Annotated in this window: 47 protein-coding genes; 21 read left to right on the plus strand and 26 right to left on the minus strand. The window is 71.5% G+C overall.

Features of this window, described 5'->3' with window-relative positions; translation table 11 throughout:
- The 4 genes from C1A38_RS20810 to C1A38_RS20825 form a co-directional block, all read right to left on the minus strand.
- The coding region (locus C1A38_RS20810; protein WP_102659437.1) for an asparaginase at positions 1–995 on the minus strand (995 nt) is incomplete at its 3' end.
- Between the two features lie 94 nt (positions 996–1089).
- A complete protein-coding gene (locus tag C1A38_RS20815; RefSeq protein WP_102659438.1) occupies positions 1090–1917 on the minus strand; it encodes a beta-keto acid cleavage family enzyme in 828 nt (275 codons plus the stop codon).
- Between the two features lie 86 nt (positions 1918–2003).
- Positions 2004–3116 carry a CAF17-like 4Fe-4S cluster assembly/insertion protein YgfZ gene (ygfZ, locus tag C1A38_RS20820; RefSeq protein ID WP_102659439.1) on the minus strand — a complete coding sequence of 371 codons (1113 nt, stop codon included), beginning with the start codon at positions 3114–3116 and terminating at the stop codon, positions 2004–2006.
- A complete protein-coding gene (locus C1A38_RS20825; RefSeq protein ID WP_102659440.1) occupies positions 3113–3541 on the minus strand; it encodes a Fur family transcriptional regulator in 429 nt (142 codons plus the stop codon). Before C1A38_RS20825 ends, ygfZ begins: the two co-directional genes overlap by 4 nt.
- Positions 3542–3610: 69 nt before the next feature.
- Between C1A38_RS20825 and C1A38_RS20830 the strand changes: the two genes are divergently transcribed.
- Positions 3611–4459, plus strand: a complete 849-nt coding sequence (locus C1A38_RS20830) for an aminotransferase class IV (protein WP_102659441.1) — start codon at positions 3611–3613, stop codon at positions 4457–4459.
- An 8-nt stretch (positions 4460–4467) separates the two neighbouring features.
- Here the strand turns inward: C1A38_RS20830 and C1A38_RS20835 are convergent, their stop codons facing one another.
- Together C1A38_RS20835 and mtfM are read right to left on the minus strand one after the other, a co-directional pair.
- A complete protein-coding gene (locus C1A38_RS20835) occupies positions 4468–5061 on the minus strand; it encodes a heme-binding beta-barrel domain-containing protein (RefSeq protein WP_102659442.1) in 594 nt (197 codons plus the stop codon).
- Complete coding sequence (mtfM, locus tag C1A38_RS32230) at positions 5061–5162, minus strand: small membrane protein MtfM (protein ID WP_013736135.1); 102 nt, start codon at positions 5160–5162, stop codon at positions 5061–5063. Before mtfM ends, C1A38_RS20835 begins: the two co-directional genes overlap by 1 nt.
- A 12-nt stretch (positions 5163–5174) precedes the next feature.
- Between mtfM and C1A38_RS20840 the strand changes: the two genes are divergently transcribed.
- From C1A38_RS20840 to C1A38_RS20850, 3 genes are all read left to right on the plus strand, one after another.
- Positions 5175–5549 carry a DsrE family protein gene (locus C1A38_RS20840; RefSeq protein WP_102659443.1) on the plus strand — a complete coding sequence of 125 codons (375 nt, stop codon included), beginning with the start codon at positions 5175–5177 and terminating at the stop codon, positions 5547–5549.
- A 92-nt stretch (positions 5550–5641) separates the two neighbouring features.
- Positions 5642–6022 carry an SCP2 sterol-binding domain-containing protein gene (locus C1A38_RS20845; protein ID WP_102659444.1) on the plus strand — a complete coding sequence of 127 codons (381 nt, stop codon included), beginning with the start codon at positions 5642–5644 and terminating at the stop codon, positions 6020–6022.
- Positions 6019–8061 (plus strand): amylo-alpha-1,6-glucosidase, encoded by a 2043-nt coding sequence (locus tag C1A38_RS20850; protein ID WP_102659445.1) that lies wholly within the window; start codon positions 6019–6021, stop codon positions 8059–8061. Before C1A38_RS20845 ends, C1A38_RS20850 begins: the two co-directional genes overlap by 4 nt.
- A gap of 7 nt (positions 8062–8068) precedes the next feature.
- Here C1A38_RS20850 and C1A38_RS20855 read toward each other — a convergent pair whose 3' ends face one another.
- Both C1A38_RS20855 and C1A38_RS20860 read right to left on the minus strand, forming a co-directional pair.
- Positions 8069–8932: a hypothetical protein gene (locus tag C1A38_RS20855; protein WP_102659446.1), complete on the minus strand. Its 864-nt coding sequence runs from the start codon at positions 8930–8932 to the stop codon at positions 8069–8071.
- A 55-nt stretch (positions 8933–8987) separates the two neighbouring features.
- Positions 8988–9506 carry a winged helix-turn-helix domain-containing protein gene (locus tag C1A38_RS20860; protein ID WP_102659447.1) on the minus strand — a complete coding sequence of 173 codons (519 nt, stop codon included), beginning with the start codon at positions 9504–9506 and terminating at the stop codon, positions 8988–8990.
- Positions 9507–9794: 288 nt separating this feature from the next.
- Between C1A38_RS20860 and C1A38_RS20865 the strand changes: the two genes are divergently transcribed.
- From C1A38_RS20865 to C1A38_RS31435, 3 genes are all read left to right on the plus strand, one after another.
- Positions 9795–14174 (plus strand): S8 family serine peptidase, encoded by a 4380-nt coding sequence (locus tag C1A38_RS20865; protein WP_102659448.1) that lies wholly within the window; start codon positions 9795–9797, stop codon positions 14172–14174.
- A gap of 402 nt (positions 14175–14576) precedes the next feature.
- The gene (locus C1A38_RS20870; RefSeq protein ID WP_233196933.1) at positions 14577–15731 is read left to right on the plus strand and encodes a glycosyltransferase family 2 protein; all 1155 of its coding nucleotides are present in this window, start codon (positions 14577–14579) and stop codon (positions 15729–15731) included.
- 13 nt (positions 15732–15744) lie between these two features.
- The gene (locus C1A38_RS31435; protein ID WP_013736143.1) at positions 15745–15885 is read left to right on the plus strand and encodes a hypothetical protein; all 141 of its coding nucleotides are present in this window, start codon (positions 15745–15747) and stop codon (positions 15883–15885) included.
- 258 nt (positions 15886–16143) lie between these two features.
- On the opposite strand, the gene C1A38_RS20875 is transcribed toward C1A38_RS31435, so the two are convergent.
- The 5 genes from C1A38_RS20875 to C1A38_RS20890 form a co-directional block, all read right to left on the minus strand.
- Complete coding sequence (locus C1A38_RS20875; RefSeq protein ID WP_102659450.1) at positions 16144–16467, minus strand: DUF1416 domain-containing protein; 324 nt, start codon at positions 16465–16467, stop codon at positions 16144–16146.
- Position 16468: 1 nt separating this feature from the next.
- Complete coding sequence (locus tag C1A38_RS20880) at positions 16469–17317, minus strand: sulfurtransferase (RefSeq protein ID WP_102659451.1); 849 nt, start codon at positions 17315–17317, stop codon at positions 16469–16471.
- 209 nt (positions 17318–17526) lie between these two features.
- Positions 17527–17604 carry an Ms5788A family Cys-rich leader peptide gene (locus C1A38_RS32490; protein WP_311202345.1) on the minus strand — a complete coding sequence of 26 codons (78 nt, stop codon included), beginning with the start codon at positions 17602–17604 and terminating at the stop codon, positions 17527–17529.
- A gap of 72 nt (positions 17605–17676) precedes the next feature.
- Positions 17677–18462 (minus strand): LmeA family phospholipid-binding protein, encoded by a 786-nt coding sequence (locus C1A38_RS20885; RefSeq protein WP_102659452.1) that lies wholly within the window; start codon positions 18460–18462, stop codon positions 17677–17679.
- Positions 18463–18592: 130 nt separating this feature from the next.
- Positions 18593–19627, minus strand: a complete 1035-nt coding sequence (locus C1A38_RS20890) for a hypothetical protein (protein ID WP_102659453.1) — start codon at positions 19625–19627, stop codon at positions 18593–18595.
- 253 nt (positions 19628–19880) lie between these two features.
- On the opposite strand from C1A38_RS20890, the gene C1A38_RS20895 reads away from it, so the two are divergent.
- The 3 genes from C1A38_RS20895 (at position 19881) to mshD (ending at position 22532) form a co-directional block, all read left to right on the plus strand.
- Positions 19881–20621: a winged helix-turn-helix transcriptional regulator gene (locus tag C1A38_RS20895; RefSeq protein ID WP_102659472.1), complete on the plus strand. Its 741-nt coding sequence runs from the start codon at positions 19881–19883 to the stop codon at positions 20619–20621.
- A gap of 105 nt (positions 20622–20726) precedes the next feature.
- Entirely contained in the window at positions 20727–21557 is an 831-nt protein-coding gene (locus tag C1A38_RS20900) for a polysaccharide deacetylase family protein (protein WP_102659473.1), read from the plus strand.
- Positions 21558–21590: 33 nt separating this feature from the next.
- Positions 21591–22532: a mycothiol synthase gene (gene mshD, locus C1A38_RS20905; protein WP_102659454.1), complete on the plus strand. Its 942-nt coding sequence runs from the start codon at positions 21591–21593 to the stop codon at positions 22530–22532.
- A gap of 12 nt (positions 22533–22544) precedes the next feature.
- Here mshD and C1A38_RS20910 read toward each other — a convergent pair whose 3' ends face one another.
- Positions 22545–23375 (minus strand): NUDIX hydrolase, encoded by an 831-nt coding sequence (locus C1A38_RS20910; RefSeq protein ID WP_102659455.1) that lies wholly within the window; start codon positions 23373–23375, stop codon positions 22545–22547.
- An 88-nt stretch (positions 23376–23463) separates the two neighbouring features.
- Here C1A38_RS20910 and C1A38_RS20915 point away from each other — a divergent pair, with 88 nt between their 5' ends.
- Entirely contained in the window at positions 23464–24432 is a 969-nt protein-coding gene (locus tag C1A38_RS20915; RefSeq protein ID WP_102659456.1) for a Gfo/Idh/MocA family protein, read from the plus strand.
- A gap of 67 nt (positions 24433–24499) precedes the next feature.
- Here C1A38_RS20915 and C1A38_RS20920 read toward each other — a convergent pair whose 3' ends face one another.
- The 3 genes from C1A38_RS20920 to C1A38_RS20930 form a co-directional block, all read right to left on the minus strand.
- On the minus strand, positions 24500–25504 hold the full coding sequence (locus tag C1A38_RS20920) for an inorganic phosphate transporter (protein WP_102659457.1): 1005 nt from the start codon (positions 25502–25504) through the stop codon (positions 24500–24502).
- Positions 25505–25508: 4 nt separating this feature from the next.
- Positions 25509–26135, minus strand: a complete 627-nt coding sequence (locus tag C1A38_RS20925) for a DUF47 domain-containing protein (RefSeq protein ID WP_102659458.1) — start codon at positions 26133–26135, stop codon at positions 25509–25511.
- A gap of 355 nt (positions 26136–26490) precedes the next feature.
- Positions 26491–26997, minus strand: a complete 507-nt coding sequence (locus C1A38_RS20930) for a DUF402 domain-containing protein (RefSeq protein WP_102659459.1) — start codon at positions 26995–26997, stop codon at positions 26491–26493.
- Positions 26998–27133: 136 nt separating this feature from the next.
- Here C1A38_RS20930 and C1A38_RS20935 point away from each other — a divergent pair, with 136 nt between their 5' ends.
- Positions 27134–29278 (plus strand): ATP-dependent DNA helicase, encoded by a 2145-nt coding sequence (locus C1A38_RS20935; RefSeq protein ID WP_102659474.1) that lies wholly within the window; start codon positions 27134–27136, stop codon positions 29276–29278.
- Positions 29279–29294: 16 nt separating this feature from the next.
- Here C1A38_RS20935 and C1A38_RS20940 read toward each other — a convergent pair whose 3' ends face one another.
- Positions 29295–30596: an AI-2E family transporter gene (locus C1A38_RS20940; RefSeq protein WP_102659475.1), complete on the minus strand. Its 1302-nt coding sequence runs from the start codon at positions 30594–30596 to the stop codon at positions 29295–29297.
- 166 nt (positions 30597–30762) lie between these two features.
- Between C1A38_RS20940 and C1A38_RS20945 the strand changes: the two genes are divergently transcribed.
- Complete coding sequence (locus tag C1A38_RS20945; protein ID WP_102659460.1) at positions 30763–31101, plus strand: GroES family chaperonin; 339 nt, start codon at positions 30763–30765, stop codon at positions 31099–31101.
- A 90-nt stretch (positions 31102–31191) separates the two neighbouring features.
- On the plus strand, positions 31192–31359 hold the full coding sequence (locus C1A38_RS31440) for a hypothetical protein (protein ID WP_013736159.1): 168 nt from the start codon (positions 31192–31194) through the stop codon (positions 31357–31359).
- Positions 31360–31395: 36 nt separating this feature from the next.
- On the opposite strand, the gene C1A38_RS20950 is transcribed toward C1A38_RS31440, so the two are convergent.
- Both C1A38_RS20950 and C1A38_RS20955 read right to left on the minus strand, forming a co-directional pair.
- Entirely contained in the window at positions 31396–32892 is a 1497-nt protein-coding gene (locus C1A38_RS20950; RefSeq protein ID WP_102659461.1) for a PrsW family intramembrane metalloprotease, read from the minus strand.
- A 90-nt stretch (positions 32893–32982) separates the two neighbouring features.
- On the minus strand, positions 32983–34245 hold the full coding sequence (locus C1A38_RS20955) for an FUSC family protein (protein WP_102659462.1): 1263 nt from the start codon (positions 34243–34245) through the stop codon (positions 32983–32985).
- Between the two features lie 98 nt (positions 34246–34343).
- On the opposite strand from C1A38_RS20955, the gene C1A38_RS20960 reads away from it, so the two are divergent.
- A complete protein-coding gene (locus tag C1A38_RS20960) occupies positions 34344–35006 on the plus strand; it encodes an HD domain-containing protein (protein WP_102659463.1) in 663 nt (220 codons plus the stop codon).
- On the opposite strand, the gene C1A38_RS20965 is transcribed toward C1A38_RS20960, so the two are convergent.
- Positions 34993–35283, minus strand: coding sequence for a DUF4031 domain-containing protein (locus tag C1A38_RS20965; RefSeq protein ID WP_102659476.1), 291 nt, complete (start codon positions 35281–35283; stop codon positions 34993–34995). The two genes, C1A38_RS20960 and C1A38_RS20965, sit on opposite strands and share 14 nt — an antisense overlap.
- A 69-nt stretch (positions 35284–35352) precedes the next feature.
- Between C1A38_RS20965 and C1A38_RS20970 the strand changes: the two genes are divergently transcribed.
- Positions 35353–36753 (plus strand): FAD-binding oxidoreductase, encoded by a 1401-nt coding sequence (locus C1A38_RS20970; RefSeq protein ID WP_102659464.1) that lies wholly within the window; start codon positions 35353–35355, stop codon positions 36751–36753.
- 33 nt (positions 36754–36786) lie between these two features.
- Here C1A38_RS20970 and C1A38_RS20975 read toward each other — a convergent pair whose 3' ends face one another.
- On the minus strand, positions 36787–37296 hold the full coding sequence (locus C1A38_RS20975) for a hypothetical protein (protein ID WP_102659465.1): 510 nt from the start codon (positions 37294–37296) through the stop codon (positions 36787–36789).
- A gap of 85 nt (positions 37297–37381) precedes the next feature.
- Positions 37382–39199: a glycerol-3-phosphate dehydrogenase/oxidase gene (locus C1A38_RS20980; RefSeq protein ID WP_102659466.1), complete on the minus strand. Its 1818-nt coding sequence runs from the start codon at positions 39197–39199 to the stop codon at positions 37382–37384.
- Between the two features lie 124 nt (positions 39200–39323).
- On the opposite strand from C1A38_RS20980, the gene C1A38_RS20985 reads away from it, so the two are divergent.
- The 4 genes from C1A38_RS20985 to C1A38_RS20995 all read left to right on the plus strand — a co-directional run bounded on the left by C1A38_RS20985 (position 39324) and on the right by C1A38_RS20995 (position 43300).
- Positions 39324–41732 carry a S8 family serine peptidase gene (locus tag C1A38_RS20985; protein ID WP_102659467.1) on the plus strand — a complete coding sequence of 803 codons (2409 nt, stop codon included), beginning with the start codon at positions 39324–39326 and terminating at the stop codon, positions 41730–41732.
- A 126-nt stretch (positions 41733–41858) separates the two neighbouring features.
- Positions 41859–41990 carry a hypothetical protein gene (locus tag C1A38_RS32235; protein ID WP_275409870.1) on the plus strand — a complete coding sequence of 44 codons (132 nt, stop codon included), beginning with the start codon at positions 41859–41861 and terminating at the stop codon, positions 41988–41990.
- A gap of 43 nt (positions 41991–42033) precedes the next feature.
- The gene (locus C1A38_RS20990; protein ID WP_102659468.1) at positions 42034–42969 is read left to right on the plus strand and encodes a GNAT family N-acetyltransferase; all 936 of its coding nucleotides are present in this window, start codon (positions 42034–42036) and stop codon (positions 42967–42969) included.
- Positions 42970–43057: 88 nt separating this feature from the next.
- Positions 43058–43300, plus strand: coding sequence for a hypothetical protein (locus tag C1A38_RS20995; protein WP_233196934.1), 243 nt, complete (start codon positions 43058–43060; stop codon positions 43298–43300).
- 68 nt (positions 43301–43368) lie between these two features.
- Here the strand turns inward: C1A38_RS20995 and groL are convergent, their stop codons facing one another.
- From groL to C1A38_RS21015, 3 genes are all read right to left on the minus strand, one after another.
- A complete protein-coding gene (groL, locus tag C1A38_RS21000) occupies positions 43369–44991 on the minus strand; it encodes a chaperonin GroEL (protein WP_102659469.1) in 1623 nt (540 codons plus the stop codon).
- Positions 44992–45266: 275 nt separating this feature from the next.
- Positions 45267–46169, minus strand: coding sequence for a hypothetical protein (locus tag C1A38_RS21005; RefSeq protein ID WP_102659470.1), 903 nt, complete (start codon positions 46167–46169; stop codon positions 45267–45269).
- Positions 46170–46737: 568 nt separating this feature from the next.
- A complete protein-coding gene (locus C1A38_RS21015; protein ID WP_018787966.1) occupies positions 46738–46941 on the minus strand; it encodes a cold-shock protein in 204 nt (67 codons plus the stop codon).
- Positions 46942–47159: 218 nt separating this feature from the next.
- Between C1A38_RS21015 and C1A38_RS21020 the strand changes: the two genes are divergently transcribed.
- On the plus strand, positions 47160–47690 hold the full coding sequence (locus C1A38_RS21020) for a GNAT family N-acetyltransferase (protein WP_102659471.1): 531 nt from the start codon (positions 47160–47162) through the stop codon (positions 47688–47690).
- The last annotated feature ends 117 nt before the right edge of the window (positions 47691–47807 follow it).

Here is a 47807-nt window from a genome sequence, read left to right on the forward strand (position 1 = left end):
CCGCGAGCCGCCTCGGCACGGCTCAGTGCATCAGCCAGAGGGAGGGGGTGGGTGGTGCCTACGGGGAGTCCGCCGCCGAAGAGGGGTATCTCGGCGAACTCGGCAAGCACCGGGGCGTCGATCGCGAGCCGGCGGAGCGCAGAGGTCACCACGGGCATCCGGGCCCGCCCCGCACCGTCGTCGATCTTCAGCGCGAGGGCGCCGACGCCGGGCACGGCCGCGGCGATCACGCCTTCCGCGCCCACCTTGGCCAGCAGTCCGGGTACGCCGCGCATCAGCCGGGTGTCGTCCGCCTCGGTGCCGCCGACGATCTCCGGGTACGCCCGCATCGCGTCGGCCACCGTCCGCTCCAGGGTTCCGGTCTCGGCCGACACCAACCGCAGGTACGCCCGGGCGAGCCCGGTCAACGACACCGCCAATACCGGTGCGCCGCACCCGTCCACTCCGACCGCCGCCGCCTGCTCACCGGTCAGGTCCTCGATCGCGTCGCGCAACCGCTGCTGCAACGGGTGCTCCGGCCGCCAGTAACCATCCACCGGCCAGCCGGCGGATCGGCAGGTCAGCAGCATCCCGGCGTGCTTGCCGGAGCAGTTCATCTGGATCCGGGTGGGGCCGCCGCCGGCTCGCAGCACCGCCTCCCGCGCCTGCTCGCCGACGGGCAGATCCGGCGGGCAGTGCAGCGCCTCCTCGTCGAGCCCGGCATCGGCGAGCAGCCGGGCGACCCGGGCCAGGTGGAACTCCTCCCCCGCGTGGCTGGCCGCCACCAGCGCCAGGTCGGCGGGGTCGGTCAGCGGCAGCCCGGCCCGGAGCATGCCGACCGCCTGCATCGGCTTGTTCGCAGAACGCGGGAAGATCGGCCCGCTCACGTCACCGGCCGCGTCGAGCACGGCACCCGTGGCGTCGAGCACCACCACCGAGCCGCGGTGCACGCCCTCCACGAAGTCGGACCGGACCACCTCGGCGAGCGGCACGCCGCCCGCGTACGTCTTTCCCACGGTGTGGACGGTACCGACGGTTGATGGGGTGCCGACGTCGGGGTGAGCAGGGACTCCCCCTCCGGGTGTACAGCGACGCCCGACGGGGCAGCCCTTACAGGCCGAGCAGTTCGCGGGCCTGGGTGGTGTTCAGCGGTGGACGCTGGGCGAGCTGGGCGAAGCCGACCGCCCGGGCGACCAGCTGCATGTTCGACTCCACCGGGCGTCCCTTGGCGTACGTGACGGTGTCTTCCATACCGACCCGCAGGTGGCCGCCGGTCGACAGTGAGGCCAGCATCACCGGGATGGTGCTGCGCCCGACGCCGGTCGCCGAGAAGGTGGTGCCCTCCGGCAGGTCGCGCAGCATCTGCTGAGCCGCGACCAGGGTCGCTGTGGTGCCGGGCATACCGCCGGGTACGCCCATCACGAAGTCCACGTGCACGTGGCCGCCGTGCGGCAGGCCGTACCTGTCGAGCAGGCGGCGCAGCGCGGTCAGGTGACCGAGGTCGAAGATCTCGTACTCCGGCACGATGCCGCGTTCCTGCATCCGGGTGTGCAGGTCGACGATGAACTCCCAGCGGTTGAGGAAGACGTCGTCACCGAAGTTGACGGTGCCCATGGTGCAGGAGGCCATGTCCGGTGCGGCGTCCAGCACGGCGAGCCGGTCGGCCTCCGGGTCGGTGACCGCGCCGCCGGTGGAGAGCTGCACGATCAGGTCGGTGCTCTCCCGCAGTGCCGACACGGTGGCCCGCAGTCGTCCCAGGTCCAGGGTGGGCCGGGCCTCGTCGTCACGGATGTGGACGTGGATGATCGAGGCGCCCAGCGCCTCGCACTCCTTGGCGGTCAGCAGCAGTTCGTCCAGGGTCACCGGCAGCGCCGGCACCTCCGTCTTGGCCGACTCCGCGCCGGTGGGGGCAACCGTGATCAACGTCCCTGTTGTCATGCCGGCGATCCTAGAACGCCCGCTGAAGGTACTGGTGTTAACAGGGGGCCCCGCCTCTACCGGAGGCGTTAATAAGGTGCCCTTCCTTACTCCCGGTCGATGGCGGCGGCGCTCTCGCCGACGCGCAGCACGGCGTCGTCGGGCACCGAACGCTTGACCACCGCGAGCGCGACCTGACCCAGCTCGTGGTGGTGCACGGCGGTGCCGACGAAGCCGACCGTACGACCGGCGAGTTCGACCGGGGTGCCGGCGACCGGCAGTTGGTCGGTGGTCACCCCGTCCAGGTGCAGCAGGACCAGCCGACGCGGCGGACGGCCCATGTTGTGCACCCGGGCGACCGTCTCCTGCCCCCGGTAACAGCCCTTGTCCAGGTGTACGGCCGGGGCGATCAGGTCGACCTCGGCCGCAATGGTGCGATGGTCGGTGTCGACGCCGACCCGGGCCCGTCGGGCGGCCACCCGCACCGCCTCGTACGCCCACAGCCCGGCGACCCCGACCCCGCCGTCGCGCAACCGGGCGACCACCTGGTCCATCGCGGTCCGGGGCACCAGCAGGTCCACGCCCAGCGGCCCGAGTCGCGCCCACCCGCCCGACGGCAGGGGCTTGACGTCGTAGCGGGCGGTGGGCCGGGGCGGCACCTCGCCGGAGCGGAACTTGGGCCCCGGTACGCCGGTGACGTCCGGCGCGTTCAACGTGGGCACGTCGAGCAGCGCCAGCGCTTCGGCCACCCGGGGCCCGACCAGCGACAGCAACGCTTGATCGGCGGTGACGTCACGCGGCTCGACCCGGCTGAAGAACCGCATCTTCTCCAGGTAGGTCAGCAGGCCCTCGGTCGCACCCGGCTCGGTGTCCAGCCAGGTGGTGTCGCCGTCCTCGGCGACCATGGCGTGCTGTTCGATGTGCCCGTTCGGCGAGAGCACCAGCAACTCGGTGCCCTGCCAGGGGCCCAGCTCGGCCAGATGTTGCGTGGTGAGGGTGTGCAGCCAGGAGATGCGGTCCGCACCCGGCACCGCGATCACGCCCCGGTGGGATCGGTCCACCAGGCCGACCTCGGTGTCGAGCAGGCGCTGCTCGCGCATCGGGTCGCCGTAGTGGGCCGCCACCGGGCGCACCCCGGCCGCCACGTGCGCCGGCTCCGGCTGGTCGCGGCTGGACTCGTCGAGGCTCTCCACGGCCACCGCACCCGCGATGTCGATCATGCTGGACTCCCGTCCCCGCAGCGTGCGCAGTTGCCGAAGAAGGAGACGTGGCCGATGTCCATCCGGAAGCCACGTTCCCGCGTCAACTGCTCGGCCAGCGGACGCATCAACTCGGGGTCCATCTCGTCGATCGCGCCACACTCGCGGCAGACCAGGTGGACGTGCTGGTCCTCACCGGCGGCGTGGTAGGTCGGCGACCCGTGGGACAGGTGGGTGTGGGTGACCAGGCCGAGTCGTTCCAGCAGTTCGAGCGTGCGGTAGATGGTGGTGATGTTGACCCCGGCGGCGACTTCGCGCACCGCCGTGTGCACCTGCTCCGGCGTGGCGTGCCCCAGGTCCAGCACCGCTTGCAGGATCAGCTGCCGCTGCGCCGTCAGCCGCAGGCCACGGGAGCGGAGCAGTTCCGCGAGGGAGGATTCGGACACCCTCCGATCATAGTTCGGCCGTCTCCGAATCGTTCGACGGAGACCGCTGTCCGTCTATCCTGCCCAGTTGTGGAGGTCACACGGATCGGCGTACTCGGTCGAGGGTTGCTATCGGTCACCGAGCCGGTACTGCGCGGCGACGACCTCGGTGTGCTGCGCGGCGACGGGCTGTTCGAGACCATGCACCTGCGGGACGGGCGGCCCTGGCTGCGCGAGGCGCACCTGGCCCGGCTGCGGGCCGGCGCCGCGGCGGTGGAGCTGCCCCTGCCCGACGACGCGGCGCTCGTCGAACTCCTGGATACCGTCGCCGCCGGGTGGCCGACCGAGGTCGAGGGCGCCTTGCGGCTGGTCTGCACCCGCGGGCCCGAGGGCGGCGGCCCACCGACGGTGTACGCCACCCTCGCCGCCGTCCCGGCCGCGGTCCGGCAGGCCCGACACGACGGGGTACGGGTGGCGACGCTGAGCCTGGGGGTACCCGCCGACGCCCGCCCCGAGTTGGACTGGTTGCCGGCCGGGATCAAATCGACGTCGTACGGGGCGAGCACGGCGGCCCGCCGATGGGCCGCCCGAGCCGGGGTGGACGACGTGCTCTGGGTCTCCTCCGACGGCTACGTCCTGGAAGGGCCGACCGCCAACGTGGTCTGGTCGACCGGCGACACGCTCTGCACGGTGCCGGCCGCGCGCACCGGCATCCTGCCCGGCACCACCGTCGCCTGGCTGCTCGCCAATGCCGCCGAGGTCGGCTGCCACGCCGCCGAACGCATGGTCACCCCGGCCGAGCTACGGGACGCCGACGCCGTCTGGCTCACCTCGTCCGTACGCGGTCTGGTGGAGGTGCACACCCTCGACGGCGAGCCGCTGTCCCGCAGCCCGCGTACCCACGCGCTGCGGGACCTGCTCGGCTTTCCGCTGCCCTGACCGTCGGGTCAGCCGGCGACCCGGATGAGCCGGGCGGACAGGTGCGGCGTCAGCGGCTGACCCACGGCCGCCATGTCCTGCGCGTACAGCAGGGCACCCTCGACGATGCCGAACAGCCGGTGCCCGGCGGTGACCTCCTTGGCGGTGGCGGTACGCACCACCGCGTCGGTCACGAACTCGATCTGGGTGCCCTTGCGCCGACCGATGTGCAGCTCCATCACCCCGGTCGGGACGGTCAGCAGCGCCTCCAGTTCGTCGGTGACCCGGTCACCGTCGAGTACCGGCCGCCACCAGCCGACCTCCCGTCCCGCCGGGCGCACCGGGCGGGACTGCTCGTCGAGAATCCACGCCCGCGACTCGTACGACAGGAACGGCCGCCCGTCGTGGCTGATCCGGATCTCCTGGGCGAAGTCGAAGTCCTCGATGGTGGGGAAGCCACCCCGACCCCGGCCCCGCCACACCCCGATGTACGGCAGCAGGCCGTCCAGGGTCGGGTGCAGCTTCGGCCCCACCCGCAGGTCGTGGCTCTCCTCGTAGGGGTACGGTTCGACCGGCGGCGCGTTCAGCCACGGCGGCGGTGCCAACGGATTGTCGTCACTCATCACTTGCCTCTTGAGATGCGGACGGCCAGGTAGATCAGGCCACCGGCGAGCGCGCCCAGGCCGGCGACCAGCAGGCTGACGAACCCGATCTCGGTGACCATCCGACTCATCCTATGCTGGGCGCCATGGCCCGCTCTCTCGTCGTCAAGGCCACCGCCGGTGCCGATGCACCCGAGCGCTGTGCCCAGGCGTTCACTGTGGCGGCCACCGCCGCTGCCGCTGGTGTGCACGTCTCGCTCTGGTTGACCGGCGAATCGACCTGGTTCGCGCTGCCCGGGAGGGCGCAGAACTTCGAGTTGCCGCATTCGGCGCCGCTGGCCGAGCTGCTGCACGTGATCCTCACCACCGGCACGGTGACGGCCTGCACCCAGTGCGCGGCCCGCCGGGACATCGGCACCGACGACGTCATTCCGGGAGTGCGGATCGCCGGCGCGGCGGTGTTCGTGGAGGAGACGATGGCCGAGGGAGCGCAGGCGCTCGTCTACTGAGCCCTGGCTGCTCGATCGTCAGTAGCCGGAGCCGGCTTCGGCAAGGCGACGGAACCTGCCCGGCAACTCGGACTAATGCCTACGATTCGGGTGTGACCGAGGCGATCGAGCAGTTCTTTGCGACCTTGCCCGCCCGCGCCCCGCAGCTGCTGCGCAGCTCGCTCACCGGCACGCTTCGGATCGACCTCACCGACGACGGCCGCACCGAGCACTGGGTGCTCCGCATACGGCCGGGCGCTCTCGATATCGACCGAGGGCCGGCCGAGGCCGACGCCATCTGGTACAGCAGCGTAGATCTGTTCGACCGGCTGGTGACTGGCCGTTCTCAGGCGATAGCCGCGCTGTTTCGCAACGAGAGCACGTTCAGCGGACGGGTGACGCTGTTCCTGGCGTTCCGGCTGTTCTTCCCGCCCGCACCGGGCACCAGGGACCCGCGCGAGGTGGCCCGGGAGAAGGTCAGGCGGGCCCGGTGAAGGAGCTTGTCAGCATCCTGGACGGCAACACCTTCCTGGTCAGTGATCGCTGTGGGGACATCGAACCATCCCTCGACTTTCCGACCGGCCTGTTCGCCTTCGACACCAGGTTCCTCTCCACCTGGCTGCTGCTGCTCGACGGAGAACGGCTGCAACCGCTCTCCGTCGACGACGCGGAGTCCTACCGGACCCGCTACTTCCTGGTGCCCGGCGAGCCCACCCACTTCCTGGACACCAAGGTCTCGATCATCCGGAACCGGGCCATCGGCGACAGCTTCGACGAAGACCTGACCGTGCTCAACCACTCCGGGAAGGAGATGACGTTCACCGTCCGACTCGAGATCGGCGCCGACTTCGCCGACCTGTTCGAGATCAAGGACGTGCAGCACAAGCAGGGCGACCTCACCGTCGCGGTCGAGGATCACGCGCTGCGCCTGACGTACCGGCGGGAGGCGTTCCACCGCGAGACGGTGATCCACAGCAGCGCACCCGCGGCGGTCGACAAGCGGGGAATGACCTTCTCGATCCAGATCGGTCCGCACGGCGAATGGACCACCCACCTGAGGATCTCCACGGTGATCTACGGCGCGCGGGGTGAGGACGTCCGCACCGGGCTGCCGATGGCGGGCAGCCGCAGCACGGCGGCGATTCAGGCTGAACACGCGGAACTCGTCGCGAACGCGCCCAAACTCGTCTGCGACTGCGAACCCCTGGCCACCGCGTACCGGCGCAGCCTGGAGGACCTGGCCGCGCTGCGGTACGAGTCCATCGCCCTCGGCGTCCGGCTGATGGCCGCCGGGCTGCCCTGGTTCATGACGCTGTTCGGTCGGGACAGCATCATCACCTCACTGCAGGTGCTGCCGTTCCTGCCGGACATCATCCCGCCCACGTTGATGATGTTGGCCGGGCTTCAGGGCCACCGGATCGACGACTTCCGCGACGAGGAGCCCGGCAAGATCCTGCACGAGCTGCGCTACGGCGAGACCGCCGGGTTCGAGGAGCAGCCGCACTCGCCGTACTACGGCGCGGCCGACTCCACCCCGCTGTTCGTGATCCTGCTCGACGAGTACGAGCGGTGGACCGGCGACAGCACGCTCATCAAACAGCTGGAGTACCCCGCCCGGGCGGCGCTGAACTGGATGGACACGTACGGCGATCTGCTCGGCACCGGCTACCTCTGGTATCAGACCCGCAACACCCGCAACGGGCTGGAGAACCAGTGCTGGAAGGACTCCTGGGACGGGATCTCCTACTCCGACGGGCGGCTGCCGGGCTTTCCCCGCGCCACCTGTGAGATGCAGGGCTACGCCTACGACGCCAAGCTGCGCGCCGCCCGGATGGCCCGACTGTTCTGGAACGACCCGCAGTACGCCGACCAGCTGGAACTCCAGGCCGCCGCGCTGAAGGAACGGTTCAACCGGGACTTCTGGCTGCCGGACAAGGAGTACTACGCACTGGGTCTGGACAGCGACGGCACTCCGGTGGACGCGCTCAGCTCCAACATGGGGCACCTGCTGTGGAGCGGCATCGTCGACGAGTCGCGGGCCGCCCGGGTCGCCGAGCACCTGCTGGGACCACGCCTGTTCTCCGGATGGGGGGTTCGCACCCTCGGCGACGACCAGGGACGTTACAACCCGATCGGGTACCACGTGGGAACGGTCTGGCCGTTCGACAACTCGCTCATCGCCTGGGGTCTGTGGAAGTACGGCTTCCGGCAGGAGGCCGGGCAGATCTGCGAGTCGATGCTCGGTGCCTCGCGCTACTTCGACGGCCGGTTGCCGGAGGCGTTCGCCGGCTACGAACGCGACCTCACCGAGTTTCCGGTGCAGTACCCGACTGCGTGCAGCCCGCAGGCATGGTCGGCGGGCACCCCGCTGCTGCTGGTCCGGGTCCTGCTCGGGCTCGAACCCGAGGGCGAACACCTGATCATCGACCCGTACGTGCCGGAGGGGATGGGTCGGGTGGAGCTGCTGGACATCCCCGGCCGGTGGGGTCGGGTGGACGCGCTGGGCCGCAGCCGCGACCGTGACGACGAGTGAGGGCGGTTCAGTCGGCGCATCCGGTGGTGGCTGCCAGGACCGTTCGGTCCTCGTACAGCTCGACAAGCACCGCCACGCCGTCGTGTCGGTAGGCGTACAGCTGGTCGGTGGCCACCACGGGCGTCCCACCGGCCAGGGGCGCGAGCGCGGCCTGGGGTGACTGCGCCGCGGCCGCGACGTCGGCCCGGCGGGTACGCGCCACCCCGCCGCTCGGGCAGGCCACCTGCATCAACTCGTCCGGTCCTCCGGCCTGCACGCCGAGGGCGGAAAGCGCGGCGCTCAGGGCCGCCGACTCGGGGCCTCGTGGGTACTCCGGCAGTAACGAAGCGAGAACAGCGTCGGCGGGGCGGCAGCCCGTTTCGACGCTCAGGCGCACCCGGCCGTCGGCGACGGTACGACCCGAAACGGTGACGAACTCCCCCGCGTCGGCGCGCAGCCGGGGGCCGTCGGAGGTGAGCCGGACGCCGGCCCGCCAGGTCGAGGGCAGTCCCTCCGCGACCCGCTCCAGCACGGCCCGCTCCTCACCGGCCGGCACGGCCAGCTCGACGTGGCGGCGCAGGATCGCGCCGTCGGCGAACGGGGTGACCCGGCAGCCCTGCTCGAACTCGGCCGGTGCCAGCGCGTACACCGTGCCGGAGGCCGCCGCGACCAGCTCGCCGATCGCGGCCTCCACGCGCGGCATGGCCTGGGCCATGGTGCGCTGCTCGCGTACCGTCGGCGGATCGTTGCGGGCCGAGTGCCAGGTCAGGCCGGCGAGCAGCACCCCCCAGACCACGGTCAGCGCGACCAGCCACCGCGGCCAGCCAGGGCCGGACTCGGGTGGCGGCGGGCCGGCGGAAGGGGCGTACCCCGTCGGGGCTGTACTGCTCACCCGGTCATGGTGTCACGCGTGGCGACTCTGCCCGGGCCGGGTCAGCGGTGCGGTGTCAGTTCTGGTCCTCGACGGCGTCGGGGGGTGCGGTCAGGCGGTAGCCGACCCCACGGACGGTCTGCACCTGGGGCCCACCGGGCAGGGCGCGCAGCTTGCGCCGCAGTCGCTTGACCGCCGAGTGCAGGATCGCCGTGTCGCCGAGGTAGGCGCCACCCCAGACCGAGGCGAACAGCCGCTCGTAGCTCCACAGGCTGACCGGCGAGCTGGCCAACCGGGCGAGCAGCTCCCGCTCGGTACGGGTCAGCCCCAGCGGTACGCCCCGCCAGCTGACCAGGTGCCCGGCCCGGTCGATGACGAGATCGGCCCAGCCGCCCGCAGCGCCGGCCCGACGTTCAGGAGGTCGGGCATCCGTCAGATCGGGCTCGCCCGGTGGCTCGGGAAACATCGCTCGCAACTGAGCCAGGTCGGCGCAGATCACCACCGGACCCACGCCGTCGAGTCGTTGGACCACGCGCTGCCGCACAGCGGCGTCGGAGCTGACGCAGACCAGGATCGGGATCTCCACACCGGACACGTTGCCTCCCCACGAGCCCGCGCTGACCTGCGACTTCCCATCAATCGACAACGACGGCCACCGATGACTCCCGGCAATGAGCCTAACGGTCAGGATCGCGCCTCGTCACTGACCGAGTACTGACCGACATCTTCCATTGATCACTGATCGTCGGCGCAGAAGCATGACTCTCAGCGGGCGGGCACCACCACCAGCCACCCACATCGTCCGACCGCTCCGCGGTGTCACGATCCGGCCCGCGGATGCCCGGCCCGAGTCGATCGGGACGACGACGTGGGGGAGGAACCTTTGTTCACACGACCATCCGCACGCTCACCACGATGGCGGGCGGTGGCGGTCGCGACCGCTGCGCTGCTGGCCGTCACCGCCCAGCCCGCGGTCGCCGCGCCGGCACCGCAGCCGGCACCACAGCGGGCCACCGTCGACCAGGCGTTGGTGGACCGGCTCGCCACCAGCGACACCACCGCGTTCCTGGTCTACCTGCGGGAGACCGCACCGCTGGCCGAGGCCGCGAAGACGCGCGATGCCGACGAGCGGGCCCGCACCGTGCACCGGCTGCTCACCAGCACCGCCGCCCGCAGCCAGGCCGACCTGCGCGAGCTGCTCGACGAGCGGAAGGTACCGCACACCGCGTACTGGATCGCCAATGCGATCCGGGTCGAGGGCGACAAGGCGTTGGTCGACGAGATCGCCGGTCGGCCCGAGGTGTCCCGGATCGCGCCGAGTCGCAGCTACCCCCTGCTGCTGCCGACCTCCAGCGAGGCGACCCGGGCGCGGACCGCCGCCGTCGAGTGGGGGCTGACCAACATCAACGCGCCCCGGGTGTGGGACGAGTTCGGCGACCGCGGTGAGGGCATCGTGGTGGCCAACATCGACAGCGGCGTGCAGTACGACCACCCGGCGCTTGTCGCCTCCTACCGGGGCAACCTCGGCGGCAGCTTCGACCACGCGTACAACTGGTTCGACCCGGCCGGGATCTGCACCGGCACCGCGCCGTGCGACAACAACGACCACGGCACCCACACGATGGGCACGATGGTCGGCGACGACGGGGCCGGCAACCAGATCGGGGTGGCACCGGGCGCGAAGTGGATCGCCGCCAAGGGCTGCGAGTCGCGCAGCTGCTCCGACGCCTCCCTGCTCGCCTCCGGCCAGTGGGTGCTCGCGCCCACCGACGCCAACGGTCAGAACCCCCGGCCGGATCTGCGTCCCGACATCGTCAACAACTCCTGGGGCGGCGACGGCGGTGACCCCTGGTACCAGCAGACCGTCGCCGCCTGGCGGGCCGCCGGGATGTTCCCCGTCTTCTCCTCCGGCAACGACGGCCCGAGCTGCGGCAGCGCCGGCTCCCCCGGTGACAACGCCAACGCGTACGCGGTTGGGGCCTACGACGTGAACAACGCCATCGCCAGCTTCTCCGGTCGCGGCTCCGGCACCGACCTGATCAAGCCGAACATCGCGGCACCCGGCAGCAACGTGCGCTCCAGCGTCCGCAACGGCGGGTACGCCTCGGCCAGCGGCACCTCGATGGCCGCGCCGCACGTGTCCGGCACCGTGGCGCTGGTCTGGTCCGCCGCGCCGAGCCTGCGTGGGGACATCGCCGCCACCGAGGAACTGCTGGACCGCACCGCCCGCGACGTCGACGCGACCACCTGCGGCGGCACTCCGGCCGACAACAACGTCTTCGGCGAGGGCCGGCTGGACGCGTACGCGGCGGTCCGGGACGCGCCCCGGGGCGCGATCGGCCGGGTCACCGGCCGGGTGACCGACGCGGCCGACGGCGACCCGGTCAACGGCGCGACCGTGACCGACGGCACCCGCACCACCAGCACCGGCCCCGACGGTCGGTACACGCTGAGCGTGCCGGCCGGCGAGAGCACGGTGACGGTCAGCGCCTACGGGTACGCCGGCCAGTCGGCGACCGTCACCGTCGCCGAGGGCGGTGCCGTCACCCGCGACTTCGCGTTGACCGCCAACCCGACGGTCACCGTGAAGGGCAGGGTCACCGACGCTTCCGGCCACGGCTGGCCGTTGTACGCGCGGATCGAGGTGGCCGGCCGGCCCGGCGGTCCGATCTTCACCGACCCGGTGACCGGGCGCTACTCGTTCACCGCGCCGGGTGGCACCTCGTACCGGCTGACCGTCACCGCCCGGTACCCCGGCTATCAGAGCGTCACCCGTGACGTGGCGGTGGCCGCTCGGGACGTGACGGCCGATATCGCCGTACCGGTCGAGGCGAGCTGCGTCGCCGCCGGTTACTCGGGCCAGTTCGGTGCCCCGCTGCTGACCCAGAGCTTCGACGGCACGAGCGCGCCGTCGGGCTGGACGGTGACCAACCGCACCGCCTCCGGTGGCTGGGTCTTCAACGACCCGCGCTCGCGCGGCAACCTGACCGGCGGCTCGGGCGGGTTCGCCATCATCGACAGTGACGCCCTGGGCAGCGGCAACACCCAGGACACCGACCTGGTCGCCCCGCCGCTGAACCTGTCCGGCGCGACTGCACCGGTGCTGCGCTTCCGCAGCGACTGGCGGGCGGTCGGCATCACCGACACGGCCGACATCGACGTCTCGACCGACGCCGGAGCGACCTGGACCAACGTCTGGCACCAGACGTCGAGCCGGCGTGGGCCCCGGGTCGAGGAGGTGCCGCTGACCCCGGCCGCCAACGCCGGGTCGGCGCTGGTCCGATTCCGGTTCAACGGCACCTTCGCCTGGTGGTGGCAGGTGGACGACGTGGAGGTGGTCAACCGGGAGTGCACGCCGGTGCCGGGCGGCCTGGTGGTGGGCACCACCACCGACCGCAACACCGGTGAGGCGGTCAACGGGGTGACGGTGGTCAGCGACGACCAGCCGCAGGACCGCGCGGTGTCGGCGGCCACCCCGGAGGACGCCGCCCAGCCCGACGGCTTCTACTGGATCTTCTCCACGCTGACCGGTACCCGGCCGTTCACCGCCAGCCGGACGCCCTACCAGTCGCTCACCAAGGACGTCGCGGTGGTCGAGGACGGGGTGAAGCGGACGAACTTCGCGCTCCGCGCCGGGCGGGTGACGGTCAGCCCCACAAGCATCGAGTCGCACCAGCGGCACGGCGTCGTACGGACCACAAAGGTGACGGTGAGCAACACCGGTAGCGCGCCCGCCGAGGTGGATCTGCTGGAGCGGTCCGGCCAGTTCGAGCTGCTCACGCAGGGTGCTGGCGCACCGCTGCAGGTGCAGAAGATGAAGGGCATCAGCAAGGAGCGCTCCGGTGTCGCGTACGGCGGTGCCGCACCGCAGTCCGCGTCGACCGCCGCCGACGACGCGTGGAGTGAGATCGCCAAACTGCCCGCGTCGATCTACGACAACGCGGGTGCGTGGTTGGACGGCAAGGTCTACTCGGTCGGCGGTGGCAGCAGCACCGGCACCGAACGCAAGGCCTGGGTGTACGACCCGAGCGCCAACGCCTGGACCGCCCTGCCCGACCTGCCGGTGGCCCGCTCGAAGCCGGCGGCGGCAGCGGTCAACGGCAAGCTCTACGTGATCGGCGGCTGGGGTGGCGGTGGTGACACGGTTGCCACGGTCGACGTCTTCGACCCGGCCGCCGGCAGTTGGAGCACCGTCGGCGGTGCCACCAACCCGGCCCCGGTCGCGGCGGCCGGCGCGGCGGTGCTCGGCGGGAAGGTCTACCTGGTCGGTGGGTGCGCCGATGCCACCTGCACCGACAGCAACCGGGTAGTGATCTTCGACCCGGCCACGGGTTCCTTCCGTACCGGTGCCAACTACCCGCATCCGGTGTCCTGGCTGTCCTGCGGCGGGATCGGATCGTCGGTCTACTGCGCCGGTGGCACGGGCAGCACCGAGTACACCGACGCCTACCGGTACGACCCGGCGGCCGACAACTGGAGCCCGCTGCCGAGCATGCCGCTGGAGCTCTGGGGCTCGCAGTACGCGGCAGCCGGCGGGCTGCTGGTGCTGGCCGGCGGGGTGACCGACGGGTCGACGGCGGTCACCAACCGCTCCGTCGCCTTCGACCCGGCCACCGGGGCCTGGCGTGACCTGCCCAACGCCAAGTTCGGCAGGTACCGGGGTGCCGCCACGTGTGGCGCGTACAAGATCGGTGGTTCGCCCAGTTCGTTCGTGGGCAGTCCGGACAGTGAGCGGCTCGGTGGCCTGGACCTCTGCGCGGCCGAGGCGGACCTGCCCTGGCTGAGCACGTCGCCGAGCACCTTCACGCTCGCTGCGGGTGCGTCCCGGACGGTGACCGTGACGCTCGACGCCAGCACCGAGGCGGGCGTCCTCCAGCCGGGCCGGTACGCCGGTGAGCTGGCGATCGCCTCGAACACCCCCTATCCGGTGACCCCGGTGTCGGTGGAGATGAACGTGTCTCCGCCGAACAACTGGGGCAAGATCCAGGGCACGGTCACGGGTACCACCTGCGGCGGCGTCACCGTCGGCATCCCGGCGATCGTGCGGGTGAACCTGATCTCGGCCGGCACCGGCACCACGCTGACCGCCGACGCCAGCGGTAAGTACGCCTGGTGGTTGCCGCGAGGCCGGTACGAGGTGATCGTCGCCAAGGACGGTTGGGTTCCGCAGGTGCAACGTCACCAGATCGAGGCGGGCATCGTGGGCACCCTGAACTTCGCCCTCGACCCGGCTTCCACCTGCACCAGAGCCACCGGTATCTGATCCGACAACCCCAAGGTGGCCGCCGGTCGTTCCATCGACCGGCGGCCACCGCTTTTGTTGTCGAGGAAGCCGCGCGGAACGGCGGGGGTGGCGAAGACCACTTCGGCGGGGATCGTCGGGCTGTGGACGATCCTGAACCTGGTCAAACGGGTGCCTCGGTAGCACTTCGGGCGGCCCGGCCAGCCAGCCTGGCCTGCTGGTTCGCGGATCTGCCGCGCCGCGAGGACATTCACGGATGGCCCGATCGGCCGAATTTGATCACCAGACTTGGCGATCCATCAAATATCACTTAGCGTTATCGGTGAACCCCAACGCGAGTAGCGCTCACCTCCCCCTCTACCTGCGAATTGACCCCCTATGCCCGAAGTTTTGCTGACTGCATCGATTACTGTGAGTAGTCTCGTGCTGCTCCTCATCATCGGCTCCTTCGGGTACGGCTTCCTCCGTCCGGCCGTGGGCTACCAGGCGCGCCACGCCGCCCGCCCCCCGCTCTACGGGCCGGTACGCGCGGACCAGGTCGCCATCCTGATCGCCTGCCGCAACGGCGCCGCCACGATCGCCGCGACGGTACGCGCGGCGCGGGCCACCGGCAGCGACGTCTACCTCGTCTCCGATGCCTCCACCGACGACACGGCCGAACTCGCCGCCGGGGCCGGCGCCTGGGTGCTGCCGTTGACCCACAACGTCGGTAAGCCGGCCGCCCTGCACACCGCCTATGAGGCGTTCGAGCTCGGCCGTCGCTACCGGGCGGTGGCCATCCTCGACGACGACGTGGTGGTCGCGCCGGACTTCGTCACCGCCGCGCTGGCCAAGATGACTGACGAGGTCAGCATCGTGGTGGGGCACAACGCCACCTGGTGGCCGCCCGAGCGACGGTGGAACCCGTGGCTGGCCAAGCGGGCGTACAGCTACTGGATGTACCAGGCGGTGATCCGCCGGATCCAGAGCCACTTCAACGTCATGAACTGCATCTCCGGCTCGAACTCCATCTACCGGACCGAGCTGCTCGACGTGGTGCTGCCCACGCAGCCGCCGTACATCGTCGACGACACCTACTGGGTGCTGGAGACCCACCGACGCAACCTCGGCCGGGTCGTCTACGCACCCCGCGCCCTGGCCCACCTGCAGGACCCGACCAACCTGCGCGACTGGTACCGGCAGAACCTGCGCTGGATGTGGGGCACCTTCCAGGGCGTCATCGGTCACCGCGTCGGCCGGTACGCCACCCGCTTCGACTACGCGTACGTCCTGTTGATTCTGCACTGGCTGCTCTACGTGGCCGGCGGTCCGCTGACCCTCTGGCTGATCGCCACCGCAGGCCCCGGGCTGCTCCCCGGCCTGCTGTTCCTGCTGGCCGGCCACGGCATCTGGGTGGGAATCGCCGCGTGGCGGCTCCGCCACCCGCAGCTTCCGCTCTTCCTACCCGTGATCATCGTCGCTGACCTGCTGTACCGGGTGATCCTCGTGCACGCCCTGGTGAAGGCGATCCGTCAACCCACCGTCGACCGATGCGTCTGGGACTCCCCGGCCCGCATCGCCGTCGGTGCGAAGGGGTGAGGGAGGTGAGAACATGTCCGCAAACCAGGACCTTCCGCTGACCGGCGCCTCGACGGCCGCCGTCGGCCTGGTCGGCAGCATCCTGCTGGGGCTCGGCGCCCTGCTGGTGACCGTCGCCAACCTGGGCGCCAAGGCCCGCCGCAAGATCAGCTGATCGCGCGAGCGCCAGCTCGAAAGAGCAACAACCACACGGTACGGCCGTCGGGGCAACCCGGCGGCCGTACGCGTTTCCCAGGCCCGGACCACGCCCAGCAGGTACGGCGATGTTGCGGCATCGACCGGTCCCGCACCCAGCAACTTCGGCGTTGTTGCGGGACCGCCTGCCCTCCCTCGTCGGAGGGTGGAAACGGCGCGTGGCCCGGTCCCCCGACGGATGGGAGGGACACGGGCCACGCGGCCAGCGGTACGGGGGTCAGTCGCCGACCGTGACGGTCACCTCGGTGATGCCCCGACCGGCGGTGACGGCGATGTCGCCGTTGCCGTGGCGGGACAGTGCCCGCAGGGTCCAGTTGCCCGGAGCGGCGAAGAAGCGGAACTGACCGGCCGGTGAGGTCACCACCTCGGCGGTGAACTCACCGGTGGAGTCGAGCAGCCGGACGTACGCACCCGGCACCGCCTCGCCCTGCGCGGAGTGGACGACACCGGTGATGACGGTTTCCTTCTCCAGGTCGATGCTGGCGGGCAGCGGCGCGGCCTGGTCGGGTGCGGCGCAACCAGCGGCGGTGGGTGCGGTCATCTCAGGCCTCCCCGGGCTCATCGCCGAGCGCGATCGGCACGCCGATCAGCGAGCCGTACTCGGTCCACGAGCCGTCGTAGTTCTTCACGTTGGGGTGGCCGAGCAGCTCCTGGAGGACGAACCAGCTGTGCGAGGAGCGCTCGCCGATCCGGCAGTACGCGATGGTCTCCTTGCCGTCGTCCAGCCCCGCCTCGCCGTAGAGCTTGCGCAGCTCGTCGTCGGACTTGAAGGTGCCGTCCTCGTTGGCCGCCTTGGACCACGGCACGCTGATCGCGGTCGGGATGTGGCCACCGCGCTGCGCCTGCTCCTGCGGCAGGTGGGCGGGGGCGAGCAGGCGGCCGGCGTACTCGTCGGGACTGCGCACGTCGACCAGGTTCTTGGTGCCGATCGCGGCCACGACCTCGTCGCGGAAGGCCCGGATGCTGTTGTCCGGCTCGCTGGCGACGTACTGGGTGGCCGGGCGGGTCACGGTGTCCTTGACCAGCGGCCGGGCGTCCAGCTCCCACTTCTTGCGACCGCCGTCGAGCAGCTTGACGTCGCCGTGGCCGTAGAGCTTGAAGTACCAGTACGCGTACGCGGCGAACCAGTTGTTGTTGCCGCCGTAGAGGATGACGGTGTCGTCGTTGCTGATCCCCTTCTCGGAGAGCAGCGCCTCGAACTGGGCCTTGTTGACGAAGTCCCGCCGGATCGGGTCCTGAAGGTCGGTCTTCCAGTCGAGCTTGATGGCGCCGGCCAGGTGGCCGGTGTCGTAGGCCGAGGTGTCCTCGTCGACCTCGACGAAGACGACGCCCGGGGCGTCGAGGTTCTTCTCGGCCCAGTCGGCCGAGACGAGTGCGGTGTCGCGACTCATCGAATCACTCCCTGGTGAGGATGGATGGTGAGCCAGCGCGCGGAGGTCGTGGGATGTTGAATGTCGCACCACGCGCGGGACCCATAGCTAGGAACGGATCACGGGTTTGTGCGACGGCGCCGCTGCCGGGCGTCCGGTGGGTGCACCGGGATGGAGTACGCAAACCCCGAGTGCCGATGGCCGCTATGCGGCCGGAAGCAGCCCCGCCGTCAGATGACGGGGCGACACAGGCAGGTGGCCACGCGGCACAGGTCGACCGCGCGCCGTTTGGTGAGGAGCGTCCCCATGACCAGGGAGCCTACCAGTGATCCCAATTTTCTCCAGGGGCCCGACCAGCATCCGGGACGCTGAGCCCGAGGTCAGCCAACCGAGTTGATCGGTACGTCCCGCGCATCGGCGGTCACCGTCAGGCCCTGGGGCTGCGGGAGCACCTCCCGGACGGTGAGCTGGAACGGCAACTCCGGCAGCGGCACGTCGACCGAGATGCTGCGGGCGAAGTTGTTCAGCAACGTACGGGCCAGCGGGGCGCTTGGCAGCCCTTCGGCGTCGAGGTCGGCGAACCGCAGGGCGATCTGCCCCTCGTCGCTGACCACGATGTCGGCGACGCCGGTGACGGTGAGCCGCTGACCGAGGACCTCCAGGGGGGCGGTGACGGCGAGTTGCCCGTTGCGCTCACCGAGGGTCAGCCCCTCCCGGTCGAGCAGGGCCGCCAGGCTCTGATAGCTGATGGTGGCGGTGCCGTTGACCGTCTCGGCCACCACGTCGCCCTGACCGGTACGCAGGGTGTCCAGCGAGGCCCGCACGTTGCGGGCGTCCACGTCGAGGCTGGGCAGCGAGATCGCGTCGCCCTGCACCGCGCCCTGCACGTCACGCATCCGGATGGTGATGCGCTCGTACCGCCCGTCGACGACCTGGGTGAGGAACGGGAACCCACCCACCTCGACCTCCGGCGGCGAGGACTGCGCCTGCTGGCGAGCCACCTGTTGGCGAACCTCGTCGGCGATTCTGCGCTCGGCCACGCTGGCCGCCACCCGGTCGGCGATGACGACCAGCCCGACGAGGACCAGCAGCAGGACGACGAACCCGATCAGTAGCTTGCGGCCCCGTCGCCGCGGTCGCCGGTCGTACGTCTGCTCGTGGTCCACGCCGCCTCCTGTCTTCACGTACGCCGGCCTGCCTGCGTACGCCGACTGTCCTTGACGTACGCCGATCCCGGCGCACGAGTGTTACCCGGAGCCCGAATTACTCAATCACCGCCGGTGCCGCAGCGGTCGGTCACAGCAGGAGCCGACACATCAGGTACGCGGCCGGCGCCACCATCGCCAGCGCGCCCAGCGGCCCCTGCACGTGCCGGGCCGCCCACACGGTGGGCTGTTCGCCCGCCATCAGCCGACCGGCCTCGGCGTAGCTGACCGCGAGGTCGGCCAGCACGGCGACCACCGCGGCGACCAGACCGAGGATCGCGGCCCTGGTCGGAGTGAACGGGGTGACCAGGTAACTGCCGAGGACCGCGCCGACCAACGTACCGACCATCGCCCCGCCGACCACGCCCGCTGCGCCCCGGGGCACCTGGGGTGCGAGGCGGGGCCAGGCGGCGAAGGCGTCGGTCGCGCGGGCGACCGCCACCGTGACCGCGCCTGCGGTCAGGCAGACGACGATGGCCTGGGTGCCGGCGGGGATCCGACTCAGCACGATCAGCGTGGCGAAGGCGACCGTGCCGAACATGATGGTGGCGGTGGTCCGCAGCGAGTCGGTGACCCGGACCCGGTCCACCCGGCGCACCAGTTGACCGAGCACCGTGGCGAGCACCGCGCCGATCGCGATGTAGAGCAGCGGCCCGAGTCGCGCCTCGGAGCTGCGTACGGCCACCGCGTCGGCCGCCAACGCGGACAGTGCGCCGACGCCGAGCACCACCGGCAGGGCGGGTGGTCGGGTGACCATCGTCCAGCCCAGCAGGAACAGCATCTGCACGGTGAGCACCACGATCGTGAAGGGCAGCCGATGGTCGGGCCCCGACGTGTGTGCACCGAGGACCAGGCCGAGGCCGAGGAGCGCGGCGAACCCGGCGACGGCGAGCGAGAGTTGCCGGCTGACCTCGACCGGCGGCTCCGTCTCCTCCTCGTCGTCACCGTCGAGCGCCTCGTCGGAGCGGCGTGACGAGCCGCCACGGCGCAGGCGTCGCGGGCCGCCGGAGCGACGCGCCTCGTCGTTCTCCATGGTCGGGCCGGTCGACGGTGCCGCACCACCGGCCGGGGGCGGGTCGTCCGCCCACGGCTCGCGGCCGGTCTCAGGTGAGCTGGAGGGAAACACCCAACCGATGGTGCCAGACCGACCGCAAATCGCGGGTGCCAGCGTTTCCGCCAGGTTAAAACCTGAGGCGCGATCGAGGGCAGATAGGGCAAACGGGAAATCACGCCCGGGCTCGGCGCAGTCGATCGGTTACGCTCATGCCGAAACCCGCCCGTCAGCGACGCCGGGACCCACGGATGTTCCCAGCGCCATATCCGCAAGGAGTGCCGCTGGTCGCGCGCGGCCGCACGGGGCCGCCGGGACGGAGGTGATCGTGGAGATCCTGCTGCTGGTGACCGCACGAGCCGGCGAACCATCTGCAGTGCTGCCGGCACTGGACCTGCTACCGCACTCGGTACGCACCGCACCTCGCGACGTTCGCACCCTGGTCGCCGGGCCCAGCCCGGACGCCGTCCTGGTCGACGCCCGCTCCGAGTTGAGCGAGGCGCGGGCCACCTGCCGGATGCTGCACGCCACGGGGCTCGGCGTACCGCTTGTCGCGGTGGTGACCGAGGCCGGTCTGATCGCCCTGAACGCCGACTGGGGAGTCGACGACGTCATCCTCGCCTCCGCCGGCCCGGCCGAGGTCGAGGCCCGGCTGCGGCTCGCGGTCGGTCGACTCAGCAACGCGACGGCCGGGGTCGGTGGTTCCATCCGGGCCGGCGAGCTGATGATCGACCCGGACACCTATGCCGCGAAGCTCAAGGGTCGCCCGCTCGACCTGACCTACAAGGAGTTCGAGCTGCTCAAGTTCCTCGCCCAGCACCCGGGCCGGGTCTTCACCCGCGACCAGCTGCTGCGCGAGGTCTGGGGGTACGACTACTTCGGTGGCACCCGGACCGTCGACGTGCACGTTCGGCGCCTGCGCGCCAAGCTCGGCTCGGAGTACGAGTCGATGATCGGCACGGTGCGGCAGGTCGGCTACAAGTTCGTCGTGCCGTCCTCGCGCAACTCGCTCTCCGAGGCCGTCGAGTCGGCGTCCCTCGCAGCACGCCCCCTCACTGTCGAGGGCTAAATCTCGCATATGCCCCTTTTGGGCGGCTTGGCAGTTTTATGGTGACTGCCGAGTTGGCCAGCGGGAGGGGCAGCGGTGCGCGGTTACCACGGGGGCACGGGCCGAGTGCTCGGGATCATCACGCTCGTCGTGACGGCGGTGCTCGGATCGGCGTACGTGCTCGGCCGGAGCCTGGTCCCCGATCCACCGCGCCACGACTCGGCGGTCACCGCCACCGGCGCTGACCACCCCGAGTACGCCGACCAGTCCGCCGAGGCCGACCCCAGCCCCGATCACCCGTCCGGCAGCCCGTCGAACCCGGCGAGCCGGCCGGACGGGACGGACCCGAACTTCGGCCCGATGGGCACCCGGCTGAGCACCGGCACCAACGAGGTGGCGCTCACCTTCGACGACGGCCCGAACCCGGACTACACGCCGCAGGTCCTCGCCATCCTGCGGGAGTACCACGTCACGGCGACCTTCTGCGTGGTCGGGCAGAACGCCCAGGCCTACCCGTGGCTCGTCCAGCAGATCGTCGACGAGGGCCACACCCTCTGCAACCACAGCTGGAGCCATGACGTGAGCCTGGGCGGGCGGTCGCCGGATCGGATCCGCGACGACCTGCTGCGTACCAACGCCGCGATCCACGCCGCCGCGCCGGACGCGCCCGTCACCTGGTACCGGCAGCCCGGCGGCGCCTGGACCTACCCGGTCATCTCCGTCTCCCGCGACCTGGGCATGACGCCTCTGCACTGGACACTCGACCCGTCGGACTGGCGGGCCCCCGGCGCTTCCCGGATCGCCTCCGTGGTGCTGTCCGAGGCCCGAGCCGGATCGATCGTCCTGCTGCACGACGCGGGCGGTGACCGGCAGGGCACCGTCGACGCGCTCTACCGCATCCTGCCCGACCTGACCGCCCGCTTCGACCTCCACGCGCTGCCGAAGCACGGTACGTGAGGGACCCTGCCGGGTGCGGATACCGTTTCGGGGATGAGCGAGCGAACGCAGAGCGCGGGTTTGACAGGTACGCAGGTGAGCCGGCTGGACCGGCTCGATCCCGCACAGATCGCCGAGGTCGTCGACCTCGCCCGGGCAGCCGGCGACACCGACGGCGCGGACCCGCTGGACGAGCAGGTCCTGCTTCGACTCCGCGACGAGCGGGCCCCGGCGATCCACCTGGTCGCCCGTGGCGCCGACGACGAGACGCTGACCGGGTACGCGCACCTCGACACCACCGACCCGGGCACGGGTGTCGGGGTAGGACTCGTGGTGCATCCGGCGCACCGACGGCGGGGCATTGGGCGGGCGCTGGCGCAGCAGGTGCTGGCGAATGCCACCGGACCACTGCGGGCGTGGGCCCACGGCGACCACCCCTCCGCCGCGGCACTCGCCGTCGACCTCGACTTCCGTCGCGCCCGCGTGCTCTGGCAACTGCGTCGGCCGCTCTCCTCCCCGCAGCCCGAACCCCGCCTGCCCGACGGGGTGACCCTGCGCGCGTTCCGTCCCGGTGCCGACGACGAGGCATGGCTGGCCCTCAACGCCCGGGCCTTCGCCGATCACCCCGAGCAGGGCCGGTGGAGCGCCGACGATCTGCGGGTACGCCTCGCCGAGCCGTGGTTCGACCCGGCCGGCTTCCTGCTCGCGGTCGAGTCGGCGACCGACCGGCTGCTCGGCTTCCACTGGACGAAGGTGCACGAGCGTCCCGGCTCGGCCCGCATCGGTGAGGTGTACGTGCTGGGCGTGGATCCGTCCGCGCACGGCGGCGGGCTCGGCCGGGCCCTGACCACGGCCGGGCTGACGTACCTGCAGGAGCAGCGCGGCCTGGACCGGGTGATGCTCTACGTCGACGAGTCGAACACCGCGGCGGTGGCGCTCTACGAGCGGATCGGCTTCGCCCGCTGGTCCGCCCACGTCAACTACCAACTCGGCTGAGGGCGCACCGGCTCAGGTCAGGTGGAACCGGGGGTCGTCCGGGTCGGACAGGTCCAGCCGGGGAGTGATCGGCGTGGCCGCGTCCCGGGCCGAGGCGGCGCGCGCCACCGCGTCGAGGTCCGGGCAGGCGGCCACCTCGCCGAGCGTGACAAGGGTGGGCGGGAGCATGTTCAGCTCACCGGCCCCGGCCCGCGCGCAGGCGTCGGCGGGTCGGATCCAGAGCGTGTGGTCGGCCTCCCCGGAGACGTCCCGGGTCCGCTGCCCCTCGGGCAGCAGCGCTACGAAGAAGTACGTGTCGAACCGGCGCGGCTCGAACTCCGGCGTCACCCACCGGCTCCACGGCAACAGCAGGTCGGACCGGAGGGTGAGGCCGCGCCGGGCGAGCAGCTCGGCGAAGCCGGTACGGCGTTGCTCCAGGTCGGCGCGGGCGCGTTCCCAACTGTCGTCGCTGACGTCACCGACGACCCGGCTCGCATCCGGCCCGGCGAGCAGCACCCCGGCCTCCTCGAAGACCTCGCGGGCCGCCGCGCAGACGACCGCCTGTGCGGCGGCCGGGGCCAGGGCGAGGGTCTCCCCCCAGCTCGCCGGCTGCGGGCCCGCCCAGTCGACTCCGGTGGTGGAGTCCGAGGGGTCGACCCCGCCGCCGGGGAAGGCGTACATGCCGCCGAATGCCATCGCGGCGACCCGGCGGATCAGGTACGCCTCGAAGCCCTCCCGGGCCGGACGCAGCAGCAGTACGGTGGCCGCCACCCGGGGTACCGGCGGCTGGTCGCCACTGGTCCAGAACCGGCGGGCGTGCTCCACCAGCGCAGGCGGGGCGGGATATCCACGGTCGGTCGTCATCGCCCAGCAGCCTAGCCGGGCGCTCGTCGCGGTCTCGACGGGTGGATCGGCCGTACGAGGCAGTGGTGATCTTCGGTAGCGTCACGCCATGACTCGTTGGGGCATCCTGGCCACCGGCCACATCGCCGCCCGCTTCGCCGAGGACCTCCGGCTGGTGCCGGGGGCCGAACTGGTCGCGGTCGGCTCACGAACCGCCGAGAGCGCGCAGCGCTTCGCCGACCGGCACGGCGCTGCCCGGGCGTACGCCTCCTGGGCGGAACTGGCCGCCGACACCGACCTGGACGTCGTCTACGTGGCCACCCCGCACGTCGCGCACCACGAGGCGGCCCGCACCTGCCTGGCCGCCGGCCGGGCGGTGCTGCTGGAGAAGCCGTTCACCCTCGACCTGCCCACCAGCACCGAACTGGTCGACACCGCCCGCGCGGCCGGGGTCTTCCTGATGGAAGCGATGTGGATGCGCTGCAACCCGCTCATCCTGCGGGTCTGCGAGCTGATCGCGGACGGCGCGATCGGCACGGTGACAAGCGTCCGGGCCGACTTCGGCCTGGCCGGTCCGTTCCCGCCGGAGCATCGGCTGCGGGCCCGGGCGCTGGGCGGCGGCGCACTGCTGGATCTCGGCATCTATCCGGTGAGCCTGGCCCACCTGCTGTTGGGCGTGCCGCAGCACGTGCGGTCGTGGGCGAAGCTGGGTCCGGAAGGCACCGACGAGAACACCGGCCTGGTCCTCGGGTACGACTCGGGCGCGATCGCCACGCTGAGCTGCGGCCTGGTGGGGGCCACCGGCGTCACCGCGTCGATCACCGGCACCGCCGGGCGGATCGACCTGCCCGAGCCGTTCTTCCGGCCGGAGGCCTTCCACCTGCACCGCGATGGCGCCGAGACGGAAACGTTCACCGCCGAACTGGTCGGCTCGGGCTACCAGTACGAGGCCATCGAGGTGCAACGTTGCCTGGCCGAGGGGCTGACCGAGAGTCCGCTGGTGCCGCACTCCGCCACGCTGGAGATCATGGGCCTGCTCGACGAGGTACGCGCGCAGATCGGTGTCTCGTACCTCTGAGGTGCTGCGTGTTAAAAGGGGCCCCCTGTACTACGCGAGGCGTTAACAGGGGGCCCTTCCTTACCGCTCAGCTGAACAGGGGGCGGACCAGGAAGTACATCAGGGCGCCGATCGAGCCGGCGGCCGGGAAGGTCAGGATCCAGGCACCGACGATGTTGCCGGCCACGCCCCACCGGACGGCGGAGAGCCGCTTGGTGGCACCCACACCCATGATCGCCGAGGTGATCGTGTGGGTGGTGGAGATGGGGGCGCCGAGGACCAGGGCGTTGAAGTAGAGCACACCGCTGGCCACCGTCTCGGCGGCGAAGCCCTCCGGCGGACGCAGGTCGATGATCTTGCGACCGAGGGTGCGGATGATCCGCCAACCACCGGCGTACGTGCCGGCGGCGAGTACGGCGGCCGAGGTCCAGAACGCCCACTCGGGGATGTGGGTCGGGTCGCTCTGGTAGCCGCCGACGAAGAGGGCCAGCACCACGATGCCGATGGTCTTGGCGGCGTCCTGCATGCCGTGACCGACCGACATGGCCGCCGCGGAGGCGGTCTGGGCCCACCGGAAGCCCCGGTTCAGCTTGCCCGGGTGCCCGTTACGGAAGGCCCACTGCACACCGATCATCACGATGTAGCCGAGGACGAAGCCGACCATCGGCGACAGGATCATCGGGATGATCACGCTCTCGCCGATGCCCTTCCAGAGCACCGTGCCACTGGCCGCGACGGTCGAGCCGACCAGACCACCGATCAGGGCGTGCGAGGACGACGAGGGCAGCCCGAAGTACCAGGTGATGAGATTCCAGACGATCGCGCCGATCACGCCGGCGAAGACGATGCCGAGGCTGGACACTCCGGTCGGCAGCTCGACCAGGCCGCTGCCGACGGTCTTGGCCACCTCGGCGCCGAAGTGGGCGCCGATGAAGTTGCCGATCGCCGCCATGCCCAGGGCCACCCGTGGGGTCAGGGCCCGGGTGGAGATGCTTGTCGCGATCGCGTTGGCAGCGTCGTGGAAGCCGTTGGTGTAGTCGAACACCAGGGCTACCCCGATCACCGCCAACACTGCGATGAGCTCGGGACTCACAGGCTCAGGACTCCTTGACCGCGATGGTCTCGACGGTGTTGGCCACGTGCTCGAAGGAGTCGCAGGCGGCCTCCAGCTCGTCGGCGACCTCCTTCATCTTCAGCACGGTCAACGCGTCGTACTCGCCGGAGAAGAGGCGCACCAGCAGCATCCGGTACGCCTGGTCGCCGTCGTTCTCCAGCCGGTTGATCTCGATCCAGTAGTCCTCGAGATCCTTCATCGACTTGAGTCGGGGCATCGCCTCGGCGGTCAGCTTCGCCTGCTGGTCCAGCACGTTCACCAACTCGTGCATCTCCCGGGGCAGCGACGGCAGCTTGGTCAGCCCGTAGAGGTAGAGCAGGTTGCCCACCGCCTCCAGGTGGTCCATCACGTCGTCGAGCAGCGAGCCGAGTCGGTATATGTCCTCCCGGTCGAACGGGGTGACGAAGGTCGAGTTGATCTTCTTGTACAGCTCGTGTGTGATCTTGTCGCTGTCGTGCTCGACCTCGGTGAGCCGCTCGCTCACCGACTGCACCTCGACGTCGGGCAGGGCGAGTTCGTTGAGCAGCTCGGTACCCCGGACCAGGTTCTGCGCGGCCCTGGTGAAGAGCTCGTAGAAGGCGCCCTCGTTGGGGCGGAAGGAAAACTTCACAGCACGGACCTCGTCGTGTCGGCGGAAGGGGTGTCAGCGCGCTGTCCGGCGCTCTGCTGAGGGAATGCTAGGGAACGGTTCGACCGGCGTTTCGGCGGCCCACCCCTGGCCAGGTGTCATTCACCGGCCGTTCAACTTCCGTTCACCTTCACCGCTTTCCACCGCGCCCGACAGCGCGCCTTCGCACGCCCACATGACGTCGAAGCCGGGCGGTGAATCCCCCGAGAGCAGGGTGTCGAACGTCTCACGCCGTCGTGCTCCATCGCTGCATCATCACCCGTCGCCGGCGCGTTCGCTCGGCGTCCGGGTAGATGCGCGGCGGGTCGGCCCCGGCCTGAGCAGGACCTTCGCCAGGTCAGACCACCAGGGCGAGCCACTTACGATACGAGGTGGCGAACGGCTCCGTGCCATCGCCCAGCGCGGTGAGCAGCCAGCGGGACGCCGCCTCGGCCTCGACCACCAGATCGTCCGGGTAGCCGAACCGGGCCCGGTGCTCGGCGAACTCGTCCTCGTCGCGCAACTCGACCAGGCCGGTTTCCCGGCGGCGGACCACGTCCAGATCCAGGTCCACCAGGTGTACGGTCTCCTCGCCCTCCCAGCGTGCCGGGGTGGCGATGTCGCAGTAGACCTCGCTGGTCCGCGGTGGCGGGTTGAACATGCCCGTCCACCAGGCCTGATGTGGCACCAGCAGGACGAAGGGGATCTGCTCCACCGAGGGGCGACCGTGATAGACCGAGCTGGTGCCGGCCGGTACACCGAGCCAGATGCCGAGGTCGTCCTCTGCCAGCCGGCGAGCCGGATAGTCCCGGTGGGCGCTGCCGTCGTACTTGCGGTAGATCACGCGGACCATGTCGCTCGGCATGAGTCGCACCCTAGCCGATTACGCCCACGCCGCGCCGTCGGGAAGTTACCGGACGCAAGGGCGGTATCCGCTGCGTGAACCGCAACACGGCCCGATCGGTACCGCCCGCGTCGGACCCGGCGGGTACCGTGCCACGGTGACCCCGCCCCGCACCGCCACCGGCTCCGCCTCGACCCGCAGCAAGGCCCGTCGGTCCGGGAGCCGCCCGGGTGGGGCCGAGTTGCTGGCCGCCGCGGTCGGTGCGGTGCCCGGCGGCAGCGCACGTCCGGGTCAGCAGCAGATGGCCACGGCGATCGAGGAGTGCGTGGCCTCCGGTGAGCACCTGCTGGTGCAGGCCGGCACCGGCACCGGTAAGTCGCTTGCCTATCTCGCACCCGCGCTCACCGTCGACGGCCCCGTGGTGATCTCCACCGCCACCCTGGCGTTGCAGTCCCAGCTGGTCGAGCACGATCTGCCCCGGCTCGCGGACGCGGTCGAGCCGCTGCTGGGACGACGCCCGACGTACGCCGTGCTCAAGGGCCGGCACCACTACCTCTGCCTGGCCCGCCTGGAGAACTCGACCGAGGACGAGCCGGCGGACACCCTCTTCGACGCTCCGGCCGAGCGGCCCGGTGGCGGCACCCGCTGGCTCGGTGAGGCGGGCCGCCTCGGCAAGCAGATCCAACGCCTGCGGGACTGGGCGTTGGAGACCGACACCGGCGACCGGGACGAGCTCGACCCGGGCGTCGACGACCAGGCCTGGCGGCTGGCCTCGATGCCGGCCCGCGAGTGCGTCGGTGCGTCCCGCTGCCCGTACGGTGCGGAGTGCTTCGCGGAGGCTTCCCGCGCCCGGGCCCGGGAAGCCGACATCGTGGTGACCAACCACAGTCTGCTCGCGGTCGACATGCTCGCCGGACGACACATCGTCCCGCCGCACCGGCTGCTGGTCGTCGACGAGGCGCACGAGCTGGCCGACCGGGTCTCCTCGGCGGCGCAGGCGGAACTGACCCCGGATCTCATCGACAGGTCTGCCCGGCGGGCTCGCCCGTTGCTGCGTCCGGAGACGGCCGAGATGCTGACCGAGGCCGGTGACGCTCTCGCGATCGGGCTGGCCGAAGCCCCGGCCGGACGGATCACCAGCGGCCTGCCGGGCCCGTTGCGGGAGGCGTGCACGCTGCTGGACGCCGCGACCCGGGCCGCCCTGGACGCCATCGGCGACATCAAGGCCGACGACCCGGACCCGGTCCGCAAACAGCAGGCCAAAGCCGTCCTCGACGAGATGTCCACCACCGCCCAGCGGCTGCTGGAGGAGGCGGAGCACGACGTCGCCTGGGTGGAACGCAACGACAACACCGGCCGGCGGGCGCTGGTGGTGGCGCCGCTGTCGGTCGCCGGTACGCTCGCGACCCACCTGTACGACGAGCGGACGGTGGTGGCCACCTCGGCCACGCTCGCACTGGGCGGGCGCTTCGACACGGTGGCCCGAGCGCTGGGCCTCGAAGCGCCCCCGCCCGGCCCGCCGTCGCCGGCCGCCGAGGCGCTCGCCGCCTCGACGGTACGGCCGGGCGGCACCGCACCGACCGCCGGCGGCAGCGGCAAGGACTCCCCCAGCCAGCACGCGGACTCGGGGCCGGGCTGGCGTTCGCTGGACGTCGGATCCCCGTTCGACTACCCCCGCCAGGGGATCCTCTACGTGGCCGCGCATCTGCCCCGCCCCAGCGTCTCCGGGCTGCCCGACGCCGCCGGGGAGGAGTTGCTCGAACTGGTCACCGCGCTGGGTGGTCGTACGCTCGGGTTGTTCTCCTCCCGACGGGCCGCCACCCAGGCCGCGGAGTTGCTCCGGGCCCGCACCGACCTGCCCGTGCTGTTGCAGGGTGAGGAGGCGCTGCCGCTGCTGGTCCGCCGGTTCCGGGAGGAACAGTCGAGCTGCCTGTTCGGGGTGATGTCCCTGTGGCAGGGCGTGGACGTGCCCGGCGACTCGTGCCAGCTCGTCGTGATCGACCGGCTGCCGTTTCCCCGACCCGACGAGCCACTGGCCGCCGCCCGGGCGGCGGCGGTGGATGCCCAGGGTGGGTCCGGGTTCGCCGCGGTCAGCGTGCCCATCGCCGCGGTCCGGCTGGCGCAGGGCGTCGGGCGGCTGATCCGGGCCTCCGGCGACCGTGGCGTGGTGGCCGTGCTCGACTCGCGGCTGGAGACCGCCCGGGGCTACGGCCCGTTCCTGCGCCGGTCGCTGCCCCCGTTCTGGTACACCACCCGTCGGGAAGTGGTCCGGGGGGCGCTGACCCGGCTGGCCGGCAGCTGACCGACCAGCCGCTGTCTCAGGGCGCGCGGGCGGCGACGACGACCGCGTCGGGCGGGGTGTCGGGAACGGTACGGGCGGCGAGCCGACGTACCGCCGTGTTGAGTACCGCGATCAGCGGGACCGCGACAAGCGCTCCGGTGATCCCGGCGAGCACCACACCGGCGGCCAACCCGATGATCACGGCGAGCGGGTGGATGGCCACCGCCCGGCCCATGATCAGCGGCTGAAGGATGTGCCCCTCGACCTGCTGCACCCCGATCACCACACCGAGGATGATCAGCGCGGTGACCGGCCCGCTGTCGACGAGGGCGACGAGCACCGCCACGCCACCGGAGAGCGTCGCGCCGATGATCGGGATGAACGCACCGAGGAACACCAGGGCGGCCAGCGGGAAGGCGAACGGGATGTCGAAGATGACCAGGAAGATGCCGATGCCCACGGCGTCGATGAAGGCGACAAGCACCGTCGCGCGGACGTAGGCGACCAGGGTGGCCCAGGAGGCGCGCCCCGCGTCGTCGACCTTCCAACGGGCGGCGACCGGCAGCAGCCGGACCACGAATCGCCAGATCATGTTGCCGTCACGCAGGAAGAAGAACGCCGCGAACAGCACCAGGATCGTGCCGGTCAGCACCTCGGCAAGCGTCGTCGCGGTGGAGAGCGCGCCGCTTGTGAACTGCTCGGTGTTGTTGTTGACCCACTGTTGGGCCTCTTCGAGATAGCGGTCGAGGTCGTTGTCCGACAGGTGCAGCGGCCCGGTCTTCAGCCAGTCCTGGATCTGTTGCAGGCCCTGGCTCGACTTCGCGGCCAACTCCGGCACGCCCTTGATGAACTCGTTGACCACCAGGGTCAGCGTGCCGATCACCGCGGCGAGCCCGGCGACCAGTACCACCGCGGTCGCCAGCGACTTCGGCAGCCGGGCCCGCAGCAGCCAACCCACCGCCGGTGCCAGCAAGGCCGAGAGCAGCATCGCCACCGCGAGCGGAATGATCACGATGCTGATGGTGCTGACCAGCTTCACCAGCGCCCAGAACACCACGCCGACAACGATCAGCCGCCACGACCAGGCGGCGGCGATGCGCAGCGCGTGCGGCACGTCCGCGTCGTCGCGGCTGGAGGTGGAGTGGTGCAGGGCCGGCGACGGTGGCTCCGCGCCGACCACGGTGGCGACCGGCGGTGCCACCGGCCCCGGTTCCGTCGGCGAGGCCACCCGGGCCGGCGTGGGCACATAGGGCGGCGTGCTGCGGGCGGCGCGGACCGTGTCCCGGCCCGACTCGTACGCGCGGCGCAACCGTCCACGTAACCGCTCGAATCGGCTCAAGCGCACCTCCCGGCAGGATTCGGCCCGTGCACGGCGCCAGGGCGGACAGGATACGCCCGGCGACTCGACAGTAGGTCAGGTTTCCACCACACATTGCCCCGCCGACGGTCCGGTGAATCGCAGACCACCGGCGGCTTGCCGGAAACGACACGGTAGCGTCTGCGACGTGACAGCCGACCACGATCTCGATTCCGGCCTCCCCATCCGGCTGCTGCACGACCGGGTCCTGGTGCGCATGGAGGGCAGCGAGGGGGAGCGCCGCTCCACCGCCGGCATCGTGATCCCGGCCACCGCAGCCATGGGCAAGCGCCTGGCCTGGGCCACCGCCGTGGGCGTGGGGCCCAACGTCCGCTCCATCGTCTCCGGCGACCGGGTGCTCTTCGACCCCGACGACCGTTCCGAGGTCGAGTTGCACGGGCGCGGCTACGTGTTGTTGCGCGAGCGCGACGTGCACGCGGTGGCCGCCGAACGAGTCGAGGAAGACGCCACCGGGCTCTACCTCTGAGCCTCCCCGGCACCGTACCGGCACGGTCCGCGTCGTTTGCCACGCTCCCCGGCGGGAAGCCAGCCGCACCACCGGCCCTGGGGAGGGACGATGCCGGTATTCGTGAAGAAGGTGTTGGCCTGGGGAAGCCTCGCGTTCCTGATCTACTTCATGGCGTTCCGCCCCGAGGGCGCGGCGCAGATGTTCAAGGCGATCGGCGGCGCCCTGGTGATGATGGCCCAGGGGTTCGGGGACTTCCTCACCAGCCTGATGACCTGACCACGCCCGTGTCGACCGGCAGCCTCGACGGACCGGTCAGCGGTGCGGTGGCCAGGGTGGTGGCACCGGGCGCGGTCCGTACCAGCCCGGCGGAGGGTGGTGACCCGGGTAGGGCGCAGGCGGCGGTGGCGCGGCGAGGACCACCGGGATGGGGACCACCGGGTCCTCCGGCGCGTCCACCGCACGCTGCGATCCGTCCGGGAACCGCAGGTGGTAGCGGTGACCGTCCCAGACGCCGACCGGTGTCTGCGGGTCCCGTCCCACGAAGAACGACCGGTAGACGCTTATCGAGTCCAGCAGCTCCCGTTCCTCCCGCGCCGTCCGCTCCCGGTCGACGGGTCGACGGTCCAGTCCGCGCAGGGTGCCGTCGCGCAGCAGCGCCAGCCGGGTCGCCGCGAACTGGTAGCCGCGCATGGCGCGCAGACCGGCGTCGCCGGCCACCCGTCGGGCCCAGGCCCGGGCCGCGTGTCGGCGGCCGAGACTGCTCAGCGCCGCCACCTCCGGTGGCGTGAGCCAACCGGCGCGCACGTAGTCCGGCAGGATCCGCTCGGTGAGGCGACCTTCCCAGGCCCGTAGCCACACTGCCAGGCCGACCATGCCGAAGAAGATCGGCACCATCACGCCGACGAAGCCGAAGAGCGAGATCAGCACCTGGCCGGTGGCCTGGGTGAGCGTCGGGATCAGGTTCCACGCCCCGTGCAGCATCATCGCCAGCAGCAGGCCGGCGATCGGTGCGAGCACCCGGACCCGACGGTCGGCCGTACGCGCGGCGATGCCGAGCCCGATACCGGTCATCGCGGTGAACAGGGGATGGGCGAACCCGAACAGCAGGATCCGGACGATGAAGATGGCGATCACCTGCTGCGCCCCGGTGGCCGGGCCGTACTGCTCCGCGCCCGAGGCGTACCCGTGCCCGCCGAGGTAGAGGATGTTCTCCACCATCGCGAACCCGATCGCGGACAACCCGCAGTAGACCAGACCGTCGGTGATGCCGGACCACTCCCGACGCCGGAACACCAGCAGCAGGATCGGGGCGATCGCCTTGGTCAGCTCCTCGATGAAGGGGGCGACCAGCACGGCGGTGAGCGCGACGGGCAGCCCCTGCGCCTCGAACCACCCGGCGGCGGTCTCGTTGACCAGCAGCGATGCTGCGGTGGAGACGAAGGCCCCCCAGCCGAAGCAGAAGATCAGGTATTTGAGCGGCTCCGGTTCGTACCGGTCCAGCCAGAGGAAGCAGGCCACCAGCACCGGAACCGGCAGGATCGCGGCGGCGGCACCGATCAGCAGCGCCTCCGTACCGAGGTTGGTGCCGAGCGTGAAGAGCATGAAGATCGCGCAGGCCGCGATGAGCAGGATCGCCCCACTCAGCACCAGGGCGCGGCGCCAACCCAGCCGACGACGGGGCACTCCAGGCGCCCCGATCCCCCCGGGCGGCGCAGCGGGCACGGGCGGCGACGGCGGCAGGGGACCGCCGGACGGGGTGTCGGCCATGCGGTCAGCGTAGTCATGTCCGGCTCGTCGGGCCGCAGACATCGGCGGCAACCCCGGCCACCTGCGTGCTCCACCACCTGGCCGGGTTGCTCCAGCCTCGGGCGAGCGCGCTCCGGCCTCGGGCGGGTGTGCTCAGCCGACCGGCGGCGCGGTGGGCCGCTTCACTTCCGGCTCCGGGCCGGACGGGGAACCGGGCCGGTCGGTCTCGCCGAAGGACTGCCGGACCATCCGGTTCGCCTCCTCCTGGCTGATCCCCGAGGCCACAATCAGGTCGCTGGCGGTGGTACGCACCTGGGCCACCACCACACTGCCGGAGAAGCCGACCCCCTCGGCGTACGCCCGGCCGGCATCGCTGACCGCGCGCAGCGAGCGTTCCCGGGCCCGCTCGGGCTCCTCACCCTGGGCGAACTCGCGCTTGAGCAGGCGGACCGCCTCGGCGAGATGGGCGACCGCGTCCGGCATCGGCTCCGGCACCGGTTCGGCGTCCTCGATCAGGGTGACCGCACGCCGGATCAGGGTGCCGCTGTTACGCATCGTCCGATCGATCGGGTCGGCCGCCTCGGCATAGTGGGTGAGTTCGCTGCGCCGGTGCCAGCGCGCCGGGGAGAGCAGGGCGGTCTCCTTGGCGCCCTCGATCGCCTCGGTGAGGGTGGCCAGTTCCGCCTTGTTGTCGCGCAGCCGGTCCAGCGCCGTCTGGACCTTGTCCCGGTCCCGGGCGCGCAGCCCGTCGGCGGCGGCGTCGAGCTGGTCGGCGAGCAGGTCCAGGGCGGGCCGGGCGGCCCGGTTGAGCACCCGCAACGGGTTGAGCGGCAGCAGGATCGCGGTGACCAGCAGCGCGATGCCACCGCCGACGAACGCGTCGACGAACCGGGGGATCTCCAGGGCTTCGACCGTCGGGCTGAGGGTCACGATCAGGACCGCGGTCGCGGCGGCCTGGATGACGATGGCGACGCTTCCTCCGGCGAAGATGGTCAGCAGGATGGCGACGGTGACGACCAGCGCGAGCTGCCACGGACCGGTGCCGAGAAAGTGGACGAGGATGTCGCCGACCGCCACCCCGACCGCCACTCCGATGATCAGCTCCACGGTCCGCCGGAATCGCTGCCCCACCGAGACGGCGAGGGTGCCCACGGCGGAGATCGGGGCGAAGACCGGCTGCGGGTTGCCCAGCAGTTCGTGCGCGGCCACCCAGCTCAGTCCGGCCGCAAGACCCGCCTGTACGGCCAGGGCGAGCGACATCCGGACCCGGTGCAGGCGGTCGTGCAGGGTCGCTTTGCCCCGTTGGCGCACCTGCGCTGCGGTTTCGGTGATCCGTGCCGTGCCCACGTCGGACAGGCTCTGGCGTATCCGGTCACGGCGCAGCACTCGAAAACGTCGCTCCCGGGCCTCCGCCATGGCCGCTACTACCCGCCGTGCGCCGGGACAATCCTCGCGCAGCGGTACCGATCGCACCGTCGGGCCGACGATGTCCCCCGATACGGCAGACTGACCGGATGGCGGGACTGATCGAGCGGTGGCGTACTACCGTCCGGGCCGCCGGGGCGAGTGACCCTGCGGCGATCGAGGCGACCGGGAGCGAACTGCTCGAACGGTGGCGGGAGCCGCACCGGCACTACCACACGGTCGACCACCTGACCGCCGTACTCGACGTCGTCGACCGGTACGCCTCGGCGGGGCGACGCCCGGACCTGGTCCGGCTCGCCGCCTGGTGCCATGACGCGGTGTACGACCCACGGGCGCCGGGCGACCGCAACGAACGCGACAGCGCCGCGCTCGCCGACACCCTGCTCACCGGCGCCGGGCTGCCCGGTCCCGAGGTCGCCGAGGTGCGTCGGCTGGTCCTGCTCACCGCCGGGCACCAGGTGGATCCGGCGGACGCCGACGGGGTGCTGCTCTGCGACGCCGACCTGGCCGTGCTGGCCGCAGCCGAGCCGGAGTACGACAGGTACGCGAGCGCGATCCGCCGGGAGTACGCCCACGTGCCGCCGGCCGCCTACCGGATCGGCCGCGCCCAGGTCCTCACCCACCTGCTCGCCCTGCCCAGCATCTTCCGCCTGCCGAGGCCGGCCACCCGCTGGGAGCCTCGGGCCCGGGCCAACCTCGCCCGCGAACTGGGCACCCTGCAGGCGGCGGATCAGGACGTCACTGTCGACTGACCGGCTGGCTCGGCACCCGGTGCAGGTGTTTGGGGCGGCGGAGGTTCGCCGCGTACAGCAGGCGGACCAGGTCGCGGCTGGGCCGTACCTCGGCACCGAGCCAGACCGCCATGTCGAACCGGTCGGCGGGGATGTCGTAGTGGTCGCGGTCGAAGCCGCGCCGGGGTGCGCCCAGTGCCTCGGCGAAGACGTGCAGTTCGGCGAGGGAGACGTCGCTGATCAGGTGTGACCAGAGACGACCACGCGCCGGCCAGGCCGGCCGGTCCAGGTAGATCACGGCAGCCACGGTACCCGGGACCGGGCATCCGTTTGATGATCACCGGCGGCCGGCCGTAGCCTCGGCGACATGGCCGCCTCCTTCCTCCTCGACGACCTGCGCGCCGCCCTCGGGCCGGACGCGGTGCTCACCGATCCGGACCTGCTGCGCGGGTACGAGCGCGACGAGGCCGACCTGTGCGCTTCCGGCACGCCCCTGGTGGTCACCCGACCCCGCAGCACCGAGGAGGTGGCCGCCGTGGTCCGCGCGGCCGGGCGGTACGGCGTACCCGTGGTGCCGCAGGGGGCGCGGACCGGGCTGGCCGGGGCGGCGAACGCGGTCGACGGCGCGGTGGTGCTCAGCACCACGGCGATGGACGCCATCCTGGAGATCGACCCGGTGAGCCGGATCGCGGTGGTGCAGCCCGGCGTGGTCAACGCGGCACTCACCGCCGCGGTGGCCGAGCACGGGCTCTGGTACCCGCCGGACCCGGGCTCGTGGGAGTCGTCCACCATCGGCGGCAACGTCGCCACCAACGCGGGCGGCATGTGCTGCGTCAAGTACGGCGTGACCACCGAGTACGTGCTCGGCCTGGAGGTGGTGCTCGCCTCCGGCGAGGTGCTGCGCACCGGGCGACGTACCGCCAAGGGGGTCGCCGGGTACGACCTGACCCGGCTCTTCGTCGGCTCGGAGGGCACCCTCGGGGTGATCACCGAGGTGACGGTGGCGTTGCGACCCGCCCCGGCGGCGTCGCTGACCCTGGTCGCCGTCTTCGGCTCGACCGGCGCGGCCGGCGAGGCGGTGGCCCGGATCGCCGCTCAGGGCCTCTCCCCCAGCCTGCTCGAACTGCTCGACCGCACCCATCTGGTGGCGATCGAGGCGTACCGGCCGATGGGGTTGCGTACCGACGCCGAGGCGCTGCTGCTGGCTGCCGCCGACACCGGCCCACGGGCCGCCGAGGACCTGGCCGAACTGGCGGCGGTCTGCACGGCGGCCGGTGCCGAGGAGGTGTACGCGGCCACCGACGCGGTGCAGGCCGCCGCCCTGTTGCAGGCCCGCCGGCTGGCGCATCCGGCGATGGAGAAGTACGCCGCCGACACGTACCCGGGCGGCAACGGCGGACTGATCATCGACGACGTGGCCGTGCCCCGGGGCGCATTGGCCGCCCTCCTCGACGGGGTGGCCCGGATCGCCGTGGAGTGTGCGGTGCCGATCGGTGTCGTTGGTCATGCCGGCGACGGCAACATGCACCCCAACATCGTGGTGGACCGCAACGACCCGGCCAGCCTGGAACGCGGCCGGCGGGCCTTCGACGAGATCATGCGCCTCGGTCTGGAGCTCGGCGGCACCTGCACCGGGGAGCACGGCGTCGGTCTGCTCAAGCGGGACTGGTTGGCCCGGGAGATCGGGCCGGTCGGCGTACGGGTGCACCAGGCGATCAAGAACGCGCTGGACCCGGCCGGGCTGCTCAACCCCGGCAAGGTGCTCTGAAGCGGTTGACCCGGGCCTGTCGGCCCGCTCCGCCTAGGACGAGGTGAGCTGCGCGGGCGTGTTCTGGGTGAGCAGCAGCAGGATCTCCTCCGCCACCGGCGGGCGCTCCTCACCCGGGCAGTCCTGCGAGGTGATCAGCCCGGCGGTGGTCAGCAGGCTGGAGGTCAGCGCGCCGATGCAGGTGACCTTGTAGCCGCGCGCCTCGTCGGTCTCCATCACCAACGCCGGGTCGGCCAGCAGGAGCTGCAGCCGCTCCGAGTGCTCCTGGCTCAACGCGCCCGTGGAGGTCACCCCGTCGCCCGCGCAGTCGACGCACTCCCAGCGCCCGTCCGGCTCCACGTTCAGGGTGCGCAGCGGGCCGTCCGTGCCCTCGTTCTGCAGCAGGCTGACCCGGTACTTGCCGCTGGTGCCGGCGGCGTTGCCGGCCGCCGCCGGTTGGGTCGACGGGTCGCGCTGGTCGCCGAACGGGGCGCACCCTGTGACAGCAACCGCCAGTAGGGCGGAAGCGCAGAGGTGAGCCAGCCGTGACCAGGAAAGCGCCATCACGCGCGGAACTTACCTCACCGTAGGTAGCGAGCGGAACCCGTCATGTGGACATCTACCGCAGACAATGCCCGAAGTGGACTGCTCAGCGTGGAAGTCCGGCATCGTCGGCGCCCCGGTCGGCGGCGTAGCCGCGCACGTCCGGCGCACCGAGCCGGGCCGCGTCGGCGGTCGCGTCGTCCGGCATCAGCTGCGACTGCCGTTCGGCCATCACCCGTGCCCGGTAGTGCGCCACCTCCCGGGCACGCCGGTCGGCGTCCCACCCGAGCACCGCGCCCATCAACTCGGCCGTGTGTTCGGCCGACTCCAGGCCCCGGTGGGTGGTCTCGAACGAGATCCGGGTACGCCGGGTCAGCACGTCCTCCAGGTGCAGCGCGCCCTCGGCCCGAGCCGCGTAGGTCACCTCGGCCGCGAGGTACTCCGGTGCCCCGGCCAGCGGAGAGGCCAGCAGCGGATCGGCGTCGATCAGGGCGAGCAGATCCAGGGTCAGGCTGCCGTAGCGTTCGAGCAGGTGTTCCACCACGCCGACCGGCAACCCGTGCCGGCGGGCCAGGTCGGCCCGGTCCCGCCACATGGCCGCGTACCCGTCGGCGCCGAGCAACGGTAGGTCGGCGGTACGCGACGGCCGTGGCCAGCCGAGCCGACGCGCGGCCTGGTCGACCACGTCGGCGGCCATCACCCGGTAGGTCGTGTACTTGCCCCCGGCGACAAGCAGCAGGCCGAGCATCGGCTCGATGACCGCGTGTTCCCGGGAGAGCTTGGAGGTGGAGTCCGCCTCGCCGGCCAGCAGCGGGCGCAGCCCGGCGTAGACACCTTCGATGTCGGCGGTGGTCAGCGGCCGGTCGAGCACGGTGTTGACCTGCCGCAGCAGGTAGTCGATGTCGCTGGCGGAGGCCGCCGGGTGGGAACGGTCCAACCGCCAGTCGGTGTCCGTGGTACCGATGATCCAGTGCCCGCCCCACGGGATGACGAACAGCACGCTTGTCGCCGTCCGCAGGATCAGCCCGGTGTCCCCGGTGATCGCCGAGCGGGGCACCACCAGGTGCACGCCCTTGGAGGCCCGTACCCGGATGCCGGGGCGCAGCCCGACGTCGTTGAGCATGCGGGACATGTCGTCGGTCCACACCCCGGTCGCCGCGATCACCGATCGCGCCTGCACCTCGAACTCGGCGTCCGGGGAGCCGGCCGGTGCCTCCAGGTCACGGATCCGCACCCCGGTGACCTCCCGGGCCTGTCGGATCAGGCCGACCGCCTGGGCGCTGCTGACCACTGTCGCCCCCAGGCTCGCGGCGGTGCGGGCCAGGGTGACGACCAGCCGGGCATCGTCCACCTGCCCGTCGTAGTAGCGGATCGCTCCGGCCAGCCCGTCGGTGCGCAGGCTCGGAAAGATCCGGCGGGCGCCCTCCCGGCTCAGGTGTCGGTGCAGCGGCATGCCCCGGCCTCCGCCGAACAGACCCGCGAAGGCGTCGTACGCGGCCACCCCGGCGCCGTAGTAGGCCCGCCGGACGATCCGGGCGGGCAGGCCGCGTACGCCGTCACCGGCGGGCAGCGGCACCAGGAACGGCACCGGGCGTACCAGGTGCGGCGCCAACCGGGTGGCCAGCAGCCCCCGCTCGGTCAGCGCCTCGTGCACCAGGTTGAACTCCAACTGTTCCAGGTAGCGCAGGCCGCCGTGGATCAGCTTGCTGGACCGGCTGGAGGTGCCGGCCGCGAAGTCCCGCGCCTCCACCAGGGCCACCTTCAGCCCTCGCGACGCGGCGTCGACGGCCGCGCCCGCACCGGTCACGCCACCGCCGATGATCAGCACGTCGAAGCGCTCGGCCCGCAGCCGACGCAGATCGCCGGCCCGACGGGAGGACGAGAGTTGTCCGGCGACGGATCGCAGTACGTGTGGATCGCGCATCGCTCCACCGTAACCGTCCCGCCGTACCCGCGACCTTCGCCGCCAGGGCCGGCCCGCTCCCTCCTCGTCCACCCTTCGTGCCGAGCCCACCGGCCGGGTGCGGCCTGCGTCGTACTGTGTGCGGATGCGGGCGGACTACTCATCTGGCAGTGCCAGCAGTCCCTGGGCGGTCGTCGTCACGGTCCTGATCGGCTGCTGGGCGGTCGGGGTCACCGTCGTGTCGCAGACCGGCGGGTGGGCCGTCGACCAGGTGCTGTTGATCACCGCGCTGGATCGGTTGGCGCTGCTCTGGCCGTTGGTGAGCCTGTTCACCGTCGTCGCGATCGGCACGGCCGCCCTGCCGCTGGCGATGGTGCCCCGCTCGGCGACGATCCGGAGCGCCGGCCGGGTGTGGCTGGCCGGGGCGCTGACGCTTGGCGTACTCGGGCTGTTGCGAGCGATCCCCCCGGTGCACCACGAGGCGTACCTTGCCGCGCTGGCCGTCACGGCCACCCTGCTGGCGCTGGTCGCCAGGTGGGTGTCGAGCCGGCTGGCCGGGGCCGACCGGTGGCCGGCACCGGCGCGGCCCCGCAGCCTGCGGCCATCGGTGGCGACCTGGCTGGCTCTGGCCGCCGGGCTGGCCCTGCTGGTGCCCTGGGTCTGGCTGGGCGCGCTCGGTGGTCTGCTGGAAACCGTTCTCGCCGGGCTGGCCGCAGCAGCCGTCGGGGCGCTGGCGGCGGCGTTGCTCGATGCCCGGTTCTGGGACCACTTCACCGGCGGCCAGCCGCCCCGGCCGGCTCGACTGGTCCTGCTGGGTGGGCTGGTCGCGGGGGTGGTGCTGCTGCTGGTCGGTGCCGGCACCGGCCAGTCCGGTGCCCAGTTGCCGCTGCTGGTGGCGCTGCCACCGGTGGGCTTCGCGCTGGCCGCGCTGCACGCGCTGACCCGTCGACACCCCCGGACCGCGGGCCGCACCTCCACCGCCTGGTTGGTCGGGCTCAACGTGTTCGGTCCGCTGGCGTTCACCGACCCGGAGGAGATCAGCCTGCTGCTCGCCACCACCCGGGACGTGCCGTTCTGGGTGGCGGTCGCGACGGGTGCCGGGCTCGTCGTCGCGCTGGTGCTGGCCATCGCGTACGGCCTGCTGCTGGCCCGTCCGGCGGCACGCCCGCCCCGCCCCGCACTGGCCGGGCTGACCACGCTGGTCCTGCTGGTCGCGGTCGGTGCGATCGGTGTCGGGGTCGGTCAGCCCGGCCTGCACGGCGAGCGGCTCTTCGTGCTGCTGCGCGAGCAGGCGGATCTCGCCGACCTGCCGACCGGGACGGGTAAGGCGGGCCGCGACGCCCGCGCCGAGCAGGTCTACCGGCGACTGGTCGCCACCGCCGAACGCACCCAGGCCGAGTTGCGTCGCGACCTGCGCCGGCTGCGACTGGAACACCGGCCGTACTACCTGGTCAACGCGATCGAGGTGGACGGTGGACCGGCGGTACGGGCCTGGCTGTCCCGCCGGCCCGAGGTGGCTCGGGTGCTGGTCAGCCAGCGGCTGCGCCCGTTGCCCTCACCCGCCGCGCCGGCGGTCGGTCACGCACCGGCGCCGGACGGCCCGCCCTGGAACATCACCATGATCGGCGCGGACCGGGTCTGGTCCGAGCTTGGCGTCACCGGGGCCGGGGTGACCGTGGGCAGTTCCGACTCCGGGGTGGACGGGCGGCATCCGACGCTTGTCGAGAACTTCCGGGGCGGCGACGATTCCTGGTTCGATCCGTGGAACGGCACCCGTACGCCGACCGACCGCAGCGGGCACGGCACCCACACGGTGGGCAGCGCGGTCGGCCGGGGCGGCATCGGCGTCGCGCCGGGGGCGAACTGGGTGGGCTGCGTCAACCTCGACCGCAATCTCGGCAATCCGGCCTCCTACCTCGACTGCCTTCAGTTCATGCTGGCGCCCTTCCCGCCCGGCGGTGACCCGTTCACCGACGGCCGACCGGCCCGCGCACCGGAGATCCTGACCAACTCGTGGGGCTGCCCGCCGATCGAGGGCTGTGATCCGCAAGCGCTACGACCGGCCACGGACGCGCTGGAGGCGGCGGGAATCCTGGTCGTCGCGGCGGCCGGCAACAGCGGACCGCTCTGCGATTCGGTACAGGACCCGCCCGCACCGTACCCGGACGTGCTCACCGTCGGCGCGGTGGACCAGCGGCGTCAGGTCGCCGCCTTCTCCTCCCGGGGCCCGGCACCCGGCGGGGTGGCCAAACCGGACCTGATGGCTCCGGGAGCGGACGTGCTCTCCGCGATGCCCGGCGGCGGGTACGCCACCCTCGACGGCACCTCCATGGCCACCCCCCAGGTGGCGGGCGTGGTCGCGCTGATGTGGTCGGCCGATCCCGACCTGGTCGGCGACCTCGATCGGACCCGGCAACTGCTGCGCGCCACGGCCACCGCCGTCCCGACCGGTACCGATTCGGCGGAGCGCACCGACGCCTGCGGTGGTACGCGCAACGTGATCGGCGCCGGCCTGGTCGACGCGTACGCGGCCGTACGCGCCGTCCGCGGCTGACCTCACGCAATGTGAGCAGATCTCGTCAAGGGGTCACAAACGGTTCGTGAACTGCTATCTTGCAGGCTCATGCACGGTCATTCACCCGGCGCTCCCCTGGCGCCGTCGGTTGCCCGGTGGCGCGGCATGGCGCTGCTGGTCCTGCTGGGCGTGCCCGCCCTCGTCGTGGCCCTGTGCTGTGGAGCGATCCAGGTGGTCACCAAGTCCAGCGTCGACGATCCGTTGAGTGTCCGAGGCGGCATCAGCACCTCACCATGAGCGGGTCTGACACCGGATCGGCGATGATCTAGGGTCGGCAGCCATGGATGCCGAGACGACCGTCACCGAGTTGACCCTCGAACGGGCTCCCGAGGTGGTGCGACTGTGTCGACGGGCGCTCGACCTGCCGGAGGACGCGACCGAGGCCGAGCCACTCGTGACGACGCTCTGGGTACGCGCCGAGGCCGACCGGACGGTGCGAGTGTTCGGGGCGTACCGGGCCGGTGAGTTGATCGGCGTACTGATCTGTTCGTTGGCCGACGGCGACGGCCGCACGGGGCACGTGGACCTGGTGGCCGTGGAGCCACGCCAGCGGCGTCAGGGCGTCGGCCGGGCACTGCTCGGGCACGCCGAGCAGGCACTTGCCGAACTGGGCGCGGTCGAGGTGCTTCTCGCCGGCAACCCGCCGCACTACGCCTGGCCCGGGGTGGACGTCAGGTACACCCCGGCGGTCTGCCTGGCCCTCGCACTCGGCTACACGCAGGACCGCACGGCCTGGAACATGACCGTCGACCTGTCGTACGACGGGTCACCGGCGCTGCGCTCCACGGAGGCCGCCGAGACCCGCCTCGCCGGGCAGGGGGTGACCGTACGCCGTGCCGAGCCTGCCGACCTGCCGGCGCTCGCCGCCTTCTCCCGGGTCACCTTCGGCGGCTCCTGGGACGCCGAACTGGCCGGCTCGCTCGGACGCCCGGACGCCGGCTGCCACCTGGCCGAACGCGACGGCGAGCTACTCGGCTTCGCCGCCTACGGGTCGGCGCGGCCGAGTTGGTTCGGGCCGATGGGTACGGCACCCGCAGCCGAGGGATCCGGCATCGGCGGCGTCCTGCTGCGGCGCTGCCTGGCCGACCAGCGGGCCGCCGGGATCGAGACCGCACAGATCGGCTGGGTCGGTCCGGTGCCGTTCTATTCACGCAGTGCGGGAGCCCGGATCGAGCGGGTCTTCTTCCTGTATCGCCGGAGCCTCGACTCGGCGTAACCGGGCGAAGGGTGCATAGCCTCCGATAGCGCCGTTCGCCCGCCCGGGTCATCGACGCCCCTTACCGTTCGGTATAGAGGAGGCAGCCATGACCACGGACGACGATCAGGCCTCGGAGGCGTTGCCTGCCGGCTGGGCCCCGGTCCACGACCTGCCGGGCACACTGCCGATCAACCGGCTGGACTACGGCGACGCCGAGCAGCTGGCGGAGATGACCGGAACGACCGAAGCACCCGAGGAACCACTCATCCTGGTGGACGAGCCGGTGCCACACCGTCCGCCGTACGACCGGGCGCAGAAGCGGCGCAACCAGCGCCCCGTGCCCCGATAGGGAAGTCGCCCCGACAGGAAAAAGGGCGGACCGCTGACGCGGCCCGCCCTTTCAGGTTGAAGCTGGACTCAGAAGTCCATCTCCCCGCCACCCGGGCCAGCCGGGGCGGCCGGGGTCTTCTCCGGCTTGTCCGCCACCACGGCCTCGGTGGTGAGGAACAGCGCGGCGATCGACGCGGCGTTCTGCAGCGCCGAACGGGTCACCTTGGCCGGGTCGATGATGCCCGCGGCCAGCAGGTCGACGTACTCGCCGCTCGCGGCGTTGAGGCCGTGACCCGCGTCGAGGTTGCGAACCCGCTCCACCACGACGCCACCCTCGAGGCCGGCGTTGACGGCGATCTGCCGCAGCGGGGCGTCCAGCGCGATCTTGACGATCTGCGCGCCGGTCGCCTCGTCGCCGGTCAGGTCCAGCTTGTCGAAGGCGGTCTTGCCGGCCTGCACTAGCGCGACGCCACCACCCGGGACGATGCCCTCCTCGACAGCGGCCTTGGCGTTGCGCACCGCGTCCTCGATGCGGTGCTTGCGCTCCTTGAGCTCGACCTCGGTGGCCGCGCCGACCTTGATCACCGCAACACCGCCGGCCAGCTTGGCCAGACGCTCCTGCAGCTTCTCCCGGTCGTAGTCGGAGTCGCTCTTGTCGATCTCGGCCCGGATCTGGTTCACCCGGCCCTGGATCTGCTCGGCGTCACCGGCACCGTCGACGATGGTGGTCTCGTCCTTGGTCACCACGACCTTGCGGGCGCGGCCCAGCATGTCGAGACCGGCGGCGTCCAGCTTGAGGCCGACCTCCTCGCTGATGACCTGACCACCGGTGAGGATGGCGATGTCGGTCAGCATGGCCTTGCGGCGGTCACCGAAGCCCGGCGCCTTGACGGCGACCGACTTGAAGGTGCCCCGGACCTTGTTGACCACCAGGGTGGCCAGGGCCTCGCCCTCCAGGTCCTCGGCGATGATCAGCAGCGGCTTGCCGCCCTGCATGACCTTCTCCAGGATCGGGAGCAGGTCCTTGACCGACGAGATCTTGCTGTTGGCGATCAGGATGTACGGGTCGTCGAAGACGGCCTCCATACGCTCCGGGTCGGTCATGAAGTAGGCCGAGATGTAGCCCTTGTCGAAGCGCATACCCTCGGTGAGCTCCAGCTCCAGCCCGAAGGTGTTGCTCTCCTCGACGGTGATGACGCCTTCCTTGCCGACCTTGTCCATCGCCTCGGCGATGATCTCGCCGACGGTGTTGTCACCGGCGGAGATGGAGGCGGTGGAGGCGATCTGCTCCTTGGTCTCAACGTCCTTGGCGAGCTTCAGCAGCTCCTCCGAGACGCTGGCCACGGCGGCCTCGATGCCCCGCTTCAGGGCCATCGGGTTGGCGCCGGCGGCCACGTTGCGCAGACCCTCGCGCACGAGAGCCTGGGCCAGGACGGTCGCCGTCGTCGTGCCGTCACCGGCCACGTCGTCGGTCTTCTTGGCGACCTCCTTGACCAGCTCAGCGCCGATCTTCTCGTACGGGTCCTCGAGTTCGATCTCCTTGGCGATGCTCACACCATCGTTGGTGATGGTGGGGGCACCCCACTTCTTCTCGAGCACCACGTTGCGGCCCTTGGGGCCGAGGGTCACCTTCACGGCGTCGGCGAGCTGGTTCATGCCCCGCTCGAGGCCGCGGCGCGCCTCTTCGTCGAACGCGATCATCTTGGCCATACGGCGTTGTCCTCCTGGACACTCACGGGCCACCCGAGTGTGTGCCCCGGATGAACCGTCTGGTGTACGCACCTTGGGACGTCGCCACCTGGCGACGACGACGTCTCCTCGGCCGGGCCGGATAGCCCGCGACGACCGGCCACATGCCTCACCCGCGGTTATGCCACGAGCGCGGCCGTAGCCCCACCGTCCCGACCAGTTGGCACTCACACTACGCGAGTGCCAATGACTTGTTTAGCACTCTCCCCTGCCGAGTGCAAGCACGATGGCCCGGTTCAGCCGAGTTCGGCAGCCAGTCGCGCGCTGTTCACCGGACCCTCGTGGGCCCGCTGTTCGGCGTACGTGACCACCAGCCCGACCAGCTGGGCCAGATGTGCCGGCAGTCCCACCAGCGCCGCCCCGACGATCACCAGGACCGCGCCGACGGCGGTGTCCACGGCTTCGAGCGGCGCGGTGCCGAACGGCATGAGCACGACCCCCTCCACCACGCCGGCGACGAACCCGATGGCGATCACCACGCCGGCCGTCAACGCCACCCGGCCGAGCAGCAGCCCCAGCCGGTCGCGCAGCATCCGGTGCGAGCGGCCGAACGGATCGTGGCGCTCGAAGAGGTAGACCGGTCCGGCCATGGCCAGCGCGAAGCCCGCGTAGACACCGGGCAGGAAGCAGAGGCAGAAGCCGAGGGTCACGATCAGGCCGATGAGCAGCGTCCAGCCCCAGAGGCCGAACGCCCGGCGCACGCCGTAGCCGAATGCGCCCCCGAGACTGACCTGCGCACCGGCTGCCTGTCGGGCGACAACCCACGTGCCGGCGGCCCACCCGACACACTGCACCAGACCGAAGATCAGACTCCCGGCGACCAGCACACCCATCCACTTCGCCAGGTCGACACCGAAGTTGGCGGGCAGGGCCGCAGAGTCGGCGGCGAGCTCGGACTCCCACCGGGCCGACGGGTCGAAGATCAGCCCGAGCACCGACAGCGCCGCCGCCGGCAGCACCTGGGTCAGCACGACGATCGGCAGCAGCAGGCTCCAGCCCCGGCGCACCGCACCCCAGCAGCGGCTGAACCAACCATTGATACCCGCACCGGGCGGAGTGACCAGGGCGTCGGCGGGATCGAGCCCGTACGCCGCCGGGTCGTACCAGCCGTGGAAGGGCTGGCCGGGATAGACCGGCATCGGCTGTTGAGGATTGCCGACCGGCGGAGCCGGCTGGCCGGGATAGGCGGGATATCCGCCCCAGAGCGGCGGGTTACCCGGCGACCCGCCCGGCGGCGGACCGTACCCGCCCGGCGGCGGGGCTACAGGCGGGCCGTACCCGCCAGGTGGCGAGCCGTACCCGCCCGGCGGCGGGGCTACCGGCGGGCCGTAGTCGCCGGGTGGCGGGCCGTACCCGGCTGGCGGTGCGGCAGCGGGCGGTCCGTATTCACCAGGCGGCGTCGCGGAGGCCGGGCCGTACCCCTGCGGCGGAGGTGACGGCGGACCCGCGGTGGCCGGATCTCGTTGCGGCGAGGCAGGTGCCGTCGGGTCGGTGGGCTGCCAACTGGAAGCACCGACGGACGGGGCCGATTCGTCTGGTGACGAATTCGGTGGACCTGCCGGGGGTGGCTGGTCGGACATGAACCCTCCTCAGCGACAGCTGGTTCCGGCTCACGATCTTCCCTTGTGAGGTATCCGCACCGCAGCCCCCCTCCGGCCGCGACCACGCCACCCGTACCGACGGTCTGCCGGCGTGGGTGGAACGCACTCAGGCGATGAGGCGTACCCGCTCGGCCTGGGGGCCCTTCTGGCCCTGGGCGATCTCGAACTCCACCCGCTGGCCGTCGTCCAGCGCCTTGTAGCCGTCCATCTCGATCGCGGAGAAGTGGACGAACACGTCCTGCCCGCCGTCGACGGCGATGAAGCCGTAGCCCTTCTCGGCGTTGAACCACTTCACGGTGCCCTGTGCCACGGTGTTGTCCTCACTCTGCGCGGCGTTCCCCTACCTCCGGGCCGGGCCGGCGGCACGCCGGACGGCCCGAAACTCACCGTCTTCGGCAGTCATCGACGACCACGGAATAGGGTGACCGAAATCGCACGGTACACGAGGCGTGACGGCGGCGCACGACCACAAATCGGACATATTCTGACCAGCGACATCGTCGCTCGTCATTGTGATAGGTATGCGACATGATCAGCGCCCCGGGCGATGAGGCCCCGCTGCGGGCCGAGGTACGGCGGGTCCGACCGACGGACGCCGCCCGGATGCGCGCGCTGCGTCTGGAGATGCTCGCCGACGCGCCGTTGGCCTTCCTGGAGACGCTCGCCGAGGCCGCCGCCCGCCCGCACGCGGAGTACGCGGCCCGGATCCGTCAGACCTCGACCGGCGCCACGAATGCCCAGTTCGTCGCCGATCCGGGCGGCCGCCTGGTCGGCCACATCGGCGGTGTCGCCCACCCCACCGAGCGTGGGGTCACCCTGATCTACGCGGTCTACGTGACCCCGACGTGGCGCGGCACCGGCCTGCTCGCGGACCTGATTGCGGCGGTGGCAGCCTGGTCCCGAGCGCAACGGCGCGACGACCTGATGCTCGAAGTGGTGGTCGGCAACGACCGCGCCTACCGGGCGTACCAGCGACTGGGCTTCGTCGACACCGGCCTACGCGTCCCGCACCCCGTCATCCCCACCCTCCGCGAACTACAGATGCGCCGCCCCGCCTGACCACCACACCCACCGCACCCCACCCGGCATCGCCGGACGCAGCCCAACCCGGCAGGGGTTCCGGGGCAGCCCGACCCGCGCAGGGATCAAGCCTGACCGCCCGGAGCGGGTCGGGCT

This window comes from Verrucosispora sp. ts21, from assembly GCF_002879555.1.
GTDB lineage: Bacteria > Actinomycetota > Actinomycetes > Mycobacteriales > Micromonosporaceae > Micromonospora > Micromonospora gifhornensis.

Excerpts from the sequence above, each read along its gene's own strand:
- C1A38_RS20815 (WP_102659438.1), bottom strand. The coding sequence starts at position 1,917 with ATGACAACAGGGACGTTGATCACGGTTGCCCCCACCGGCGCGGAGTCG.
- ygfZ (WP_102659439.1), bottom strand. The coding sequence starts at position 3,116 with ATGATCGACATCGCGGGTGCGGTGGCCGTGGAGAGCCTCGACGAGTCC.
- C1A38_RS20835 (WP_102659442.1), bottom strand. The coding sequence starts at position 5,061 with ATGAGTGACGACAATCCGTTGGCACCGCCGCCGTGGCTGAACGCGCCG.
- mtfM (WP_013736135.1), bottom strand. The coding sequence starts at position 5,162 with ATGGTCACCGAGATCGGGTTCGTCAGCCTGCTGGTCGCCGGCCTGGGC.
- C1A38_RS20840 (WP_102659443.1), top strand. The coding sequence starts at position 5,175 with ATGCTGGGCGCCATGGCCCGCTCTCTCGTCGTCAAGGCCACCGCCGGT.
- C1A38_RS31435 (WP_013736143.1), top strand. The coding sequence starts at position 15,745 with ATGTCCGCAAACCAGGACCTTCCGCTGACCGGCGCCTCGACGGCCGCC.
- C1A38_RS20875 (WP_102659450.1), bottom strand. The coding sequence starts at position 16,467 with ATGACCGCACCCACCGCCGCTGGTTGCGCCGCACCCGACCAGGCCGCG.
- C1A38_RS20880 (WP_102659451.1), bottom strand. The coding sequence starts at position 17,317 with ATGAGTCGCGACACCGCACTCGTCTCGGCCGACTGGGCCGAGAAGAAC.
- C1A38_RS32490 (WP_311202345.1), bottom strand. The coding sequence starts at position 17,604 with ATGGGGACGCTCCTCACCAAACGGCGCGCGGTCGACCTGTGCCGCGTG.
- mshD (WP_102659454.1), top strand. The coding sequence starts at position 21,591 with ATGAGCGAGCGAACGCAGAGCGCGGGTTTGACAGGTACGCAGGTGAGC.
- C1A38_RS20910 (WP_102659455.1), bottom strand. The coding sequence starts at position 23,375 with ATGACGACCGACCGTGGATATCCCGCCCCGCCTGCGCTGGTGGAGCAC.
- C1A38_RS20915 (WP_102659456.1), top strand. The coding sequence starts at position 23,464 with ATGACTCGTTGGGGCATCCTGGCCACCGGCCACATCGCCGCCCGCTTC.
- C1A38_RS20930 (WP_102659459.1), bottom strand. The coding sequence starts at position 26,997 with ATGCCGAGCGACATGGTCCGCGTGATCTACCGCAAGTACGACGGCAGC.
- C1A38_RS31440 (WP_013736159.1), top strand. The coding sequence starts at position 31,192 with ATGCCGGTATTCGTGAAGAAGGTGTTGGCCTGGGGAAGCCTCGCGTTC.
- C1A38_RS20950 (WP_102659461.1), bottom strand. The coding sequence starts at position 32,892 with ATGTCTGCGGCCCGACGAGCCGGACATGACTACGCTGACCGCATGGCC.
- C1A38_RS20955 (WP_102659462.1), bottom strand. The coding sequence starts at position 34,245 with ATGGCGGAGGCCCGGGAGCGACGTTTTCGAGTGCTGCGCCGTGACCGG.
- C1A38_RS20960 (WP_102659463.1), top strand. The coding sequence starts at position 34,344 with ATGGCGGGACTGATCGAGCGGTGGCGTACTACCGTCCGGGCCGCCGGG.
- C1A38_RS20970 (WP_102659464.1), top strand. The coding sequence starts at position 35,353 with ATGGCCGCCTCCTTCCTCCTCGACGACCTGCGCGCCGCCCTCGGGCCG.
- C1A38_RS20975 (WP_102659465.1), bottom strand. The coding sequence starts at position 37,296 with ATGGCGCTTTCCTGGTCACGGCTGGCTCACCTCTGCGCTTCCGCCCTA.
- C1A38_RS20980 (WP_102659466.1), bottom strand. The coding sequence starts at position 39,199 with ATGCGCGATCCACACGTACTGCGATCCGTCGCCGGACAACTCTCGTCC.
- C1A38_RS20985 (WP_102659467.1), top strand. The coding sequence starts at position 39,324 with ATGCGGGCGGACTACTCATCTGGCAGTGCCAGCAGTCCCTGGGCGGTC.
- C1A38_RS32235 (WP_275409870.1), top strand. The coding sequence starts at position 41,859 with ATGGCGCTGCTGGTCCTGCTGGGCGTGCCCGCCCTCGTCGTGGCCCTG.
- C1A38_RS20990 (WP_102659468.1), top strand. The coding sequence starts at position 42,034 with ATGGATGCCGAGACGACCGTCACCGAGTTGACCCTCGAACGGGCTCCC.
- C1A38_RS20995 (WP_233196934.1), top strand. The coding sequence starts at position 43,058 with ATGACCACGGACGACGATCAGGCCTCGGAGGCGTTGCCTGCCGGCTGG.
- groL (WP_102659469.1), bottom strand. The coding sequence starts at position 44,991 with ATGGCCAAGATGATCGCGTTCGACGAAGAGGCGCGCCGCGGCCTCGAG.
- C1A38_RS21005 (WP_102659470.1), bottom strand. The coding sequence starts at position 46,169 with ATGCCGGTCTATCCCGGCCAGCCCTTCCACGGCTGGTACGACCCGGCG.
- C1A38_RS21020 (WP_102659471.1), top strand. The coding sequence starts at position 47,160 with ATGATCAGCGCCCCGGGCGATGAGGCCCCGCTGCGGGCCGAGGTACGG.